Raw genomic sequence first — 57671 nt, forward strand, 5'->3', positions numbered from 1 at the left:
CCTGAAATCCTTAAAGATATTCAAATTGGAGATACCGTTACTATTTATGTACCTATTTTTATAGATGGTCTTGTATTTGGCCAGCCCGATACAGCTAAATATGCTATTGTTCAAAAAGAAAATGAAGAAAACGTGCTAAAAAAACAATATAAAATGCACACTGGAAATGTAATCAATAAATCAAATGATGCTATTGAAATTTCTAATGAGGATTCGACTGTTAGTGCTATCGTTTCCCCTGAAATCTTACAGGATATAAATATTGGAGATACTATTGCTATTTATGGAGCATATTTTATGAATAATATGGCAACCGGTGAATTATCCGCTAAAGCTCCTATCATTGAAAAGATGGAAAAATAAGCAATAAGTTTCAAATGGGAAAATCCCCATACCAATAAGTATATAGATGCTATTGAACTAACATCTATAAATGGTATATATATCAATGCACGTATACTGGTATTATTTTAATTAAAAACTTGTATTAAAAAAAGACAATTACTTTAATTCATAAGTAATTGTCTTTTTATTAAAAGGTAGTTATTTCTAAAAATAAATCCAAGTGAGAGATCCAACAATATAATTAACTCTTTAAATTTAACTGTTAAGCAGACTTAAAAATTGACCTATTTTAATAGCGATTTGAGAACCACTCTCCACCATCGAATTAATATCCGTTAGGGATTCTTTTGCTCTTCTAAGAAGAGATGGCTTTGGTGACTGCCCCTCTTCAATATTTTGCGCTACTTCTCCAACAAAGTCTATAGCATCTTCTTGAATATCTTTATTTTCTAAAGAAGTACCTTTTAATAGTTCGATTAACTCTTGTGCTACCTTTTGAAGGTCATTATTTTCACCTTGGTTATTAGTCTGAATAGCTTCGATATTCCCTTGCTCTGCATAATTAAACTGACCAACATTTCCTTGAATTAATAATTTTGCGTTCGGTTTTTCATCAATTCCCAATTCAATCGCCATCTCCTCTAAATAATCTGTAATGTGATTTACTAAAAGCCTAACTACCTGATAATTAAATTCACGTACTTGATCCGAAAATTTTGCTCCCTTGTAAAAAGCATATCCATATGTCAATTGATTATAAGAAGATAAATTTTCTGTCGCATACTTTAATAGTTGATAAATAAAGCTAATTTCTTCGTTATTATCAATTGGAATGTCATATTTCGATTCATATTCCTTTGAGTTTAGGATTTCTTCTATATCATAGTCTTGTGTGTGACATTTACGTATAAAGTCATAAATAATAGACTCATTTTCAATATAAGCAATAAACTTTATAGCTAATCTCATAGTCTCATGAATATCAGTGGCATATAATAAATCCCCAGAGACTCTTCTAAAACTCTTAGATATAATTTTTAATTTTTTAATAGGGATTAGAACAGTTGATTCCAATTAATTCACCCCACAATATGGACAAAATGGCTGGTGTCCTGCTGTTGTTAATATCGATAACTTTGCATTTTTGTTACAACATAAAAATAAAATTTCGTTTAGATCATCTTTTTCATATAGTTCTTTTATTGGTTTTGATGTATTTTGCTTCTTTGCTTTAAATTTTATATTTTTACTTTTTTTGAAGTCTTCTCTAACCCTTTGAATAAATCATTTATCATGTTTGCTATCTCATTCTCTGTAATAATTAAGGCATTTTCTTTTATATCTTCAGTGTAGTATGTAGAAACTGAACTTGGAATCCCACAGCTTGGGCAAAACAGCTCTAAAACGCCATCTTCTTGTACTTCATCCGGCCGTAATTTAAATTCTTCCCCGCATAATGAGCACTTAAAAGATGAAAAGCCAGCTAGGTCACTAGGTTTAGTAATTACGAATTTTTTGGTCATTACAACATCTCCTTAATTTATGGATGAAATTTATATGTTGTCTATATAAAAATATTTAAAGAAAATGCTCAATGAGTAATATAGAAAAAGCTGTAAATTGTTTAGAAACTGAGGCAATATTAAAAATGGTTTTTGTAGTTATTGATTGATTTTTCTCTATAGAAGCTAAGCCAATTGCACCTTTATAAGTTACTCCACTATCGAAACTAGCAATATATGCAAAGCCAGGTGATTTGGGTGAAAACTTTTTAAATAATTGTTTAATCAATTTATGTGTCTTTTCATTATATGTATTATTCATCTTAATCACATCCCCTTTCTTTTAAATAATTAGAAATAGATTACCTTATTATCTTTCTCATATTGAGTCCAATTAACCTTCATATCCAATGTTTGATATAGGGAATATCTCAAAATACCTCATTTTAGTTTCCTAGGAAACTAAAATGGAGTATAATTATATTTGCGCAATCGATATCGTTTACAAATCCATTGTGCAAATTCTTGTATTAGCTCTTAATTACGTAAAAAATGGAGGGAATGACATGGAAAATTATTATGATGTAGCGGTAGTTGGCGGTGGTCCGGTTGGACTTATGACAGCATGTGAATTAGCTATTCAAGGTGTAAAAGTTGTCGTTTTAGAGAGAAGATTAAATCGGATAAGAAATTCTAGAGCACTCACACTTCACCCCCGCTCCTTAGAATTAATGGCTATGAGAGGTATTGAAAATCGATTTTTATCTAGAGGGAAGAAATCAGATACAAGCCATTTTGCTGCTCTAGATACAAGATTAAACTTTAAAAATTTAGATACTGATTTTCCATATACGCTTTTTATTCCCCAATCTATTACAGAAGAAATATTAGAAGAGCGTGCATTGGAATTAGGTGTAAACATTAAACGTGGTCATACTTTAAAAAATTTAAAACAGTATGATACATTCGTACAACTAGAAATAGAGCAAAGAGAAACAATATATGAAATAGAAGTTCCATATGTAGTAGGCGCTGATGGAGCAAGAAGCGTAGTTCGTGAGTTATCACATATACCGTTTAATGGAACAGATACAACAACTACTGCTATATTAGGCGATGTCATTTTAGAAGATGTACCAGATAACCGATTTTTATCTACATCTAATATAAATGGGATAATAATGATGGTACCTATTGCACCTAATGTATTTCGTTTTGCAATTGTAGATCCTAAGAATCAGACAATACCTGTTCATGTTGCTGTCACAGAAAAAGAGCTTATAGATAGTATTTATAGTATTACAGGTGAACATATTCAAATTAAAAGCTCAATATGGCTTTCTCGTTTTGGAAATGCAACCAAACTAGCAAATACTTATCAGCATAAGCGTGTATTCTTGGCAGGTGATGCAGCGCATATTCATTTCCCTGCAGGAGGACAAGGTTTGAATGTAGGCCTACAAGACGCTTTTAATTTAGGATGGAAATTGGGACTCGCTATAAAACAAAAAAAATATGAAAGCCTATTAGAAAGTTATCATATTGAACGACATGCTGTGGGAAGGCAATTTTTCAAGGAAGTACAAGCACAAGAACAATTAATGATAAACTTTTCAAATGCAGGTATAGAATTAAGAGAATTATTCTCGCATTTACTCACATACCCAGAGGTAAATCAAGATTTAGCTAAAAGAGTAAGTGGCTTAGGGATTATATATTCCTCTATGCATACGAAAGAAAGGCATCCATTGATAGGGAAAAGATGCACAAATCTTACTATTTCTTCTCAAAATACGAAAACTCATAAACTCTTTGAATTGATACAAGATGGTAAATATATTTTATTAATACCTCCTTCTTATAAAAAAGAAATAGATAAAATGAACATTGATTCGCACATAAAGGTGGTTGTAGGTGAAATACAGGATTCTCATTTAAAAAATATAGTTTTCATTTTAATTCGCCCCGATGGTCACATAGCTTACATTGAGTATGACGAAAGAGAAAAATGTAAAAAAACAGAAATAAAATTGAGTAATACAAAATAAGAATTCATCAAAACTTATATTTATTACTTTCTGTTATCTTCTCTCTCTTGTTCTATGCATAGTCTATCTGAATTTTTATTAGCTACTAAAAAAGAATTTACAGGACGATTAAAAAAAGCCAAGTGCATTGCACTCGGCTTTATGGTCGATTAAACAATTTTACTTCAGACGTATTAAATTGATGTAGATAGTCTTTAGTAGAAGTATAGCCTGAATTCATGAGTGTTTTCTTTTCTTCTTCTGTGATATCGAAATTAAACGACGGCGTAAAGAATGTATTGATAAATACAGTGCGGGCAGCATCTTCTTTGGTTGTTTTTCCGCTCTCATGACCTTTGATCATCGTTTGAGACAAATTCCATGCAAAATGAATAAGAGAATGGCCAATATGATGTTCTGTTGAAGTTGCGATATGTTTTAACATGGCAATCTCGGCCTGAGATTCTAAACGGAAACCCAGCGTTTCTTTGTTGTAGACAATTTCATCTGCAGGATCAAAAAAAGATGCATTGTATTTCGTGTGTAAGCTTCTTAGTGTAGAATGATCCTCCGTATTGCTTACCAGTTTATTAACCTCGTCAATCGTATCTGTGGTCGTGAAGTGTTCTTCTTTATTCACAAAACTTTTCCGATCAAATAAACGAATTGGGTAGTTATCGAGTACACCTCCGTCTACATAATAATCTTTATCCCATTCCACAGATTTAAAAAAGAATGGGATGGACATCGAAATCCGCACAGCAACTACTAACGGGACATCAGGTGTCGTTTCGCGAGAAAACGTACGAAGCTGGTGTGTAGAAATGTTCGTTCCTTGGAAAAACACGTCTTTTCCTGTTTTGTCATATAACTGCTGAAAGGTTGTGTCCTTACTCCCTGTCCACTTTTCAACGATCTTTCCTACCCACTCAGTGAAGAAATCCCCTTTATAGATACCAAAACCATCAAAAAATAAACGAATATTATCTTGTACAATCGAAAAATCATCATCTTTAAACGCTTTGAAATTCATGTCTTTGTGGATTTTTACAAGATCTGCGAATGGAATGGAAAGACCTAAAAGTAATGCAGTAATCGCTCCTGCTGAAGTCCCCCCAAATCGTTGTATTTCTGGTAAAATCCCTTCTTCATTTAGTGCACGGATGGCACCTATATAAGCGCTTCCCTTTACCCCGCCACCTTCAAATACTAAGTTACGAAATGGATATGCCATTATATACCTCCAATAGAGAAATTTCCGATCTGTTATAGTATCGGAAATATATTGAAATATATTCCAAATGGTATTAAGAAAGCTTCATGCCCTCCGATACGTATGGCGGAATTATCTTTATTCAATGGATGAATTATTTGAAAGAGAAGGAATCTGCTTGGAATGGTAATTTAGTAGGATAGGAAACAGGAAACGGAGCGTGTCTATGGATGCACTAACTAATACCCCTTTTTGAATCGTATATAACGTAACTTCTTTTCCGATGTATCCTCAAAGTAAAATCACGAGCAAAAAACCAAGAAACAATCTACATTTCATAAATCCCTCACCATCTATAACATACAATCCAGTGAAATAATTTGTTTCAGATACGTAGAAATATGATTTAACCAGCGATCAATAATCAGGTCTTCTTACCCTAAATATACCTGAATCTATTTGTTTCCATACCGGAAGAGTTAAATCATTTTGTTCCCATTCATGCAATTAAATGGATATGTATAATTGCATATCCATTTAATCACTTTTAGTGCTATATTTTAATAGCAATGAATGCTATTATTTCATAAGTTGTCAACAAGCGTTATGTATGTATGTATGTATGTATGAGAAAAAGGAAGGAGCCAAATAGGTCCCTTCCTTTTTCTACTAATTAAATAAATTACTCTCTGGTAAAAATTTAAATAGTGATGCTCCTTTACAAGCGTCTGATTATGCATTAAAAATGCTAGTTTTGCTTGCTGTCGGAAAAATTACAGATGATAGCATTAAGTTATTAAGAGACAAAAATTCATCAACACGAAGACAGATTCGTCTTGGCTAGATAAATTTGGTGATAAATACAGGAAGTAACTCTTACGATTCAATGATTCCTTTTCCTGCCTTCTATCCTTGCCACTTCTGTTTCATGACTTGCAAATATAGATCTTCAAACTCGTTAAAATGGACGCGAAAAGCACCTAATGTATCGATATAAGCAGTAATCACATCTTCTTTATTAAAATGAATCCCTTCCTGTGCTATATCATAGCTATTATCAAGGCTGTATAAATCAAAATATTCCTCTTCCCAATATACGCCTCTGTTTACTAGTAAACGAGTGGAGCAAGTAAGAGCTTGTTTCACATTACATTTCTGAGCTACTAACTTTTCATTTAAGACAGAAAGAAGGATATTTACCGAGTATTTTTCATCAACTATGCGGCTATATGACAGTAAAGCCGATTCTATATATATCAGCTTTGCTTTAGACATTATAGATATCTCCATAATTTCATATGGCGGGTGATCATTTGCTTCAATCAACCTATCGCACCATGAAATTACCTCCTCTCTATCCCAAAGCCCGCAGCCTAGTCCTAATGCATACAAGTGGGCTAACGTTTGATAAGATTTCAATATGTTTCACCTTCTATTTAACTGTATAGTGTTATTGCATTCATTTTGGAAATAATCACGTTTAGTAATAAATACAATAAGCTCCCCAAACGGACAGCTTATTTGCATTAAAAACGCTACACATGAACTTTTGCTTTTTTTCGACGAATAAGCCACCAAACTAAAGATAGCAGTACTAGAGGGAACGGAATTACCTGAATAAAGAAAAATACTTTCCAAAAATCGTGCATCGTACTACCAGGGGAATCTGTTGCCATCCCGCCAATAAAAAAAGACAATGGAATGACAAGTATATTTATACCTAAACTAATCATTAGAAATGATAGATTCTCCTTCCAGGTTATTGGTAATGCAGCCACGATAAATAAAACCAATGCAGTACCCAGTATAAGAAACAGTGCTCCAAAAAAAAATACAAAGTATAAAATACCATTGATTAAAGGTTCCACAATAGCCCTCCTAAGGATTCATTCTATAGAAACACTCATGTTATTTAGAAAGTCAGGATGCTAAACCTCTTAGTTCTCTTTCAATTTCTTCATCGCTATAGTCTTCTTGTCTTCTTGTCTTCTTGTCTTCTTGTCTTCTTGTCTTCTTGTCTTCTTGTCTTCTTGTCTTCTTGTCTTCTTGTCTTCTTGTCTTCTTGTCTTCTACCATTTTATCAGCTTAGAATACTTAATCTACATGCTTATATTCTGGACTGCGTTAGGACATATGTTTCTATTGTACAACCCGCTAGCAAGAAACTCACACTTAGCTCTGCTAATACGATACCTTTAAAGGCTCTGTTCATATTCATTTGCCCCTTTTATCTTTTCGTATTTTTTCTCCATCCATAGACAGTCCATTATGAACGTTTTCATTATAAGTATTGTCTGCTGTTACTGTTTTACTTTCCTTACTATCTGTTTCGGCCCTGATTCTTCTCGTTTACCGTTTCAGTATTACGCTTCAATTCGCATTATCATTACATAAAAAGGACATACCTATTCATATATACCTCTTTATTATTTTATAAAAATCATACAAAAATTAACAATTAATCATTTACTCAACAATAGATAATATGGATAAAGAAAAAATACTAGAGAATATCACAGTGTAGTAGTCTCCTAGTATCTTTTCATAGTATTTTAACGGCTATGCAAATGAGGAGGGATAAAAAAAGACCTCTTACGGAAAGATAAGAGGTCATCAAGAAGATAAAAATGTTGTATTTGAAACACGCGAGTTTCTAATTCACATCATAACACAATATATCCATATATTCAATATATACATAAAACAAGGGGTATATGTTCAAAAAACACACGGAATATTAATTTGGAACAGTATGTTTTATTCTTTTAACCTATTTCTTCTACAATGTCGTAATTGTAACAATGGATGGTCTCCTCTATATACTGATGAGCAATTGTAGCAAGTTTTTCTAAATTCTCTTCCGTTACCTCATGAATAAACAGAACAAAATTACTATCGGATTCGGAGTCTGTTGAAATGGAACCATCGATCCGTTATGAAATGTTGAGCTTGCATCTCCTAGATTCCATGTAAATATTCGCTAATTCCAATCCCCTTTCGTGTCTATTTTATGTTTAATATAGTCTCGTACCGTACAAACGGGAAATGTTGTTAATTTGAAAAGAGAGCGAAATAAAATTTCTTTATCGCCTCTGTTCTTTCTTCTGTATGATAGAAAAAACGGAGAAAGATGGGATTTTATCTATCCTCATCACTTGTTAGAAAATTCTAATTTGATTAAATTAAAAGAAAATGATATATTGATTTTAGAATAATAATCCAATTAATGGATGACAACCTGATACCTGTAAGTGGACTATGACAATGTCAGATAAACGGGAGGAATTTAATATGAAAAAATTATGTTCATTTGCTTTAATCGGTGCCTTAACCTTTTCGGGTTTTATCGTTTTAGACAGTACGCTACCTGATAAAGCGCGCGCTGAAGTAAATACGATTAAGCAAGCTTCAGCTGTTGTGGATGATTGGCCATGGCAGACGTATTTCTTATTGCATCACAACGTGGACTATCTACAAGAATTAGCCCCTGGTACGTTAAAACAAGGTGATACGTTTGATAAGACGGTATATATAGGCGGAAAAGATGTAGGTGTTGTAAAGATTTATCGATTGAACGGAGAAGGTAAATTGCAACGCTACAAAACCATTTCTGCAGGTGAGGCTGGACACCACTACTATTCTAGGTTCAAAACACCAATTACAACGGTTTACACACCAGGTACATATGTGGCAGTACTAAAAGTAGACAATTCATATTATTATGGTGGCTCCTTCCAAATTACAAAGTAAAACATATAGGTATATTTGTCTGAAACGCACTGGGTTACGGTGCGTTTTTGTTATCTAACGAATAAATGATCACGCGGGAAGTCAAAGCATATTATCGAAACGGAGCTGAATGTGATGAAAATTGTAACAGCTAATGCGGATGCAACAATCCATGTTGGTATTTTAAAAGGGATGACAGGATGTGTTACTAGTTATGATGCGGATACTGGGATGGCCGAAATCTAATTGGATCCATTTACAACGGTTATAATTAGGTCTGTATTTCTAACGCAATAAGGTTTGTATAGGATTCTTTAGAAAATTAATATTTGATTTTTATAGTGATTCAATACATTCTATGATTAAAACTAAGTTACATATTTTAAAATCATCACCAGGAGAATCTGCAAATTTACGGGTTCTTATTTAAAACATAATGCCAGAAAAGCTGAGGTGAATAAAGTGCAAAGTTTAAAATCTTTAAAACGTGACGTATACATTTTTCTTCCATTGTCTATTTATTTTTCCTCCATTTTTATTTCATTCTATATTATAGAGAATACATTCAACTTGCTAAGTTTTTTACCAGCACTTGGAACCCTGTATGTCTGGGTAACTAGTGTGATAGACATTAAAAATAAAAATTACAAAATAAAATAAAAAAGCATCTGAACTAGATGCTTTGCTCTTAATGTTATAGAATATTGACGCCCATGACCATACAGCTACCAAAAACAATACATACCAAACCTAAAAATATTAAAAACTCTGGCAGATCAAAATATTCGAGTAACGCGCCTATTAATAATAAAATGGGATATACTAGAATTTCAATCCAGGTTACGCCCCCCGCTTTCTTTATTTCTCGGTAAGATACAATGCTGACAAGTAAAATCCCTACTACAATCAACCCTATTCCTAACATCATCCATTCACCCTTTTGAAAATTTAGTATTTCACTTTCATATACTGCTCTTTTACGAGCACCAATAATTCCCTCAGTTTCTTCTCTACAGGATGTTCTTGATTTTCTGGTACTTCTCTCCCGTATGATGAGAAGCTTTGTGAGCAAGCACTAGTTGTAACTGCCAATTTCGCGTATGAGAATGTATGCTCATTTTCTTTACCAATGTTTTCAGTAGTGCCTCCATTTGAACCAACGCGTATACAGCTTTCATCAAGTTTGGTGCGCTTACCTTCCTTGTTAACCGTGTAATACGTGTCATTGACTTCCCCATATTTCATATCGGCTGTAGATGTAACTGCGGTCCCGTCTGCAGAAAAAGTGACGACACGAAATCCATCTTCTTCTGGCAACAACTCAGCTCCTGGAACATTGTATATAACCAAAAGGTCTCCTTCGTATGCTTCAGGAATGAGATAGATTGTATCTGTAATGTCTTTTCCGAATCGGATACAACCGCTTAAAAGAATCATAATAAAGATCCCGCAATACATTATAACTTTTCTCATAGAGTCTCTCCCGTTATGTGTAAGAATGTATAGTATGTATTATATAATTCAATATATTTCCTTGGATAGAATAAGTTTCTAGTTTGAAGACGATTTTACTATTGTCATATAAAAGAGTTATGTCAGTGGATGATTAGCACAAAGAGAAATGGAGTGAATTGATGAGCAGACGTTTTGCATTAACATATGAAAATAAGATTTTGAGAAAGATAATAATTACCGTAAGTATTGTCATACTCGTTTTCATTGCAACAGGGTGTGATTCTGTCCAAAATGAGGCAAAGGATGTAACGGATATTCCGCTTAACAGCAAACTAGATTCCCTTATTTCAGAAAGTATCATTGCCTGGAATCAAGACAAATTAAATCATACAGAAAAACAATTTGAGACGCATGTAATCTATGGAACTGAGATGAAGGATGAAAAAATGTATGTCTACCTCCATTCCCTCATGCAAGGATATAACCGCGAAACACAGACAGTTCCTCAAGCAGGACATTTACTTCCAGTCCGTGTGACAGTCACAAAAAATTGGGATGATTACATCATTGAAGATTACCGTGAACCAGGAGATGGTGCTGAAAATGAACCTACTTTGCGCAACATGTTCCCGAATAAGTATGCGGATCAAGCACTTGCTATATCAAATAAAATAATACAATCATTAGAATCTCGTATGCAAGAATCCGTTTCTAAGTGGCTGGAAGAAACAAATAATGAGAGACAAGAAAGATAACAAATATACTATTTATAATCGAATACAAAACAAAAAAGGAGAGAAATAATCTCTCCTTTTTCTACTTTATACCTAGCATTATTTGTTATATCCACCAAGTTGCTGTTCTGCCATAGCAACGAGACGTTTTGTGATTTCTCCACCTACAGAGCCGTTCGCTCTTGCAGTTGAATCCGCACCTAATTGTACGCCGAATTCTTGTGCAATTTCATATTTCATTTGATCCAGTGCGCTTTCTGCACCTGCAACCACTAAAGAGTTGTTACGATTGTTTGCCATCACATATCACCTCCTGTACGTTTAATATGCTACGAAACAAAGAAAATATATTATTAGTAAATAAATCCATTTATAACGTGTACTTTTCAACCATTTTACTTTCCCATTACAATTTCAGCATAATAACAGTACAAGTTTTCTTTATTTGCATGAGTTTACAGAATGTGAAATATGATTATGAAGAGTTTTATTTTACAAAAAAATTTATCGATGTAGTTGTATTGCAAGTTCTTCTAAAATATTGACAGATAATATGCCGTGTGTTAAATTCGAAATATTTAAATATTAAGGAGATGAGTGACAGATGTCAGTTAATAAGATAGAAGAATATTGGTATATGTACGCTAAAGAAAATGACTTAAACATGAGTGTTCCAGATGCATGGATGTTTGGAGATGGTTCCAAAGAAATGGGAGATGAATTAGGAAGTTTAGTAGTTAAAGGAATCAAAACAGGAACATGCGCTGCACATTGTGTTTATGAGCTTGAAGGGGAAGAAATTCAAAAAGTTGGTCAGTACGATATTGTATTGGATGGAGACAATAATCCATTAGCAATTATAAAATATACAAAGATCGATTTACTAAAAATGAATGAAGTAACAAGTAATTTTGCAAGATCTGAGGGTGAAGGCGATTTAAGCTATGATTATTGGTATAGTGAGCACGTTAAATTTTTCACTTGGGAATTAAGTCGGTATGGACTTACTTTTACTCCAGACTTAATGCTCGTTTGTCAAACGTTTAAAGTAATGGATGTTTATAAAAATTAAACATGAATGAAAATCAAACATGTTTATTTTATATTATGTTTTTAAGCATTTCGTCATGTAAAAAAACAAAATCCCCTTAATACAGGGGTTTTGTAATCTATACTGTTCATAATCCTTAGTAAACCGCTGATACTTTTTGGATAGTTCATACTCAATTTTATCGTACGCCATTGTACCTGCTAATTCTTTACGTGTCTGTTCTTCAATATATCAAAATAATATAATCAATTCCATCATCTTAACGCCTCGCTATTTGGTTCAAAACTAGAGCCATTCGTGGATAAAGCAGAACAATATGCCATACTTATCCTTTATTGTTCCTTTATACCTTTAGTAATTGTGTATCGGTAAGGCTTATCGCCTTCTCATACAACTTTGGATGAAGTGAATAGCTGAAAATAAAAGGAACTCTCAGAATAAAGTTTTTAATCAAGTGCGTTCCTTTTATTACTTACTATTTAGCCTACGTGTACATATTACATAGTGTATTTTTTATCCAATAAATTGGATTAAAACCTGGTTAAACTTTTCCCGCTCTTCCCAGAATGTGCCGTGACCACTGAATTGAAAAGGTACAAGTTGTGCATTTCCCAATAATTTTTGCGTCTCTTCTCCCTTAGTAAATGGAACAATTTTATCGTGAATACCGTGAATAATTAGCGTCTGTACATTTATTTTACCAAGATCGCTATACACATTTTCATCTCTCAATGTTCTCATAATCGCAGCTGTCGACCAACTAGCCGCTTCCAATCCTAACTGTAGAAACCATTCGAAAAATGGTCCAGTGATTTTCTGAAAGAAAAATTGATCTGTTACACCCTGCAACATATTAGGGCGATCGTTCAGTGTGTCTGTAATGAACTTATTCGCAATCCCTTTTTCCACACTAGTTGGAGATGCAGCACCAATTAGGACTAATTTGGATACTCCAAATCCTTGATAACGAGCCATATAACGAATTGAAATTGCACCACCTGTGGAGTGTCCTGCTAGTGTGACATCTTTAAGCTGTAACGCTTTAATTACTACTGCTATATCATCTGCCAATCTATCAAAATTGTATCCACTGTATGGTTTGTCTGAATTGCCGTACCCCCTCCAATCAATGCCTATACATCGATATCCCATTGCTGGAAGTACATTGTACTGATATTCGAATTGCTTATGGTTTAATGGCCACCCATGTATAAAAAGTATTGTTTTCTTACCTTTCGGATTTATATCTTCTACAAAAATTCTTACATCAGATTCAACAGGTATTAAGTATCCCATGCAGACTCCCCCATGTAATAAAGATTACCTCTACAATAAGATATTCAGCTTAAGTGAATCTATGCTGTTTCAAGTCTACTCTAAATTGCCCTAAGAACCAGTTCGACTACAAATAATGATTCATGAAATATATTTACATCGATTAATGTTCTAAAATATGAAATGACTATAGCGGAATTATTAGAAGCAATTTCCAACGTTATAAAATCTTTAGATTTTTTAGTAATTTCATTAAATCCTGCAAAGATTCTATAGAGTAAACAGATATTCTTTCATGTGGTTTCAATTGATAATACCCTTCCTTTCAGAAAGAAACTATATATAGTTTTCAGGAAATTGCTATTTTTAAAATTAGGGATGGTTATATATAAATATACTTATTGAATTAATAATAAAGCCTTTGAAAATAACTTAACCAAAATTAGTTAAAAAATGTATTACAAGTAAAAATTAGAAATGTTTTAAGTGGAATTACGATATTAAAAACAACCTTTCTTTTGGTATTAGTACTAAAGAAAGGTTGTTTTTATAACAGGATTTTTCAAGTGTCTATTCTATAGGGTACATTTTACCAGTGTTCTTCTCTTTATTATTTCATTAAGTGTCAATAACATTACATTTTGTATGGTTTCTTAAAAAATTTCAGTAAAAAGAATATATTAATTTTGAAGTGTGCAAATAGGGAGAGTGACTTCAACTATAGTCCCCTTATTCACTTCACTCTCAATAAATACCTTTCCCTGATGTGTTTCAATGATTTTATAACAAATCATTAACCCTAAGCCAATCCCCTCTTCTTTAATACTATAAAAAGGTTCTCCGAGGTATGGTATACGTTCTTTTGGAATCCCACACCCTTGATCGATAAAACGAATGCTTACTTGATTATTATCAAGTATATTTAATTGAATCAGAATTTCCCCTCCCATCGGCATAGATTCAATTGCATTTTTTAATATATTAACAAATACTTGTTTTAATTGATTTCCTTCACATGAAATCAATGGAATACCAGGGTTAAGATCGATTCTAAATTTTATATTATGCATCATTGCTTGAGGTTGTAGTAGCATTAAAACTTGATCCATTAGCACACTAATGTTATTAGGTTGCATTTTTACTACCTGTGGTTTGGCTACCGCCATAAATTCAGTTGTTATGCTCTCTATACGCTCAATCTCTGATGATACTATATTAATATAACCCTGATTATTCTCATTTTCCGTTGATTTTAGTAATTGCATGAACCCTTTCATTGCAGTTAATGGATTATTAATCTCATGAGCCATTACAGTCGCTAATTGTCCTACAACAGCAAGTTTTTCAGATTTTCGTAATAATTCTTCTGTTTTTAGCCGTTCAGTGATATCACGAGAAATACTTAGAAAAACTTTTTTACCATTTAAGTTAAAAACACGAACACTAAACTCAGTTGTTATTACTTTTCCTGTTGGAAAAACATATTCATCTTGCAAAGTGAAGAAAGTTTGTCCTTTTTTAATTTTTTCTAATAACCTTACGATTATTTGAGAATCTTGTGGTACTATATTTGAAAATGATAATGAGAGCAACTCTTCTCTACTATATCCAAATCTTCTACACCCAACAGGGTTTACCTCAATAAATCGACTTGGAGCATTATCTTCATTCAGCTCTACTACATATACCGCATCAGTTGCTTGTTCGATTAGTGCACGGTACTTCATTTCACTATCTCTTAGTTGCTGGTGTAATCGATGCCGTTCTCTTTCTGCTTGTTTTCTTTCAGAGATGTCTCTACATATTGCTGATAAAGCTATCACATTTCCTCTTACATCTAGTATAGGAGAAACTGTCAGACTGATATCAAGAAGACTCCCATCACTCCGTTGTCTAACAGTTTCTAATCTAGTAACCACCGATTCACCTGTTAGAATTTTCTGAATATTTTTGAGCGATTCTTCCATTAAAAAATCTGGTACACAAGGTAATCTCTTACCTATGATTTCTTGTGATGACCACCCAAATATCTTTTCATAAGCTTTATTGGCTTGTAAAATATGCCCTTCTCGATCAGAAATGGTAATAGCATCTAGATTGTGCTTTATAAATGATTCTAATAATTCTTTGGTAGCGCTTAATTCTGATTCTACCTTTTTCCTTTCGGTTATATCAACTGTAGAACCAACAACTTCAATAACTTGTCCATTTCTTTTAATCGGCCTAAGCGCAATAAGAATAATAGTTTTATCATTTGGCCAAGGTAATTCAAATATAATTTCTTTTCCTTCCCATGCCTTAAGATAGTACTTCATCAATTGTGGAACTAAATGTGGAGGAACAATAGAAGCATCAATAGTACGTAAGCTTTTTCCTACCACCTGTTCAGAATAAAATCCGTTTTGATAATAAAACTGTCCATCACATAAAGTGTGTATAAAGTGCTTACCCACTTTTTTAAATTTAAAAATTCCTCCTTGAAGCTCATGTACGGTATCTGTAAGTTCTTGCTTCGATTTTTTTAATTCTCGATTCATTTTAGATAAGTCCCGTGTTAAATAATACAATCTCTGGTAGGCTTCCATAAGAAATAGCCCAATTAAAAGTCCTAACGCTATATATAATAAGCCTCCTTTGTAAAGTAATGTAATATTAAATAATACGCCAACTAACCACTTTATTCCAATAAAAACAGAAAAATATAAAGATGCACTTTTAAAAGGATGTAGTTTTTTAAAATAAGTTTTAAAATTAGAAAATAGAATTCCCATACATAAATAAGCAATCACAGGAGGTTCCCAATACCCTCCAATGTAAAATATACGCATTAAAATTATGCTAATTAACGTAATCCAACCAGCAATACGGCCAAAGTAAATAAAAGATAGAATAAGAGGAACAATTCGAAGATCGTAGGAAAATCCCATGTATGGAAAAGAAAAGAACATTAACGTAACTGCAATAATCCCTCCATAGAGCTTTTCGAAATATCGACTAGAATTAATTGTAAACACTTGAATAAATATTGCTGCGCTAACTAATAAAGAAAAAATAGAAAGATTGATGAAATAATCTTTAATAATCATGTAATGTCCCTCCTTGCATTAAGTGTATTCGACAAAAAAACTAAAAATCCTACAAATAGTATAAACAGTTCAAATGCATAAAATTTAAACTAGGATAAAATCTAGAAAAGAAAATAAGGCGAACAGCAGATGAGATATTTTAATGAAAAATAGTTCAAAAAAGATAATAGTAACCGTTGACTACTATTATCTTTTTTCTTTAAGTTATCGTAATACGTATGAAACTCTAAGGGACGTGGTATGTCATTTCATCGAACAATGATTATATGCCGAGTCATAAATATAGAAATTTCAGCCGTAATTTTTAAAAAATAACACAAAAAACAAATCTATCTTTGAAAATGGAAAAAACCTATATAAATGTCAACTAATCTATGTACAAAAACGTTCACTTAATTTTGCATAAAATTACTCCACTTAGGAAGCGAAGTAGTTCTTCAGGGGCGATAAGAACACCTGTAGATGCTTCAGGATAACTACATAATTGTATGCGTAATGTACTTGAAACCGTTCGGTAAAACCATACACATAATACAACTAACTCCATGGTTCAATATTTACTTTTTCGTTGAACAAATTCTTTTTCTTGAGCAAAGTATTCTAGGATTTAAGGAGATTTTCAAATTAACTTGATGTCTAGTTTATTGTCCAGCTTTAATTACTTCGTTACTTTTCAGATTCAGTTCATTATATTTTGTACTTTGTCTTTATACACAACATATTCTTTACCATCCACTACTGCTACTACCGCAAATTCATCATTTGGATTGAATGAAAGCCAATCAGCCCACATGTTAGTATTAGCCCCTCCACTCCACATATTATGAACAGTGTTTTTAGTTAAATTCATAACTTTATAAGACGCATTTGGTGCATTTGTTCCAGTCTTTATTTCAAAAGTGTATGCGTTATGAATTTTTTTATAAAAGTAGAAAACGTTTGCTGGACGAAGCTGCTTCAAAAAATCCTGTTCTTTTTTCTCTGCAATTTTTATCCCTTCTTGCAAAGTGACAACATCTGTTTTTAATGTTTTCCAACTGTTTTTCGCTGCATTCAAGCTAGGGGTTAAGAATTTAAATTTATTTTGATCAGCTTTTTGATCAGCTTTATCAATATGTCCCAGTACACCCGAATATTGAGAATCTAAATCCTCCCATTGCGTAGACATATAAGTAAGAGCAGTGATAGCACTATCAAGCATACTATGCATATCACTAATATTATGAAATGCAACTCCAACTACACGATTCAATGTTATTTTATAATCTACAGTCTGACGCAATTTTGCTAATTCAGGTTCTAGCCAACCTAACTTACCTCTTGCATCACCTATCATGATGCCACCAGCAATCAAGGTTGGAATAAAGGGGATTTTCACCATGTCTAATCCCTTAGATTCTATGTCTTTCTGATATTTTACTTGTCCTAAAAGGTCCTCTAGACGCTTTTGGTCAGCCTCCACATCAGCACCTTGGTTTTTTAAAATCGATTGCAATGTCTCTTTATGACTTCCAAATGTTCTAACATCTTCTCCAATAGCATTTTTTAATTGAATTAATTCTTCTATTAATGCTTTTGCAGACTTTTGATTTTGTTGAATTCCTCCCTGTAAATCTGTAATCCCTTTTTTTAAAGTATCTCCATTTCCAGTATTGATCGCCTCTACTAATGTTTCATAATAATTTTCAAATTTTGTATCATATTCTATAATGCCTGTCAATGTATCTAAAAGCTGTTTTTTTACTTGTGTATTCCATGTAACAGCATGTGCTCTTGCATTCTTTTGATCTTGTACAATTTTACTAGGTAAATCTGCATTTCCATTAATAGTTATTCCTTCAAAACTCACATCTGGATTATTAATTAGCAAATAAGAATATTCATTCATAGCTTTTGCAAATAAACCAGCATCTTGCAAAGCTTTTTTCATCTGTTCTTCATTTGCTGAAAGAGATATATTTTCATTGTTCGTTTGTTCAATTTCAATCGCAAAAGTTTCTAGTGGTATGACTGCATAAGTAGTTGTTATAGTTAAAAACGCTGATACAGCGAGTAGTTTATTAGGGATTTTTTTCATCATTTCGTATTCCTCCTATATAAGGTATGGTTTCAAGTTCTAATCTTATTAAAAAGCGATGTCTTTCAAAATGAGTTCTACATCTTTTATCAGTATCGTTTGAACTTTCTTTAGCAGCCTTCAAATCATTAAGTATTAAAGAAAATGTATATAATCTGCTTCAAATTAACCGATTCTGTTGCAAATTTTAAAAAAGCAATTAAACTACAAGGTTATTTTTTATTCGAATCATACTTATATATAATTGAAAGGCGAAGTCTTTAATGAGACTCCGCCTTTCTGTTATATAAGGATTTATTAATTATTACTTTTCTGTTTAACAGTGTAATCATAGACTTTCTATGTTTTAGTTCACTTTACGCAGAATTAATATTTCCCTATTTTTGTGGAGTAACAGTTTCCACTTTTAATTCCTTTATTCCTTCTTTTAATGTAACAGCATCTGTTCGTAATGTTTTCCAACTGTCTTTCGCTGCATTTAAATTAGGTTTTAAGAATTTAAATTTATTTTGATCGGCTTTTTGAGCTGCATTCTCAATATGCCCTAGAACGCCCGAATATTGAGAATCTAAATCATGCCACTGCGTGGACATATAAGTAAGAGCGTTAATAGCATCATCAAGCGCCTTGTGCATTTCATTAATATTACTGTAAGCAACTCCAACTACACGATTTAAGGTTACTTTATAATCCACGGTCTGACGTAATTCTGCTAATAAAGGCTCTAACTTACCTAAATTATCCCTTGCTACTCCCACTATAATACCGCCAATTATTGGTAGACCCAAAATAGCACCCTTCATTACATTAAACCCATCAGATTCTAATTGTTTATAATAGTTTACTGATCCTAATACTTCTTCTAGACGCTTTTGATCGGCATCAACATCTGCACCTTGATTTTTTAAAATTGACTGCAAGAGCTCTTTATTACTTCCAAAAGCTCTAACATCATGTCCAATAGAGTCTCTTAATTTAGTTAATTCTTCTATTAGTTGTTGTGCATACTTTTGATTTTGTTGAATTTCACCTCGCAAATCTGTAATCCCTTCTTTTAAAGTTTCTCCATCCCCTGTATTAATCGCTTCTACCATTGTTTCATAATAATTGTCAAATGTTGTATCGTATTCAACAATACCATTCAATGTATCTAAAAGCTGTTTTTTTACTTTCGTATCCCAAGTAACAGCATGTGCCCTTGCATTCTTTTGATCTTGTACGATTCTACCAGGTAAATCTACATATCCATTAATGGTAATTCCCTCAAAATTCACATCAGGATTCTTAATTAACATATAAGAATAGGCATTCATAGATTTTGCAAATAATCCAGCCTTTTGCAAAGTCTCTTTCATTCTCGCTTCATTTGCAGAAAGAGCCGTATCTCCATTGTTCGTTTGTTCAATTTCACTTGCAAAAGTTGTTACTGGTGAAACTACATTAGCAGTTGTAATAGTTAATAGCGTCGATACAGCTAGTAATTTATAAGGGATTTTTTTTATCATTTCATTTTCCTCCAATTTAGGTTTTAAATTTCAGTTCTACTCCTGTTTAAAAGCAATATCTTTTGAAATGAATTCTGCATCTTTATGAATATCATTCCAACTTTCTTTAGCGGCTTTTAAATCATCTGGTATTAAAGAGAATTTGTGGTCTTGCATAGAATCGATATTATCCAGTAAATCTGTATAATTTGCGCCCATTGTATTCCATTGCTTTTGAATATTTGTTAGAGACAATATCGCTTGATCTACAGTCTGATATAAATATGCCAATGTTTCTTTCGCGTTAGTAAGCGAAAGAACTGCTTGATTAGCACGATCTGCTTTCATACTTAATTCTCCGATTTTGTTAGAAATTTCATTATAGGAGTCCATATGCTTAGATGCTGTGACACCAGCCGCAGTTCCTAGACCGATACCAGCTGCGCCAAGAGCCGAGAGTCCACCAACAACAGCCGGTGTTGCTGTACCGCCAGTTACAACAATAACTACCGCTCCTCCAATAGCTGCAATAACTAAAATAGCTGCTCCCAATCCACCACCAATTGACCATGCTAATACATCATCAAAATGTTTTTTCTGAGTAGAACGAAGTTGCTCAATTTCAGCTTGAAGTTGTGGAATCGTTGCCTGTTGACCTGCTAATATTGCAGTTAATCCACCTTTCCCATCTGGACCACCAACATTATTTTTAAAATCTGTAGAATTTTGATATAGTTTTCCTTTGAAGTCTTGTAGCATCTTAATCACATCTGTAACTTCTTTTGAATTTGTATTGATTGTAGTAATTAAATCATTTATACCCTCTTTTAGACCTGCCTTATCTTTCTTTTGTACAGTTTCTACTAATGTGTCGTAATAATTTTGAAATTGTTCATCGTAATTTACAATATTACGAGCAGTTTTTTGAATCTGTGGCTTCGCTGTATCTAACCAGTAATTCGCATTGATTCGTGACAGCTCTTGATTAAGGTGAATATTTTTGAGCAACTCTCCCCCCTCTGAGCCTAAATCGATATTAGATAAATTTACATTTGGTTGCTTAATCATTGTTTTTGCGTATAAATCCATTACTAGAATATGAGACCCTGTTTCAGCTAATGCTTTCTTCAGTCCTTCGGGGCCTAATGCATAATTGCCTACTTTTTGTTCTTGAGCAATCGTTTCTTGTGCAAATGCATGAATAGTGTTACCGGTAGTAGCAGTTATAACAGTTGCTAATGTAGCTAAAGTTAGTACTTTGAATGGAAATTTCTTCATGACTATTCTCCTTCTTTCGCTAAATGCTTATACTCTTTATAGATTTCCAAAAACGTAATATCAAAATTTATATACTTGCTCTTCAAGGTAATTTATTACATTTTTTAATTGTCTTAATGTATCTTTTTGAGACTGCTCGTTAGTTGCATCAACATTAGTAGATAATTTTGTAATGCTATTTTTTATTAGATTTAAATCTTCTTTATAGCGCTTTAGTAGATCAAGTTCTACATCTACTTGATTTGCAAACGTATGCAAATCATTTTGTGTAAGAAGAAGCATTGATTTTTGTAAATCAGCTATTGATAATTTCGTTGTTAAATCATATATTTTTTGATTTTGTTTCTCTAAATCATCTAAATATGCTCGCTGTTCTGCTGTTAATTTATTTACTTCAGCAAAAACGCCAAATGTTTTCTTAATCTTTTCGGTATCAATAACCTTCATCAGGTCATACTCTTGTGTTTTTGCTGCGGCTGCGGCTGCTATTTCACCTTGTTTGCTTTTCTCAATTGCTTCACGAGCTGCTTTTTTTGCTGATTCAATCTCTAGAGCAGTTTTACCTTGCTCTGTTGCTTCTTGCACTGCTTTTTTCTCAGCTTCTAGAATAGAGTTGTTAATTTCTTTTCCTTTGTTATACGCTGCCACCCCTGCTTGCGCAGCTGGTTCAATAATTTCTTTTGAAAGACTATAAACTTCTTTGAATATAGCAAATCCCTGTTCATTTAAAGCCCCTGGTATTAAGGCAATTTGCTGTAAATCATTTTGAATTGCTTTTTTGGTATTTAATATTTCATTTTTTAACTGGTCTATTTTTCCTGTTCCATCTGTACTTAGTATGCCTTGCGCAGTTGCCACATTGGTATCAAAATCTTTTAATTTTTTATCAAGCTGTAATTTAAGATCTGTTAATTCATTGATTTGCCGTTGCGTATTTTCTTGATTCGTCATAGCCATTTCTTGAAGTACTTCAAGTCTATCCGAAAACCCTTCTCTATCTTCTTTATTGTCTACAAACGATTTTAATGTCGGGTAATAGCTATTAAATTTTGTTACAAATCCTTTACTTTTTGAATTTAATAGAATTAACTGTGGATAGAGTTCCGATGACCATTCCTTCATATCTTGTTTGATTAGGAATTGATTTGTATTTAAAGCTGTGACTTCCTCTAACTGTACATTAGGACTCATTAAAGATTGATCAATATACGTTTGGATTAATTTAGATTGCGCACCTAATTTTCGTAATGAAGAGGAAATATCCATGCCTTCCTGTTGAGTTTCCGCTTGAACGATTGGTGTTGCAAGAGTATTGATAGGAATATTTGCTCCAGTTACAATGGATGTGACTAATAATCCTGTAATTATTTTAGTTTTCATTCCGTACACTCCTTTACCATTGTTTTTATAACTTAATTCATATAACTTGTATGACCTCTCTCTTTGTAAACTGATTAAGAAGGAGAAATCTTTCAGATAGGATAATATCGTTATTTTTTACTTCTAATAGAATGTAAGGATTTTACTTACCTCTCACTTCGATACTCTATTTTTTCAAATATAAATAACAAAAATTTATTAACTATATTTGAATCAAGCACCCTATGAATAGTAAATGTGTAATTCTTCCCTAGAATTGCGGTTTAACTTACAGAACCGCGAGAATCAATAAACCAATGCTTACAGTTAATCTTGCTACAACATTGTTTAATTTAAATTTAATAATATTACTCTTAGTTTTATCAGCAAACTCCATACTAGACTACAAAAGGTAAAATTATACTGTACATCGCTTATACTTTTATTGCGGAATAACTTCACTTTTGTTATGCAGAAACTTAGAACACGTTTATTACAAATTTGATTCTTGACCTCTTGTGAATAAATTTACTATTTAGAATATTATTAACGACATAATGTTACTTACAACTTCACTATAATTCCTATTAGCGTAACCTTCTCCTTTCTGTCTGGTCATACCAGTTATGTTGTTCATTAAAACATTAAATTTTTAATGCGTAAATAGAAAAATTTTGTCGATTAAGCTCGATAATTTACTGTTAAATAAAAATATGCCCCAAAAAAATTATATAAATATAGTTATTCGTAAATTTCATTTCTGTAATTGTAATGATTACAAATTAATGTGTATACGGTTAAAAATAACTATTTTCGCTCAACCAAGAAATTTTATTTTAGAAAAAATACTTATAGAATAATATAATAGGTCTTTTTATACTTTTTTACCTTTATTTAGTTATGTATAATTGCATAAAATGTAGATATATTTAGTAATATATGTTATATTATTGATCTTTTTACAAAACATCCTAATATCATTATTAATAAATATCTAATATGAAGATATTAGTCTATAAACTTATCTTCGTTATAAACGTAGGTTTTAAATGACAAAAAAGCTACAAAGTTTCCTTGGAGCACTTTGCAGCCTTCTATCTTTTTGTTTCCTTTAGCAAAATAATGGTTAGTGAATTTTCATTTTTTGGGATACTTATACCCATGTTTAAGTCTTTACATTGGAGACAGCAGATAACAAGCTTATATTACTGTATATTTTTCACGGTACTGCCTGGGAGTCATGCTAGTGATTTTTTTGAAAACTCTTATAAAATAACTTTGGTCATTAAAGTTAAGCCACGCACAGATATCTGATAACGAATAAGTAGTGAGTGTTAATAATTTTTTTGCTTCTTCCACTCGTTCCCTTTGAATATATTCGCTTAAAGTAATTCCCATTTCTTTTTTAAATAGTTTAGACAGATAAGTAGGCGTAATTTCTAAATGATTAGCAAGTTCATTCAGAGATATTCCATCGTAAACATTTTTATTAATATGTTTTATACATGTAGTAACCGCGTAAGAATACTTTTTTGCATTGTATTCTTTCACACGATCTGCAAAAGTACGTAAAGCATCCCCTGACAATCGCTTTACAGATTCTACATTATCTAATTGTTCCAGGGTTTGTATATATAAAATACTATGAGCAAAAGCAATATCTGGTGGCAGGTTTCCTTCTATTGCATATCGAGTGGCTAAGGTAATCGCAATAATTCCAAGGTTTTTTTGATTCCTGAGCGGATCCTCTATTAGCATAAGTTCAACATCTTCTTGCGAAACCGCATACATATACTGTATTAACTTTTTTTTATTGCCTTCTTTAATAGTCGAAAAGAAATCATTTACTAATGCCATATTGTGCGTTTTAGGTTTGTTTTGTCGGCGTTTTAAAATATATAAATCAGGTTTCACATTTTTATTAGGAATTTCCTCTAGTACTTTATTTTTTTCCAAGACAATATCTACATCTAACTTTTCATTGAAAATCATGTAATGTAATAAAATTCCCATATCAATTAATGTAGTTTTTTTAATCTCAGATAAACACTGATAATAGGCAAGTCTTTCTTGAATGTTATCATTTGATTTAAATTCTTTCTGAAATTTTATGATCATATCATCTGAATCTTTTGGATGTATAGTAGGACCGATTATAATAGTCCCTTTAATATCATCATGATTTTCTATATGAATTAGAACAAAATTTTCAAGATAGTTGTTACTTCGAAAAAGTGGCAAGTTAAAGGGATCGTTTTCTTGATAAATATCACTAAGATGTTCTTCTTTTGAAGAATAAAAAGGACTACAAACATTATCAGATGTAGAATGATATAAAATTTTTCTGTCTGCAGATAAAATATGTACAGGGGCATTAAATGCTTTATGTGCAAGATCACACAAGTGTTGTATATCGATAGAAGTATTCATTACATTCTCCTTTATAGATCCATAAAATATATTCTGTTAGATATAATTCACGACAAATAATACTATAAAATATCAAATTAGTACAATTCACAACAAAATATTACTATATCTTTTTTATAAAAATCATATATTATTTAATTGTAGTTAGCATCTAAACATCAGAGTAGATAAGTAAATGAAATAAGTTAAGTTCTTTTCTTAATTCTACAAGATATAATTATTGAACTTGAGAAAACAGTGAAGTACTACAAAATACAGTGGTAGTCAATGCGAGGACCAAGCTGGAAAAAGATTTAAAATACAGCGAAAGTAACAGGAGATACTGTACCACCGCAAGAAACAACAGTCAAAGTTCCAATTCAATCACTTATACAAATTGAATTCAAAAAAATAAATACTGCTAATTTAAATATGAAACTGAAAAACTATTTTGCTCCAAATTTTAAAAAAAGATAATAAAGAAGTTGTGAAATTGGAAACAGATGAAAGCGATACGGTTATTTTTGAAGCACTATGCTTTGAAAAGTACAAGGTGGAGGAAATTCAAGTACTCAACTAAACATAAAAAAACGAATGGAATATTCAAAAAAATGACACTATATTACTGGTCGCAACATTAGTTTTACTTTCCACAAAAGAGGAAAATATATAGACTTTACAAATACTAAAAATAGCAAACTAGATAGTTTTATTACCGCATCACATAAAGTGAAACTTTAATCAGTGGGGGTTTTGTTCATCCCCACTGATTATTAGCCCACACCAATCGGGCTTTTACGGACAGTTGATCCCCCACCTAACTTCTTTGCTTCCGCTGAATTTTGAGGTGGGGGTCTTACTGCCCAGCAAACAGCGAGATAAACTTATTATTAATTTCCAAATACAATAGTTGTTAATCAACAAAAAACTTCAATAACCAAGGTGCACAGTAAATTGACCTCAAAACAATAATTACTACAATATCAGGTTTTGCTTATTCTATAAAAAAGAAATATCACTTAAAAACTATTCCTTTATATCGATTTAGACATAAAACATTTTATTATATCGGCTTAAGTATTATGGAATTAAAATTATAATTAACACCAAAACTCTTTTAAAGGCTTATACATCGTTCGTATCGAATTTACCACCTTTCGATACCTATGTGATTAGCACAACTAAAAAAGATTATTACAAAGGAATCTGAGAGGTTTTTTCAATTTAGAAATTTATTTTTTTGTAAATTAAAGGAAAAATAATCCGTATATATACGGATTATTTTCTTAGTGTAGTCTGTATTGACCTGTTAACTGTTTTTCAGCCATTCAAACTAAGCGTTTTGTAATCTCTCCAACGATCCGAACCATTTGCAGATGATGTGATGTATCAGGTCCCAGTGTGACCCCTAGTTCAAAAGCACTTTCATACTTCATTTGCTCAATAGTACTTGTAGTAGCAGAAATAAGAATTTCATTTGTATTACTTTCGCATGAGTAACCTAATTTATTCCAGTATTTTTATAGGAACCCTTTCCCTCCCCTTATTCCACCAATTAAATTTGAAACACAAATGTACATTGCATTTCAATATAACAATAAAAGCTACAAAAGCAACGAATTTACTATTTTAAAGTTAAGTGTTTAACCTTTAAGTACTTAAATTCTTTTTTCCAGATAAAGCATACATTATATCTTGATGTTTTATTGTCCTCTTATAATTATGTGGTATCGGGAATTTATTTCGGTGTTCTTTTATTATAATTAAAGTTTGAAGTTCTATGCTCAATACTTTTGCGAGGACATGATAGTTATATCCATTGTTTAACAGAGAAATTATGTCATAAAACATAGTTTTTCCACCCACTAATTTTACTAATTTATTCTTTAACTCATCCCTTTTTTCTTTAGCTTCATCAATTTCTAACAACATAGATTTTTTATTTGTCTGCTTAATGTATTGAGTATACAACTCTGGGAATTCTTTTTGTACTTCTTTGTTTAATACTGGTTTATATTTAATCATATAAGTAACTTGTAACAATGAGCGTTTTAACAAACTATCTTCAATGAGATACGCTACTTTATTAAATAAATGTACATATTCCTCAATATTGGAATAACTATTAAAATGAGCTAATACTCTACTTTTTATACTAAAAGCCTTGCCTACATAAATAATATTGTCATTATAGTCTTTAATGAAATAAATACCACTGTCAGATTTTTTCAATTTATTATCCAATTCTTCTATACTCATAAAATGCAATTCACTCATACTTCTCTCTCCTTAGCAGTTTTAAATCGTAAAAAACAAGCAAGGTTTCTAAAAAAGTACTTAGCTGCCCTAGCATCTCTTATTTTATCTCTTGCTAAATGTCAAAAAACTGTTTCTATGTTACTCAACTATCAATATGATTATTAATAAAATTTTCAATCGTTATTATCTCGCAATTTTATCATGTAATTTCGAGATCGTTTCCTCATTTAAATTACTGTGTTTTATCGAATAAAGGAAATATATTACTACCCCAATAGTAATCCAAATACTAAAGTACAACCATGTCCTTAACGGTAAATTTAGCATTAAAAACACACAGCATACAATTGCAACGCATGGTAATACAGGTACAAAAGGTACCATAAATCCACGTTTTAAATTTGGGTGTGATTTACGAAGGATAATAACTGATAGACAAACTAACGCAAACGTCACCAAACTACCGATATTAACTAAATTAACTAATTCTTTCAAATCAATAAACCCAGCTATTATAGAGCTCCCTATTCCTGCCAATCCAGTTATAAAAGTCGGTGCTCCAGTTTTCTTATTAACTTTCGCAAATGATTTCGGTAACAATCCATCACGACTCATTGCAAAGAATACTCGTGTTGCCGCATACATATTGGAAAAAATAACAGCCATAAGGCCAATTACAGCACCTGCAGCAATTGCACCAGCGACTTTTCCTTGTCCTACAACTTCCATTACATACGCCATTGCCTCAGGAACATTTAATTCTTTATAGGAAACCATTCCTGTCATAACAAGGCATACCATAACATAAATAATTGTACATATGATTAATGATGCAATAATACCAATCGGAAGATTACGTTTCGGATCTTTTACTTCTTCTGCTGAAGTTGCTAATATATCAAAACCCGTAAAAGCGAATAAAATAGCTGCTCCACCCGTAAAAACTCCACTTAAACCGTATGGTGCAATTGGTATCCAGTTCATTGGTTTTACATAGAATATACCAACCGTAATAAATAACAAAATCATTCCAATTTTAATCAATACCATTGTATTATTGATTCGTTTGCTTTCCCTCGTACCACGGGATAAGATCCATGCTAATATCAATGTAATGATTACTGCTGGTAGATTCACAATACCACCATGCGAAGGAATCGTTATTAGAGCTTTAGGTATCTCTAATCCAAATCCCTTTATTAAATTGTGGAAATAGCCTGTCCATCCAGCAGCGACAGCCGCTGTTGCCACGATATATATTAACAGCAATGACCAACCTACTAGATGAGCAACAAACTCACCAATTGTTGCATATGAGTACGTATATACACTACCAGACGCCGGGAGTGTAGAAGCAATTTCCGCGTAACATAATGCTATAAATCCACATATAATTGCTGCAAGTATAAATGAAAAAACAACTGCTGGACCAGCATTTCTTGCTGCTACTAATCCAGTTAACACAAGAACGCCTGTTCCAACTATCGAGCCTACCCCTAACATAATTAAATCAAATGCTCCTAATGTTTTCGTTAAAGTCTTGCTTTGATTATGCTCTAACAATTGTGTAACGGATTTCTTTTTTAATAAATTACTCATATTTTCTGTATCCCCTTTAAAATAAGGTTTGTTCTTCTCGTTAGTGTTGTATATAAATTTACTTAGTTATTAACTAGCCTCATAATATTTCTTTTACATTAAATAGATTTGAAATATTATATAAATTCGCTTCTCACTTACTAGTTAAACTAGACATTTCCATAGATTTTTGCGTACAACGTTTCATAGCTGAAATGATAGCTGTTCTTAAACCTTTTTCTTCTAGCGTTACTACAGCTTCTATCGTCGTTCCACCTGGAGAACAAACCATATCCTTCAATTCACCTGGATGTATTCCTGTTTCCAATACCATTTTTGCAGAACCTAATACAGCCTGAGCCGCAAATTTATAAGCTTGTTTTCTCGGCATACCGCCAAGTACAGCAGCATCTGCCATGGCTTCTATAAACATATACACATATGCTGGAGAAGAACCACTAATAGATGTAACAACATCCATTAGTTTTTCATTTACGACCTCCGTCTGGCCGAAAATATTAAATATGTTAAGTACCTCTTTTATATCTTTTTCTGTAACCATTTCATTAAAACATAACGCAGATATTCCTTCTCCAACAAGTGCCGGTGTATTAGGCATTACTCTAACAACCTTTAACTTTCTACCAAATTCATTCTCAGTGCTCTTAATACTTTTTCCTGCAGCAATAGTTACAACGATTACATCATTTTTTATTTGATCTTTTATTTGGTTAATTACCGATGAGTATAAATCTGGTTTGATTGATAAAATTAAAATATCAGCACTGTTAGCGACTTCATTGTTGTTAGTAGTTATAGTTATGCCATATTCATTACTAGCATTTTTTAAATTAATGACGTTTAAATCTGAACAAATTATTTGATCCGGAGAAACTATATTTTTTTTAATCATCCCACCTATCATAGCAATACCCATGTTTCCACATCCGATGAATCCTATTTGTTTATTCATAATAATTTGCTCTTGCTCCTTCTACTCTAAATTTTATTGATTTTGAAATTATTATTCTAAATAAGGGCTATTACAATTACTTGGTTTATCAATAGAATTTCAAAATTCTCCTTCCTATATAGAGCTTACATATACCTCTAATAACTTCTTTGCTTTCGCTGAATTTTGAGGTGGGGGTCTTACTGCCCGGCAAATTGCCGGATAAAATCATTTCTTTAATCTATAATAAGAAGGACATAAAAAAACAAAAAGTTACAAAAATTTTTAAATTAAAATTTTTGTAACTTTTTGTTTTGATGCAAATATAATTTCAATTAAGGTATCTCACCGTTTTAAACTTGACGCTCCATAATCTTGTATAGTTACATTTATATGATATTTAATCGGTACCTTACTAAATGTTTGATCCCAATTTTTTTTGACTTTCTCCCATGTTCTCGGGTGTTTAATTCTTAATTGGTTGCCAAAACCCGCAATATCGACTTGGTATTCTTTTTGTATTTTTTTTGTAACATGATGTACTAAGTGCTTTACTTCTTTTTCAATAGCTTTTTCTTCCCTTTTTAAAAATTCATTTTCAAAATCTTTTCCTGATTGCATCCAATTTTCAGACAAACGCCCTTCTGATTCAATGTTTACATCAAAGGAAATATTATTTCCGTTAACATGTGGTATGATTTTGCTTTTTATTGACTTTATTTCGTATATAATGAGTTTCTTTGATTCTTTATCAAAAGTTTTTACCACACCACCATTCCTTTTTCCGTTTATCCATACTACTCCTTCCAATTCCTGTTCATTTAAAAAGCCCATCAACTTTTTTGTCTTCCCTTTAATTACAGCAGCTCCTGCAAATTTTGTTTCCCCTTTTATCGAGATTACATTTTGCAAAAGAAAACTGGACCCTGACCGCATCTTTCCTTCCAATTTAGCGAGCGATACAGGAGGTAAAATCCTTGTTGTTCTATTTCTATTATCTGCAATTCCAGACAAACGAAATGCTGGGATTTCTCCTTTTTTGTTTGATTCCAGTACCTCCTTCGCTAGACCCTTGCTAATTAAGAGCATACAGCTAAGCCGAACTTCATTGTCACGGAGATACTGTTCAAGTAATTGTTCTAAACTGTATGTACGTACAAGACTATCACTAATAACAATGTTTTTTAAATGTGGGCTGAACATTGTGCTCTCTCTTTTCAATGAAAACTCACGAACAATTTGATGAATGGAATCACCGGTCTCAGAAACATTTATATAACGTTTTTGTTGTCCATTTCCTTTACTTTGTGCTTGCGAACTAACAATTTGATAAGTAGCTGTTATAAGATTTCTTTTAGGATAACCTCCTTCCTCATCCTCTTTCTCAATTGTTGAATCCTTCCCTTTATCTAGTGCTATACCTGCAGTTAAGCTCAACTCTTCTACTTCTTTACTGCTCCAACATCCTGTTAAAAATAGAAGCAAAAGCGTCCACAACAAAGCCAAATAGAACCGCATATAATTAAATTTATGTTTCACACTACTCCTCCTTTTAATCGCGTAATAATAAGAAGAAGCAGTGGCAGTAAACCAAATAAAAATAAAGCAGCATTACCGAGCATATCCCCCAATTTAAGCAAGTCATTTATATTTTTCGAAGTCATAGCAATGATGTAAATGATTGGAATTAAAGCAAAAATAAACGGATGAATACTCTTTTTAAAGAGTTGTGCTAATCCTAATGCAGCTGCATAATAACTAATCGTATAGGTAGCAAATATTTGCATAATCCATATTACAAGCAGTAAAGATTCAAAACGTTCAAATATCAATCCAGAAATTTCAAAACTGCGCATAAGGTCAATTGTCGGCCATGTTCTTGTTACAACTCCATCAATTGATAATGCACCAATGACCATTACAACAGTTATTACATAAAAGATTAACGGAATAGAAATTCCAACTAAAATAGCTTTTACTGCTTTATTTCGTTGTTCCATAAATACCAAAAGAATTAACATAATTTCAGGACCTGTATATGCGAGAGACGTTGTTTTTATCCCATCTAATACTGGTTTAATTCCCAAACCTAATACGGGACGGAGATTATCTATCTCGAATATTCCGATACTCATAAAGGAAATGATTAAAAAAATAAAAACAGTAATAGGAAATATTATTTCAAACATCCGTGCAATTGAATTAATACCACTCATAATCAAATAGAGACCTATCCACATAAAAGGCATAACAATAGCCCATGTGGGGGTTCCTTCTAGCAAAAAAAAGCTTATTACTTCTGCCATTGAACGAATTTGAAATGCTGAAGTTGTAAGAAAATACCCTATAATAAGAAAACTAAGCAACCTGCCTATCCATTTCCCTACAATATCTTGACTGTATTGATAAAATGTTTTATTTGGAAACTGCTGACTTAATTTGACCATAATTACTCCTGAAACCATTGCGAGTATCCCACCTAATATAACACTTAGCCATACATCTGGTGTTTTCACTTTTTCCACAGATGCTCTGGGCAAAGTAAGAATTCCTGTCCCAAGTATGTAATTTACAATAATAACAACTGCTTGTGAAGTTGTTATTCGGTCTTTAGGTATAGTAATCACTGAAGGCCACTTCCTTTCGTCATCAGCTACCTTTTGCGGATAGTTTTTTTGGTATGCATTATTTTCGGTCGACGTCTCATTATTTTTAATGGCATACGAACCATAAAATCTTTCCAGTCACTAAATCGATACGGAACAGCAGGGCTAGTATAAGGAACGCCAAAACTTTTCAGTTTCACTAAATGACTGCAAAGTAAAAGAAAGAAGAGAATAACACCATACAAGCCAAATATCGCAGCACAAAACATAGCTACAAAACGAAGAATGCGTAACGTAATTCCCACACTATATTGCGGAATAGTAAAAGAAGAAATAGCTGTTACCGCAACAACGATAACCATTATTGGACTAACAATTCCTGCTTCTACGGCAGCCTGACCAATTATTAAACCGCCCACAATTCCCATTGCAGGTCCAATCGGTTTAGGCAGACGTAAACCTGCTTCTCGCAAAACTTCGATAGCTACTTCCATAATTAACGCTTCTATTAAAGCGGGAAAAGGAACTCCTTCTCGCGATCCGATAATAGAAATAGCGAGCTTAGTGGGAATTAATCCTGGATGAAATGAAATAAAAGAAATATACAGTGCTGGAGCAAATAATGAAACAAAAGCTGTCATGAAGCGTAATAAGCGGAGAAGCGTACCAGGAAGCCACCTTTCATAATAATCTTCTGGTGATTGCAGCAGCATACTAAATGTAACTGGAGCAATTAAAACAAATGGTGTTCCATCTAACAAAATAGCTACTCGACCTTCCATCAAAGCACTAATAACACGATCAGGTCGTTCTGTATTTTGAATCTGCGGAAAAGGACTTAGATAATTATCTTCAATGAGTTGCTCTATATAACCAGATTCGAGTACACTGTCTATGTCAATTTTCTGAATTCTGTTTTTTATTTCATCCACCAATTCTGTACTAGCAAGATCTTTAATAAATGCGACAACTAACTCTTTCTTTGCACGTTCTCCTACTGGTAGCTTTACTAATGATAAGCTCTCATCCGCACAGTGTCGTCGCAAAAGTGAGGTATTATCACTTAATACTTCAGTAAAACCGACCCGTGGCCCTCTGACTAATGCCTCCGATACTGGTTCTTCAATGTTTCGTTTATTTGCTTTTGTTGTACCAAGAATAAACACATCTGCTAAACCATCAATTAAAAGAGCTGTTGAACCTATCAATACTTTGGTTGTTAAATCTTTTATGTAATGGACTTCTGCTACTTCACTAATTGTAAGAACTTTATTTTTAATATATTCTTTTGAAACAGTCCCCTCCACATAAGAAGATTCATTTTTATATTCATCAGAAAAACCATCCATTAATAATTTCATAATATGTTTGTCAATTATCTCTTTATCTGATAGACCATCAACAAAAACGATCCCAGCTTGAATATCTGTGCGTCCAATATTAAACTTCCGAAAGCGAACATCAGAATTATGTCCGATTTGTTGCTTTATAAGTTCTAAGTTAGAGGCAAAATCATTTGTGAAATGAACGTTTGCATTTTGAGATGGTATATGATCTTGTTTCGTTTTACTTTGAATATTATTTTTTTTCACTTGTTTGTCTCTTGACTTCCACCAACTCATTCTTCCCACTCTTTCTCTGCCATACGAACCCAATGAAAAAATCTTGAGATAGTATACGGAATTAAAAACAAGATAAAAGCTTGTACAAAGACTTTCCAATCTGGAAGATAAGAAGTAATTACGTTCCACATTTTTATCACCCAATTTATATACTCTGCTAGGATTGAGATTTCTAAAAAACGATATGTACTTAATAAAAAATAACTATAAGATTAAAGAGCAGAAAAGCGAGACATAATGCTTATTTAGTACCAATAACCTAATTAGTATAAAAACATTTCTGACCTAAAATACCATTTCCAATTATAATTTGTTAAATATTATCTCCTTTTCCCTTATTTATATGCCCGCATTTGAATTTCAAATAATATAAGGATCAATGATATTTCCTCTTAAAGAAAAAAAGATGCTAGAAGATAGCATCTTTTTTTAAATTCAACTTACTATGTATTTATATTTTATTGTGAAAATACTCGTTTTTTTTAATGAATATTAATGTTTAAAAAAATAAAAAATACATATTCTTTTGTTCTAAGTTCATACACTTCTACCGAATCGATACGGAATTTTCTGATTTTAAAACTAATATGAAATAAAAGAGAATAAAAAGAAAAATTATTATCAAGAGTTTATCATCTTAACTCCAGGTGTATTCGTTTTGCTTCAAAATAAAGAACTTGAATAAATTTTTTCGTATCAATACGAGCAGGTAATGTTGGTTCATTATTCAATTCTGTCATCTTTCTCCTTACGGTAGTAAAATCAAAAAATCTAGAAGCATAATTTTCGAACTTCGGGTTTAAAAAATCAGTAAGTCCAAGGGATGCTAAATGGTTTAATGATTGATAAATTGCTCTCCGAATCCGTTGTTTGGAAGCTTCTATGAACCTTTTTAATTCGGCATCTTCAGCTGAATCCCCAAGTTTTTTTTGAGCCAAATTCATAAAAATCTCTTTTAGTGAGGGAAAGCCTTGTTCCAACGTGTTATCTTGTTCATATTTATATAAATAATCTAGCATATCCATTAAATCTTTACTTCCACTTTCACTGGCTATTCCTAATTCAGACAAAAGAAAATGAATGGAATTTTGAAAATGATTGAAAGTATTTAAATGTTTTTCATTACGGTATTTTTCTTGCACACTTGAATTACTATCCAATTTTAGTACCATATTAAGCGATTCTTGAATGTTTTTTATTGATTTTTCCAAACGAATTCGTTCAATGACTTTCCGAACAACTGTTAATACTTCAATCCGGTTAATTGGCTTAATAATATAGTATTCAACACCAAGCGAATAAGCCTCAGCAATTAATTCTTTTGATTCTACTTGAGAGACCATGATGATTTTCCCTTTAAACGAAGGCTTTATTTGACGAATTGTTTTTATTCCATCTTGATTCGGCATTAACAAATCGATAAATAAAATGTCTATATTTTTAAGGATTACCATTTGTTGCTCTAAAGATAAACCATCCTCAGCTTCTCCTATAACCTCCCCAAGATCTTCATCCTCGATAATTTGAGCCAACATTGAGCGAACCGCTTTTTCATCATCTACTATATAAAAATACATAGAATCACCCTTTCGAAATTATATGATCAATCCCTAATTTAATTATAAAAATTGATCCTTTTCCTTCGGTTCTGTCCTCAAGCGTAACATCACCTTCAAGTTGTGCGACCATTTCTTTAACATACGATAATCCGATACCTGTCGATGGATTGCCTAAATCATCATATTTAGAAGTAAACCCAGGCTCAAAAATTGAATCTTTATATTTTGAAGAAATACCAGGACCATTATCGCCTATTTGAAATTCAACAAAATGGTGGTCTTTATTAATGTCAATTGTGATGGTTCCCATACCTTGGATAGCTTCTACAGCGTTTGTAACGATATTATTTATAATAGATAAGATTGTATAAATATGATAATGAGGATGCACACCATCAATTTTATACACAAATTGGATATCTTTCTCTAACAACTGTGCATATTTCGTATTTGCCCGTATAATGATATTTACTAGTTCATGTACAGACATATAATCTGTAAAACTTTCATCTGAAATTAATTTTGAAAGTCCCGCAAAAATACGTTGGTTATCCTTTTTAACGTCATGGACCTCACCAGCAATTTGTAATGCCTGTTGCCTTAAATCCTCAAACTGAAAATCCATCTGTTTATGCTCAAAAGAGTCCAAAGTTTTATATAAATCATAGGATTTTTTTGTTATATTCTCAGCATCTTGTAATGTTTTTTTTAAATGAACAGCATCTTCATATAAATTAGAGATGAGCATGAGCATATGTTCATTTTGTTTCTTTATATGTCGCTCCCTTGATTGTGCTTCATACAATTTCATCATATTGAAAAAGCTTAGAACTATAAAACTATGGGAACATGCGATAACAATGATCTCATTTATTGCCTCGGATGTGATCGATGTTTTTAATACGAAATATTGAATCATTAATTCCACACAGTCTGACAGTATTTCAATCATGCAACCAATAAAACCAATCATTAGTGGTTGATGATAAAAACGTTTGATTTTTGCTAAATGAAAGAGATACGAATAAGTAAAATAAAAGAAAAAACTAGGATAGTGAGTATGAAAAGCGGCTAGCCAATCCATATTTTCCTTTATAATGACATCCATTGAGATACGAAATACTACCACGACTATCGCTGTTAAAAAACCCGGTAAAAATGCTGGAACTCGTCGAAACAATAACAAAAAAAAGAAAAATGTTGGTGCACCAAAGCTCATTCTAAATGTTTCATTTAAGGGAAATGACTTTATTTCACCTACTAAGGGTACTGTAAGTATCATTAAAACGAGAATATAGATGTCTTTTTTTACTAAATTACTAAGATTCAAAATAATCACTTCTCACTTTCGCCTAACAGTCAGTATACAAACCTATTTGCATTAATACAATACTTACTCTATTTTTTTCAAAAACTGATAAATAAGTTATAAACGAAAGCATTATAGATTGTGAGTATTCATTACACTCTTCTACTTTAGAAAGATACTTTATAACTCAAAAATGTTCAGACACAATATAAGGTCTGAACACTTTTGGACTCGCTCTAACACCAAAATATCTGTGCTCCTTTTTAAAATATACTTAAATCCCATTCTTTTGCAATATGTTCTAACAACATAATTCCTGGTAAACTATTCCCATACTCATCAATGGCTGGTCCGTAAATACCAATACCACATCCATCTTGAAACGATAAATCCTTCCTAGATTTTGAGGGAACAAGTGTCATAATTCCGCCGGATACCCCACTCTTAGCTGGTAATCCAATGAAAGCAGCAAATTTTCCGGAAGCATTGTACATTCCACAAGTAAGCATTAAAGCTTTTGTTAACCTAGCTACTTCTTTAGGGAGCACTTGTTCTTTGCGAATAGGATGATATCCATCATGTGCTAGTATAAGCCCTATTAAGGCAATATCTTCTGTATTTATTTCAATCGAACATTGTTTTAGGTAAACCTCTAGTGTCTCCTCCACATCTGATTCTAGAAAACCATTCTCCTTTAAATAGTATGCTAATGCCCTATTACGATGAGCCGTTTCCCATTCTGATTGAAATACTATTTCATTAATAGCGGGACGCTTCTCTATCATTTTTTCAATTAATACGTATAGAGATTCTAATTTTTCTTGCACCGATGTCCCTGGCAAAAGTGAAGCTATCGTAATTGCTCCAGCATTAATCATAGGATTAAAAGGTTTTCCTGGTTTATGTATCTCTAAACGAATAATTGAATTAAAGGCATCTCCAGTTGGCTCTACGTCAACTCGTTCTAATACATAAGAAATACCGCGACTTAAACAAGCGGCTATAAAACCGATTACTTTTGATATACTTTGTAATGTGAAAGGTATCTCCCAATCTCCTGATTTTATCATTGTTCCATCTGGCTTTACTATACAAATACCTAACTGCGATACATTTATTTCCCCCAGAGCAGGAATATAACTGGCGCTTCGTCCCTTAGCTGCATACGTTCGATAATGAGCTACCCATTGATCTAAGCAAACTTTTTCTTGACCCTCAACTTGAACGCTAGAATCCTTTATCATTTAATCATATTCCCCCGTACTATTAACTTTATATAGAATGATTTTTTCTTTACTATAATCAATACTATTTGCACTAGAACCAAGAAAAATATTCAGACATATTGCAGTCTGAATATCCTTCTTATTACACACTTTTCTTTTTTGAAGTTTTCTCATAACTATCCCAACATTCAATATTTTCAAGTCCTTTAATGTTTTCTTTATAAAAAATAGGATCTTTACCAGCTTTTTTCTGGTTTATATAATCTTGTAACGCCGCAAATGCTACTTTTGAAAGTAAGGTAATAGCAATTAAATTAATAATAACCATAAAGCCCATAAATAAGTCCGCTAAATCCCATACAATTTGAATCTTGGCAACAGAACCAAATACAATCATAGCCAACACACTTATTCTGTATATCATTAACCACACTTTACTTGTATGTAAGAAGCGAATATTTGTTTCACCATAATAATAGTTGCCAATTAACGCACCAAATCCAAATAAAAAAACAAAGATAGCAAGACAACCCGATGCCCAAGGACCTATGTGTTCACTTAATGCTGCTTGTGTAAGTGCAATACCATTTAACCCCGGTTGTTTATATGCATCAGACAGCAAAATAATAAAGGCAGTGCTAGTACAAATGATCAGTGTATCCGTTAATACACCAAATGCTTGAATCAGTCCTTGTTTCACCGGATGACTTGTTGTTGCTGTTGCGGCAACGTTTGGTGCACTTCCCATACCAGCTTCATTTGAAAATAAACCACGTTTAACTCCATTCATAAGTGCTGCACCAATTGAACCGCCTGCTATTTGTTTAAAACCAAATGCGTTTTGAACAATAAGAGAAAGAACTTCCGGCATTTTTGATATGTTGGTAACTACAACAAATAATGCAACTCCAATGTATAATACCGCTAAAAATACCACCTTGTATTCAGCCATTTTTGCAATACGTTGTACACCACCAAAAATAATCGCAGCGAAAGCAATGGCCATGATTATCCCAACTGTTAGACGATCTGTACCAAATGAGTTTTGAAAAGCAATTGTAACTGTATTTGATTGTACTGAATTGAATACAAGACCAAAAGTAATTGTGATTAAAATAGAGAATAATACTCCCATCCAACGTTTATTCAACCCTTTTTCCATATAATAGGATGGACCACCGCGGAAACCAGTTTTATCTTTTACTTTATATATCTGTGCTAATGTGCTTTCGACAAAACTGGAGGCCGAGCTAATAATAGAAATAATCCACATCCAAAATACAGCTCCAGGACCACCTAATGCAATTGCAATCGCAATTCCTGTGATATTCCCTGTTCCAACGCGGGCTGCCATACCAATACAAAACGCTTGAAAAGGAGAGATTTGATCTTTAGAACCACTTTTCCCCTCCATTAATACACGGACCATCTCTTTTAACATTCGAAACTGTACAAAATTCAATTTAAATGTAAAATAAATTCCGCAAATAACAAGCATAATAATTAACAATTTAGACCATAAAAAATCATTTGTTGATCCGACTAAGTCTACAAAAAGCCTTTCCATACCATCACTCCATGCCAAAATTTGTATATCATAATCTATATAAAATCACCTATATTTCCTGGTACAAATACCTCTTTCATATTCAAATACAACAAGGATAAAAATTTTCTATATTAATCGGATTGGCCTGTTTAAGCAAACATCACAACATGTAACCGTAAAACTGAAATTTTGAAGTACTTAACGCTTATACAAACGGATGCTCTACCCCTTTCTGCAAACTAATATTTTTATCCACTAACATTGTTGTACTATTATGTTTGTTTCGTTTACCGGTGATTTAAATCATAATAATCAATAGTGATTAAGTGTTTTTTTGTTAATTGTCTCAAGAACATTGAAATATCTCCTTTCTCGCTACTAATCTCAAGAATAGGCTAGGTAAAAACTTCGCGAAAAATCTATAAAGCGCTTTCACTATTCAACTAAGAAAACCTTGTCTTTAATTTATAATTAAAAGTACAGAATGTTACGAAAAAGTACAGATTTTTATAAAAACAAAAAAATATTTTAAGTTTTTTTCATCTAAAAAACACTGAGATTTTGTGAATTTTATACAGTATCCAAACGTCGCAGATTCCGTTCTACCTAACCTTTGACAAGCCTCTATTTTCTTCATAAAAACATGCATACTTTTCTCTTTTAGAAGTTCATATAAAGGATTTGAAATCAAGAATCAACGGAATATTATAAGAATATTTAAAAAATAAAACATTTAATTTATTTATGGTATCATACAAAAAACATTTGTTTTATCAATTAATCATTCCTCTATATTGCACATATTTACAACATTACAGACACTTAGCAAAAAAAGGATTTTGTTGAAGGGATGAAACATTACAAAACTCTTATTTAGGACCTTATGTCATCCTCTTTTCTAGCAATATCGAGTTATCCAAAAATATGATTTTGACAGCTCCACAAATAAAAAACTACTCATATTATTATTTTTTTGAAAACGTTATTAATATTATTCCATTTAAGTTTCAAATTTTAGAACAACCAATTGATAAGAAAAGCTATTAATTTTATTGCAATATAAGAAGATTTGTTGAATATCTATTATTAAATATATATTTCCCTTGCGTTTCATTCTACTAACATAGATTACAGGTGGTGTATTGTGAAAGAAATAGTATTCGTTCAAAATAAAAAAAGACTCCTTATGAAATTCAAATTTTTAAAAAAGGATTTAATACTTACCATTTCACTGATACTAGCAATTGTAAGCTGCTTAATACATTCACCAAAGATCGAATATATTAACTTTGAAGTGTTAATTAGCTTATTTAATCTAATGGTGGCCATTAAGGCCTTTGAACAGCTAAAGATATTAGACAAACTTGCCGTTGTGATTTTAAATAAATGCAATAACAGCAGGTCAATATCTATTATTCTAATTTTGTTATGCTTTATTTGCTCCATGGTTGTAACAAATGATGTCGCCCTCCTCACTTTTGTACCAATAACACTTGTCATTAGTAAAAAAACAAAAATGAACATGATGGATACAATCATCCTGCAGACAATTGCGGCAAACATCGGCAGTAGCTTGATGCCTATGGGAAACCCACAAAATTTATATCTATATTCTTACTATGGAATTAAGCTCATCCCATTTTTAGGTTCAATCCTGCTTTTAGCTGTACTTGGAATCAGTTTGTTATTTATATTTACTCAAAAACTTCAAAAAACAGATTTGAAAATAGAACTACCTGTAATTACCGTGAAAAATCGAAAAAAAGCTACCGTCTGGATTTTGATACTTATCACTATCATTGCATCTATTTTTGGTGTCATTAATTATTACATTGCGCTAATAGTCACATTGATAGCTGCATTTACGTTAGATAGAAACTTACTTTTTAAGATCGATTACTTTCTTCTAATAACCTTTGTCGGTTTTTTTATTTTTATCGGAAACATTTCCCATTGGGATGCGCTGGAGACATTTGCTCGCGCTAATTTAAGAGGAGATACTTCAGTCTTCTTTAGTTCCATATTTTTGAGTCAATTGATTAGCAATTTTCCTACTTCAATTCTTCTATCAAACTTTACTTCTGATTGGAAAGCTTTATTACTAGGAGTAAATATTGGAGGGCTTGGAACAATTATCGCATCTTTAGCCAGTGTAATCTCCTATAAACTATTCATTCAGGCCAATGTTAAAGAGAGTAAGGCGTATTTAATTAAATTTAGCATTTACAACTTTTCATTTTTAATCATACTTACATGTATACAATACTTTATTTTTAAATTTCTATAACTTTAAAAAGTGATTACTACTAGAATAATAAAAACCAAAACTTTCTCAACATTAAATTGAGAAAGTTTTGGTTTTAAAGTACATAATACTTACAATTAGCATTATAAGCAAGATCCACAAATTGCATCAATTAACTCACCAGTTATCCAACGACTGTCTGATGATGAAAGAAAACCTCTAAAAACTAGTTGATAATCTTTTAGAATTTAACTTTCCTATAATACTCTTTGCTATTTCTTCAATATTTTCATTTAGAAAGAAATGACTACCTTCAAAAGAATGAAAAGTACACGTTTTACTTGTATATTGCTTCCATTTTATTACTTGATCATATGTAGTAAATTCATCATTTTTCCCATTAAATATAAGAAAATCAATATCACATGGTTGTATATTATTATCATGAATGTATGTCTCGACAATCTTAAAATCTGCTCTTAAAATAGGGAGAAAAATCTCCATTAATTCTTCTGATTGAAGTACCCCAGATGGTGTACCTCCCATTGCAATAACTTCTCTTTTAAATTGTTCATTAGGAAGATTATATCGGATATTTTTTATTTTACTATTTGGATGGTTTCTACCGGACAAAACAAGAAATTCAGGTAATTCGTTATTAGAATCCTGTATTTTCCTGGCTACTTCATAGGCAATCAAACTCCCCATGCTATGCCCGAATAGAATGTACGGCGAAGCATCTATTTGCTTAACTATACTAGTGTAGGCATCATTTACGGCCTCTTCCATACCTTGGTACAAGCTTTCTTCAATTCTATATCCTCTGCCAGCTAATTCTATCGGGACTACTTCAATATATGGATTAAAGTAATTTTTCCATTTTGCGTAGTTAAACGCAGATCCCCCAGCATGTGGAAAGCAAAAAAGTTTAGTCTTCTGCATTGATTTTCTCCTTACTTTCAAATTTGTATATAGTTTGGCAAATTGTATAAATGTCTTTAATTATTATCTCTTGCGGAAATTCATCTCTTGTTGCACAAGCAGATAACTTATAATTTGGATCAATGTTATATTGTTTAAAGTAAAAGTTTTTAGGTATATGCTTGTATGAAATTGAAGTTCGTGATTCTTTTTTTATAGAGAATGAATTTAATGGGGTATAAAGCCCTTTTCCAATCGTTTTTATATAGCTTTCTTTTAATGTCCATAAATCATAAAAATAATTAATTTGTTCATCAGAATTCATATTAGATATATCATAAAATTCTTCCGCTGAAAAAAATTCTTTTGCTAATTTAAAAGCCTCTATTTCTGAAACTTTTTCTATATCAATACCCACATTAAAATTAGCAGTAGTACAAACCACCCATTCTCCTGAATGAGACACATTAAAATGAAAGTCAGAAAAGTTTTCAACAAAAGGTTTTCCATACTCATTATATATAAATCTAATTTCTTCATTATTAATTTTATACTTTTGGCAGATTAGAGATCGGATTAGTAAATCCCCTATCAGGGTCCTATTAATGTCGCATGAATTTAATAATCGCTTCATTCGCTCTTTCTTCCCATTTGAAACCAAGTTACTAAGTTTCTTAAACAAATGACTTTCAATATTCTTTGGTATTTTCACAGCGTGAATTTGTATGATAAATCACGTCCTTTTTTAAAGAATGGCTTCGTATATGTACGTTACAGAAATTCAAATTAACTTTATTAACTTTCATATACAATAGGAAAGGTGCATATTTACATATCAATGAAAATATACACCTTTCCTCAGTTATATCATCAAGGTATTCTCTTCTATTACAAAGAATTCAGAGCATTTACATCATACTTTGAGCAACTCATATAGGTTTATATGTATCTATCAAGTAATTTTTGCACTATCCCCTTAAAAAATAATGCTCTTGATATATTCATCATTGCCTACACTTGTTTGCAGTTATTGGGCTGCCCTTTTCATTCATAAGCGTTACATCTTTTGTGCTCTCTACTTTTCCGTTAATGAAAGGGATGTTTCTTTTATTCCTTCAAATTCATTTAGTACATACATAGCTATTTTTTCAACTGCAGGTGAATCCACTATCTCTTCATGTGATCCAGAAACAGAATACATATTTACTCTTCCTTTTAATAAAGGTCCCCAATCTGTAAACAACTCTTTTCCTTCCTCAGCACTAAAGTAGAGAACTTTTCCAAAGTATGGTATCAAATTATTCTCTGCCATTAAGTTCAGGCATTTCCTATGAGCATTGATAACTTGCTTTAAATTCATAAGATCTGCATCTGGCGGGAGTACTCCTTCCATAATTAATCGCTCCACAAGCATATCTTGTTTATGGATGAGGCCTTCTTCCTGCTCAGTAAAATCTCTAGGAATGAAATGCTCATATATATATGAGAGCATTTCTTCTCTTGTTTTATAATCCTGCTCTGATGGTACTTTTGTATCCATTAGTACCAACAACTCAACTTCCTCACCTTGACTCCTTAGTACAGTTGCGACTTTATAAGCAATTGCACCGCCTAAAGACCATCCTCCAAGACGATATGGACCTTCTGGCTGAACACTTTTTATTTCTTCGATGTAAAATTGAATTACTTCCGGCAAGGTCAACTCGTCAATTTCTTTCTTTTCTATAAGAGGATTCTGTAAACCATAAAATGAACAATGGTTCTTAAGTAATCTTGCTAGTTGAATGTAACAGAATACATTCCCCATAAACGGATGAATGCAGAAGAACGGTCTTTTTTCTGATTCTTGCAGTGGAACCAGCGCTGATACTGATTTCGTCATATCATACTTATCACGAATAAGGCATGCGATTCCTTCCACTGTTGGATTCTTAACCAATGTAGACACCTTAATCTCTTTTCCAAACTTCTCCCTAATTTTTGAAACTAGTTTAATTACAAGGAGAGAGTGTCCCCCTCTATTAAAGAAATCATCATTTACATAGACATCTTCTATCTGTAACACATCCTGCCAGATTTTAATCAACTGATATTCAATTTCATCCCTTGGAATGATTGGTGTAGAGAAGTTATTTTCTCTTTGAATAGTTAAATTGTTCAATGACTTTCGATCAACTTTTCCATTCGTTGTAAGAGGCATCTCGTCTACCTTAATAAAGTGTGCAGGAACCATATAATTCGGTACTTGTCTCTTGAGATATTCACGCCAATCATGCATACTTCCATCTCCAACTACATAAGCAACCAATCTCTGCTCTCCTAATTTATCCTCTGTTACCAAAACTACTGCTTCTTTTACCAATGGATGCCTCTCTAGATTCGCTTCAATCTCTTCAAGTTCAATACGAAAGCCCCTAATTTTCACTTGATTATCAATTCTTCTCAGGTAATCTAAATTACCATCAGGTAAATAACGAACCAAATCTCCCGTACGATATAAACGCTCTTCTTCATTAAATGGATGACGGATAAATCGCTCTGCTGTTAATTCTGGACGATTCAAGTATCCTCTCGCTATACCTGCACCACCGATATATAGCTCACCTGTTACACCAACTGGAACAGGTAACAAATTTTCATCTAATACATAAGTTTGAACGTTCGGCAACGGACGTCCAATTGTAACTCTCTTACTATCTGTTTGAATATGATAACACGTTGCATCAACCGTACATTCTGTAGGACCGTATACGTTATAAAAATCAATTTTTTCGGTCTCTACTAGCTGTTCCCATAATGACGGCATGATTGCTTCACCACCGACTAATATCTTACTTGGTACATGAACATCACCACTTATTTCTAGCAATCCTCCATCTATAAGTAATTGAAGTAATGAAGGTGTCATATCAAACATTTCCAATTTATTCTCCCTAATATAGGACACAAATTGTTCCGGATTAGTGCGAACTTCACTTGGGATAATATATAAACTTGAGCCATAAAGCAACATTTGTAATTGCTGAATAGATACATCAAAGGCAATTGACGCATTCAAACCGACACGCATATTACTAGGTATGTCATGTAAGAAAACTTCTTTTTGTAAACCATAGGATAGGTTTATTACAGAATGGTGCTGTACTAAAGCCCCCTTTGGATTCCCTGTCGAACCAGAAGTATAGATAACATACGCTAAGTTTTCCCCTGTTACCTCACATATTGGTGAAAGTTTGCTTTCTTGAGAAAGCATTGCTTGGTCCCTATCTAGGCAAACTGTCTTGATGTCTTTAGGTATCCATCCTAGTAATACCTCATTTGTAACTAACACTTTAATTCCCGTGTCTTGTAAAATATATTGCAGGCGGCTTTCTGGATTCGATGGATCCAATGGAACATAGGCTGCTCCAGCCTTCCAAATTCCCATGAGACCAACAATCATCTCAACTGATCGATCAAAGCAGAGGCCAACTAATGACTCTGTCCCAATTCCACATTTCTGTAAATGATGGGCTAATTGATTAGCTCTTTCATTCAGCTCTCGATACGTTAGTTGCTGTTTTTCATCTACCACTGCCACCGCGTCAGGTGTACGATTTACTTGCTCTTCGAATAGTTGATGAATTACATTCTCACGTGGATAGGATATAGCATTATTATTCCATTCTTCCAATAGCTTTCTTTGTTCAGCCTCCGTAATATATACTAGCTCCGATAGATTTTGATCAATGTTTTTGAGCATTTGCATTAACACTTTGTGTAAATGACCCAGCATTCGTTCAATGGTTACTCTATTAAACTTACTACGGTCATACATTAACTTTAACGATAACTGAATTCCTGGAACTACAGCCAATCCTAATGGATAGTGGGTTTGTTCTACCCCTTTCAATTCACCAATTTCCAGATTTTCTGAAGATTCTTCTTTCACTGGATAATTTTCAAATACATATAAACAATTGAACAGCGGTGTACCTCTAGGAACCTCACTCCACCCCTGAATCTCTGTCAAAGAAGCATACTCATATTGTCTTCTTTCTATCTCTTCCTCTTGTATCTTCTGCAACCAATCTATTACTTTTATATCATCCATCAATTGAATTCGCGTCGGTGACGTTGTAATGAAAGGACCTACGATGTTTTCAACATCAATAATCTCCGTAGAACGCCCTGAGCTTGTTACACCAAAAACAATGTCATTTTCTCCACTATATCGGCTCATGAGATATGCCCATGCACCTTGAATTACTGTACTCAAAGTAAGTTTATTTCGTTTCGCCCATCCTTGTAACGCTTGAGTCTGCTCTTCTGATAAATACGTAACCTTCTCTGTGTAACCTTTTTCTTCCTCTTTACTTTCTAAGCCCAGTAAAGTTGGTGCAGTAAAACCTTTTAGCTTCTCTCTCCAGAATTGTTCCGCCTGCTCCTTATCTTGTTCTCTGAGCCATTGGATATATTTCTTATATGATGAGGACTTAGGTAACTTCACAGCTTCTCCATTCATGCTCTTCTGATAGACTGTAAGTAATTCATTAAAGACTAATGGTAAACTCCACCCATCCAGTAAAATATGGTGATGTGTCCAAACAATCCGATATTCTTCCTCACCTTCTTGAATGACTGTTACCCGCATCAATGGTGCTTCATCAAATTGGAAGGCTTGTTTTCGATCTAATGCCAAAAAGACTTTTCTTTTTTCCTCTATCTCTTCACTTGTCATTGTACGCCAGTCTTCTTTGTTCACTTTAAATGGGATATTTTCATACACCACTTGTATTGGTTCTTCAATTTCATCCCATACAAATGCTGTACGAAAAATTTCATGCCGCTGAATTACAGATTTCCACGCCTGCTCAAATGTAGGAATATCCATTTCCCCTTGAATCATAAAACTCAATTGCACTATATACGGTGCAACATGTTCATCCCCTTGATCATGCAATGTGTGGAAAATCATACCTTCTTGCAAAGGTGATAGTGGATATAAATCAGTAATCTGATTGTTCTTTCCACGATGCATTTTTTTTAGTACATTTGTCAAACCTTCTTGGCTAAGATTAGCCATTGCAAAATCCGAAATGGTCAGTGCAGATTCTCTATCTGAAGATTGAATCAATCTACTCAGTTGATATAGCATATTCTGTGCAATACTTTGAATCGTTGATTTGGCAAATTGTCCAACATTGTATACCCAAGTGAACTGAAGTTTTCCATCCGTTACAACCCCAATTACATCAATTACATGCGATCGCTTGGAACCGGCAGCATGATCTAAACGCTTAAATTCGTTCTCTGGAATAAACATTGCATCGCTAGAAAACATTTGGTCAAATTGTCCAAGATAGTTAAAACTAATAGACGGTGTATATTGGGAGCTTAATGGCTCACACATTGTTGTGTTCATGTAACGCAACACCCCATAATCAACACCCTTATTAGGAATTTTGCGAACTTGTTCTTTAACTGCTTTTAATGCTGCAATTGGCGTATTAGCATTAGTAATATTTAAATGAACTGGGTAAATACTTGTAAACCATCCCACGGTTCTCGATAAATCAACATCTTCAATAATCTCTTCTCGACCATGTCCCTCTAAATCTACGCTTAATATCGGCTGTCCCGTACATGCTGCTGTAGCTTGTACCAATGCTGCTAATAATACTTCATTGATTTGGACACGGTGAGTGCTTAAAGTCTCTTGCAATAACATACGGGTCTCATTCTCGTTTAACACCACAGTAATTTCCTCAGTTACTGCGCTTACTGGATTACTTATAGTACCATCTACTGGCAGTATAACTACGTCTTGTTCAACCTGCTGCTCCCAGTAATGTAACACTTCTTTTGATATTCCAGTTTGAGCGTAATGTTGTAATTTCTCCGACCATTCTTTAAAAGATGTACTCTTCATAGGTAATTGAATTTTTTGTCCTTGGACCGCTTGCGTATATGCTGTTTGCAAATCTTCCAATAAAATTCGCCAAGAAACACCATCGACGGCTAAATGATGAATTGTCCAAAATAATCGGCCAGTCTTCTCACCTTCATCAAAATACACCATTCTCATTAAAGGACCATCATGTAAATTCAATCTTTCTTGTGCAACATTAATCTCTTTTTGAATAACTTCATGCCAATCCGCTTCCGGCACTTCGTCTAATGAAATGACAGTCAGCATCAATTGTTCTTCAATTCCTTCATTCCACTGTTCCCAAGTCCCATTAGGTAAACGTTCATATCTTAAACGCAGGGCATCATGATGAAGTAGAAGGTTACGCGCTGCCTTTTCCAGTGATCCTATGTCCAATTTTTCTTTCGTTCTAAAGAACATGGATTGATTCCAATGATGTGGATTAGGATGATTTTGTGCAAAAAACCTTTGCTGAATAGGTGTAAGTATCGTCTCTCCAGTTATAATTCCTTGTTCAGCTTGTACACCTTGTTCTTCTTTGACTACTTGCGCCAACTCAGCAATCGTTTGGTGTTCAAATAGTTGTTTTGGTGTCAACTGTAAACCAGCTTGCTTTGCGCGAGAGACAATCTGAATGCTAAGAATTGAATCTCCACCAATTTCAAAAAAGTTATCATAAATACCAATACGTTTTGAACCTAGCACACGTTCCCAAATCATAGAAAGCTTATGTTCACGTTCATTTCTTGGGGCCGCGTAGCCTTCTTGTGTTCCTTGATAATCTGGTATAGGTAACGATTTCCGATCAACCTTTCCATTTATGGTTAGCGGTAATTCTTTCATTTCGACAAAGTAGGAAGGTATCATATGGATTGGCAGTTTTGTTTTAAGATACTCTCGCCATTCTTCTACACTACCTTCGCCCACTACATAAGCTACTAACCTCTTATCTCCCGACTGATTTTCCCTAACTATTACAACTACCTCTTTTACCAAGTCATGCTCTTGTAAAGTCGACTCAATCTCCCCAAGTTCGATTCGAAATCCTCTAATCTTCACTTGATTATCCATTCTTCCTAAGTAGTCTATATTACCATCAGGAAGATATCTCACAAGATCGCCTGTTCTATATAACCTCTCGCCTTCTTTGAATGGATGAGAAATAAATCGTTCGGATGTTAACTCTGGACGATTCAAGTACCCCTTTGCTAGACCTGCTCCTCCGATATAAAGTTCCCCCATCACACCAACTGGAACTGGCACCCTATTACTATCTAATACATAAGTTTGGACGTTAGGCAATGGACGCCCAATTGTTACTCTCTTACTATCTTTTTTGATATGATAGCATGTTGCATCAACCGTACATTCTGTAGGACCATATACATTATAAAACTGTATTTTATCAGTCTCTACTAGCTGTTCCCATAATGACGGCATAATTGCTTCACCACCAACCAGTACCTTACTTGGAACATGAACGCCATCGTACGTTTCTAACAATCCGGCATCTATAAGTAATTGAAGCAATGAAGGTGTTATATCAAAGATTTTTAACTTGTTCTCCCTAATATAAGCTACAAACTGCTCCGGATCACTTCGTACTTCATTCGGAATAATATACAAACTTGAACCATAAAGCAGCATTTGTAATTGCTGGATAGATGCATCAAAGGCAATTGACGCATTTAAACCGACATGCATGTTAGATGGTATCTCATGTTCGAAAACCTCTTTTTGTAAACCATGCGACAAGTTTAGTACAGAATGATGCTGTATCAAGACACCCTTTGGATTCCCCGTTGATCCCGAAGTATAGATAACATACGCTAAGTTTTCTCCTGTTACTTCACATTTTGGTGAAAAAATGCTTTCTTTTGAAATCATTGCTTGATCCCTATCTAGACAAACTATCTTGATTTCTTTAGGTATCCAGTCTTCCAATGACTCGTTCGTAACTAATACTTGAATTCCAGTGTCCTCCAAAATATATCGTAGACGACTTTCTGGATATGATGGGTCTAATGGAACATAGGCTGCTCCAGCCTTCCAAATCCCCATAATACTAACAATCATCTCAACTGAACGCTCAAAGCAAAGTCCAACCAATGATTCATTCCCAATCCCGCATTGCTGAAGATAGTGGGCCAATTGATTAGCTTTTTCATTCAGCTCTCGATACGTTAACTGCTGTTTTTCATCTACCACTGCTACCGCATCAGGTGTACGATTTACTTGCTCTTTAAACAGCTGATGAATCGTACTTTCCTGTGGATATGCTACAGCATCATTATTCCACTCCTCCAACTGTTTTTGCTGTAATCCTGACAATATAGGCAACTTAGCTAATGATTTATCAGGATTCTCCACGATTACATTCAACCAGTTCCCAAAATGTTCAGCCATGGATTCAATAGTTAAGCTGTCAAATAAATCAGTTCTATAAACAAAAGTAAGTAATAAACCCTCTTCCACTTCTGCAGCAGTTAAACTTAAATCAAACTTAGCGATAGGAGCATTACTTTCCATTACTTCTATATTTCTTCCATGTAGTTCTGGTTGCTTCTGTCCCGTATTTTGCAAAGTAAACATGGTTTGGAAAATCGGAGAATGGCTTGTATTTCGTTCAGGTTGGATAACCTCTACAATTTTCTCAAACGGAACATCTTGATACTCATACGCCTTCAATGCTTTTATCCTCACTTGAGACAACAACTCTTGAAATGCCGGTGCATTACTTAAATCAGCTCGATAAACCAATGTATTGACAAAGAAACCAATCAGCCCTTCAATTTCTCGATAATTTCGATTTGCAATTGGGCTGCCAACAATAATATCCGTTTGTCCCGTATAACGAGCAAGGAAACTTTGATACGATGCCAATAAGGTCATGAAAAGTGTGGCCCCTTCTTGACGACTTAGTTCGTTTAATTTATCCAGTAATGAGCGCGATAACAAAACATTATGAGTTAATCCATGGTGGGTTTGCACTGGCGGACGCGGACGATCCATTGGCAACATTAAGACTGGTAACTCACCGGATAATTCTTCCTTCCAATACGCAAGTTGTTGATATAGTACTTCATCTTTCAACCATTCTCTTTGCCACTGAGCAAAATCGGCATATTGAACTGGTAGTGGTTCCAGCTCTGCTTGTTTTTCACCAATCGCATTCTCATAAAATGCCATCCATTCTTGAAGCAAGATTTCCATCGACCATCCATCTGAGATAATATGATGCATATTACATAGAAGAACCCATTCTTCTTCTGAAATTCTTATGAGTTTCCCACGGAACAATGGCCCTTTTTCTAAATCAAATGGAGATTCGACTTCAGTTTGAATCCATTGCTCCAACTTTCTTTCTCGCTCCTCTAATGAAAGCTTAGTTAAGTCCATTTGCAGAAGCGGACGGAAAACGTACGGTTGAATCTGCTGCATAGGATGGCCATCCTCTTCATAAAATACAGTCCGCAAAGATTCATGACGCTCTATCAACTGATTCCATCCCAACTCCAATGCCTCAGGTAACCAATTCCCTGTAAGACGGCATGCCATTGGCATATTATAAAGTGCACTATTAGGTGCAAATTGATCAATAAACCATAAGCGCTGTTGGGCATAAGACAGTGGAATATTTCCCCCTCGTTCCATCGGCATCAATGGTGGAATTTCTCGTTTTTCGCTCCCCTTACGTAACTGATCTATTCGTTTCGATAATGCCTCGACCGTTGAATATTCGAACAGTTCACGTACTGGCAATTTGATTTGAAAGACTACCTGTAAGCGTGAGACCACTTGTGTAGCAAGTAGAGAGTGACCACCAAGCTCAAAGAAAGAATCCTGAACATCAATGTCTCTTATTCCTAGCACTTGACTCCACACTGAAGCAATAAGTTCTTCCAGCGGAGTTCTTGGGTATACAGTATTTTCAGCGGATTGTTCACTAAGTATAGGCAATGCCTTCAAATCAAGCTTTCCATTCGGTGTAAGTGGTAAAAATTCCATCTCAATAAAGTTTGTTGGAACCATGTAATTAGGTAAATGTGTTTGTAGATGTTCTCGCCATTCATGGACACTTCCTTCACCAACTACATAAGCTACTAATCTCTTATCACCTTGATTATCCTCTCGCGCCAATACAACAGCTTCTTTCACAGAAGAATGCGCCTGCAAAACAGCTTCTATTTCTCCCAATTCAATCCGGAAACCACGAATTTTCACTTGGTCATCTATACGTCCATGGAACTGGAGATTACCATCAGAAAGATAACTTGCTTTGTCTCCTGTATAATAGAGACGTTCTCCTGACTTGAAAGGATGTGGAATAAATTTTTCCTTTGTAAGATCCGGACGATTAGCATATCCACGTGCAAGGCTCTTCCCTCCAATATAGAGATCTCCAATTACACCAATTGGTACTAGCTGAAGATGAGAATCTAACACATAAACTTCTGTATTCGCAATCGGTCGACCAATCGATGGCGTACCTGTTGTCACTCCTACAGGTACGTAACAATCTGTGGTAACAACGGTATTTTCCGATGGACCATACTGATTAATTACCGCAAAAGGAATATCGTTAGATGGATACTGCGTTAATTGATCCCCACCAGTAATGATAAAACGAAGCTCCGTTTTATCTGGCCAAGATAATTTCAATAGTCTTTCCAGAATAGGCGTAGGTGCAAAACTAACTGTTATTTGTGAATCGATGAGCCAGTCCCTTAGCGCTTCTGGATTAATTCTCAGTTCCTCTGTTGACAAGTAGAGTGCTGCGCCAGCAGTTAGATACGGCCAAATCTCCTGGACAGCCGAATCAAAAGCAACCCCTGCAATCTGAGTCGCACGATCCTCTGCTGAAATATGATAAACTTCTTGATGCCAAGAAACCATATTCATTAATGAGCGATTTTCAACCATGACACCCTTCGGTTTTCCTGTAGAACCAGAGGTATAAACAATATAGGCTAAGTTCTCTGGATTTATTTGACGTGTAGGTGCGATTACGCTTTCCACTGTTAGTTCTTCTAACCTCACCATTTCGACGTGTGCGAAATGTCCTTCTTGTCCTTCCGCCGTCACTACAAATTGAATTCCTGCATCTTCAATCATGTATTCTAACCTTGATTTTGGATATAACGGATCTAAAACAACATAAGCTCCACCAGCTTTTAAAATGCCTAGTAAACTTGCCATTAGCTCAGCTGACCTCGGAAGATAAACTCCTACCACTGACTCTGGGGCTACTCCCTTTCGCCGTAAAACATTTGCCAACTGATTTGCTTGTGTATCCAGTTCACCATAAGTCCACTGTTTTGTTTGATCAACTACCGCAATCGCATCCGGACGCCTTGCTACTTGCTCCTCAAATCTGTCGCAAATAAGACCCTGATGAGACATTTCCATTACAGTGTCATTCCATGTTTCTAATAACAAAGTACGTTCGGGTTCTGATAGCATGCTCAGGTCATGCAACGGATTTTGTGGGCGATGAGAAACTTCATGTAGCCATTTCTCAAAGTGTCCTGCCATCCGTTCAATAGTAGTAGCATTGAATAAATCCTTATTGTACTCAAAAGTAAAAAGTAATCCCTCTTCCGTCTCAGTTGCCATTACACTTAAATCAAACTTTGCAATTGGACTATGGCTTTCTATCATTTCAATACTTCTACTAGATAACATCGGAAACTCTTGTTTCATATTTTGCAAGATGAACATAGTCTGGAAGATTGGCGAATGACTTGTACTTCGTTCCGGTTGCACAACTTCTACAATTTTTTCAAATGGAATATCTTGATATTCATACGCCTTCAATGCCTTTTGACGAACCTGATATAGTACATCTTGAAATGTCGGTCTACCACTTAAATTAGCTCGATAAACCAGCGTGTTAACGAAGAAACCAATTAGTCCTTCAATTTCTCTATAATTCCGATTCGCAATTGGGCTTCCGACCAGGATATCTTCTTGTCCCGTATAACGAGATAGAAAACTTTGATATGCAGCTAAAAGCGTCATGAAGAGTGTAGCCCCTTCTTTTCGACTAAGTTCATTCAATTTATCATGTAGCGTGCCTGGCAGAACCAGAGTGTATGTCGACCCGTGATGAGTTTGTATTGCGGGACGCGGGCGATCCATAGGAAGTTGGAGTACAGGAAGCTCCCCAGACAATTCTTCCCTCCAATATTGGAGTTGTTGATCAAGCACCTCCTCCTTTAGCCATCCTTTTTGCCACTGAGCAAAGTCTGCATATTGAACCGGTAATGGTTCAAGTTCCGCTACCTTTCCATCCGTTGCTTTCTCATAAAATGCCATCCATTCTTCAAGTAGGATTCCCATTGACCATCCATCTGAAATGATATGATGTAGAGTACAAAGGAGTATCCATTCTTCCTCTCCCACATGCAAAATACTTGTCCTGATTAATGGACCTTCTGTTAAATCAAATGGCACTTCTGTTTCTTGTTGAATTAAACGTTTAACTTCTTCTTCTTGATCTTCAGAAGAAAGCATAGTTAAATCCGTTTTCGGAATTGATTGAAAAGCATACGGTTCAATTTGCTGTACGGGTTGACCGTTCACTTCGTGAAAGACCGTCCGCAGTGATTCATGACGTTCTATTAGTTGATTCCATCCCGTTTCCAATGCTTCAAGTAGCCAATTCCCTGTAAGGCGGCATACCATTGGCATATTGTAAAGGGCACTATTAGGTGTAAATTGATCAATAAACCATAAGCGTTGTTGGGCATAAGATAGTGGGATAGCTTCTCCTCGTTTCATTGGTATTAGCGGCGGAATCTCTCGTTTTTTATCTCCTTTACGTAACTGATCTAATCGCTTTGCCAGTGACTCCACCGTTGTATATTCAAATAGTTCACGTACTGGTAATTCGATTTGAAAAATTCCCTGTAAACGTGAAACTACTTGAGTAGCTAGTAGTGAATGACCACCGATTTCAAAAAAGGAATCCTGAACATTAATATTTTTTATTCCTAACACTTGGCTCCAAACGGAAACGATAAGCTCCTCCACTGGTGTTCGTGATGAAGTAATATCTTCACTTATGAACTGTTCTTCTAATTCCAGTAAGGCTTTCCGATTCACCTTACCATTTGGAGTGAGTGGCATACCTTCAATTTTGAAAAAGTATGCCGGAACCATATAATGTGGCAGTTGCTTCTTGAGATATTCACGCCACTCCCCAGTATCGCCTTCACCCACTACATAAGCTATTAACTGCTTATCTCCTGGTCGATCTTCCTTCACCAACACGACTGCCTCTTTTACAGATGAGTGATCATGTAAAGCTGCTTCAATTTCTCCCAATTCAATTCGGAATCCTCTAATTTTAACTTGGTTATCTATTCTTCCAATATATTCTAAGTTACGATCATTCATATATCTCACCAAGTCACCCGTTCGATATAATCGTTCCCCGTCCTTAAAGGGATGCGGAATAAAACGTTCAGTAGTTAAATCCGGTCGATTGAAGTAGCCACGTGCTAATCCTACTCCTCCAAGGTAAAGTTCCCCTGCCACACCAATCGGGACCACTTGTTGATATTGATCTAACACATACAACTCTGTATTATCAATCGGACGACCAATCGGAATAAGCATTGGTTCTTTTTCTAAATCACAATCGTAATAAGTCACATCCACAGTTGCTTCAGTAGGACCATACAAGTTAATTAACTTTGTTTGCTGAGCATTGTAAAGGATCCCCTTAAACCGGCGAACCTGCTCAGTGTTTAACGCTTCTCCACTAGTAAAAACTTGAATTAAAGACGATACATCCCTTTTCGAATTATATAGTTCCATATAATCTAAGAAAGTAGATAACATCGACGGAACAAAGTGCATGGTGGATACACGGTATCGTTCAATATACTCCTCAATCACCGCAGGATCTTTCTCTCCTCCTGGTGGAAGTAAACAAACACGTGCTCCTACAAATGACCACCAAAATAATTCCCAGACAGAAACATCAAACGAAAACGGTGTCTTTTGTAGGATTGTATCCTCCTCAGACAATGGGTATTTTTTCTGCATCCACTGTAGGCGATTGATAACAGAATGATGTTCAATCATTACCCCCTTTGGATTTCCCGTCGAACCCGAAGTGTATATAATATAGGCTAAGTTATTTGCTGTTACTCCACTTACCGGAGCTAAATTACTCTCTTTAGAAATCATCACTTGATCCCGGTCTAAACGAATTGCTTGAATATCTTTAGGTAACCAGTCCTGTAGTGTTTCTTTTGTTAACAGCACTTGAATTTGTGAATTCTCCAAAATATATCTTAGGCGGTTTTCGGGATAACTTGGGTCCAGTGGGACATAAGCCCCACCTGCCTTCAAAATCCCAAAGAGACCAATAATCATATCAGGAGAACGTTCAATACATATACCAACCAATGATTCAGGTCCGATACCTCGTTTTTGTAGAAAATGTGCCAATTGATTCGATTTTTCATTCAGTTCTTGATACGTTAGCTTTCCACCCTCATAAACTACCGCCACTGCATCAGGTGTCCGTGCAACTTGCTGCTCAAATAGCTCATGAATCATACGATCATGACCATAAACTACGTCCGTATCATTCCATTCTTCTAGGAGTTGTTTTTGCTCAGTATCCGATAACATTGACAGCTTTGTATATGATTCATCTGGATGATACGTGATTTCATTTAGCCAGTTCTCAAAATGTACTGCCATACGCGCAATGGTACTACTATCAAATAAATCCGTGTTGTATTCAAATGAGACGAATAGACCTTCTTCCACTTCATAGGCAGTTAAGCTCAAATCAAATTTAGCAATAGACATATTACTTTCTACCATTTCAATACTTCTATCAGGCAAATCTAGTCGTTCTTGTTTTATATTCTGTAGCGTAAACATGGT

37 protein-coding genes and 5 pseudogenes (1 of these 42 running past the window's edge) are annotated in these 57671 nt (G+C 33.8%); 7 read left to right on the top strand and 35 right to left on the bottom strand.

What is annotated here, in order from left to right; all coding sequences use genetic code 11:
- Positions 1–363: pseudogene (locus tag H6481_RS18610) on the top strand (S-layer homology domain-containing protein); the annotation flags it as partial.
- Positions 364–600: 237 nt separating this feature from the next.
- Here the strand turns inward: H6481_RS18610 and H6481_RS18615 are convergent.
- The 3 genes and pseudogenes from H6481_RS18615 to H6481_RS18625 form a co-directional block, all read right to left on the bottom strand.
- Positions 601–1314 (bottom strand): hypothetical protein, encoded by a 714-nt coding sequence (locus H6481_RS18615; RefSeq protein WP_166696201.1) that lies wholly within the window; start codon positions 1312–1314, stop codon positions 601–603.
- Positions 1315–1583: 269 nt separating this feature from the next.
- Entirely contained in the window at positions 1584–1868 is a 285-nt protein-coding gene (locus tag H6481_RS28885) for a hypothetical protein (protein WP_259347378.1), read from the bottom strand.
- A 67-nt stretch (positions 1869–1935) separates the two neighbouring features.
- Positions 1936–2169 (bottom strand): annotated as a pseudogene (locus tag H6481_RS18625) (serine hydrolase); the annotation flags it as partial.
- Positions 2170–2413: 244 nt separating this feature from the next.
- Here H6481_RS18625 and H6481_RS18630 point away from each other — a divergent pair.
- Entirely contained in the window at positions 2414–3895 is a 1482-nt protein-coding gene (locus H6481_RS18630; RefSeq protein WP_182812785.1) for an FAD-dependent oxidoreductase, read from the top strand.
- 139 nt (positions 3896–4034) lie between these two features.
- Here H6481_RS18630 and H6481_RS18635 read toward each other — a convergent pair whose 3' ends face one another.
- The 4 genes from H6481_RS18635 to H6481_RS18650 all read right to left on the bottom strand — a co-directional run bounded on the left by H6481_RS18635 (position 4035) and on the right by H6481_RS18650 (position 7163).
- Complete coding sequence (locus H6481_RS18635; RefSeq protein ID WP_000331130.1) at positions 4035–5108, bottom strand: patatin-like phospholipase family protein; 1074 nt, start codon at positions 5106–5108, stop codon at positions 4035–4037.
- 885 nt (positions 5109–5993) lie between these two features.
- Positions 5994–6506, bottom strand: coding sequence for a protein kinase (locus H6481_RS18640; protein ID WP_097988247.1), 513 nt, complete (start codon positions 6504–6506; stop codon positions 5994–5996).
- A 116-nt stretch (positions 6507–6622) separates the two neighbouring features.
- Positions 6623–6955 (bottom strand): hypothetical protein, encoded by a 333-nt coding sequence (locus H6481_RS18645; protein ID WP_053564465.1) that lies wholly within the window; start codon positions 6953–6955, stop codon positions 6623–6625.
- Between the two features lie 52 nt (positions 6956–7007).
- A complete protein-coding gene (locus tag H6481_RS18650; protein WP_182812788.1) occupies positions 7008–7163 on the bottom strand; it encodes a hypothetical protein in 156 nt (51 codons plus the stop codon).
- Positions 7164–8378: 1215 nt separating this feature from the next.
- On the opposite strand from H6481_RS18650, the gene H6481_RS18655 reads away from it, so the two are divergent.
- The gene (locus H6481_RS18655; RefSeq protein ID WP_097988248.1) at positions 8379–8837 is read left to right on the top strand and encodes a DUF5065 family protein; all 459 of its coding nucleotides are present in this window, start codon (positions 8379–8381) and stop codon (positions 8835–8837) included.
- Between the two features lie 673 nt (positions 8838–9510).
- Here H6481_RS18655 and H6481_RS18660 read toward each other — a convergent pair.
- Both H6481_RS18660 and H6481_RS18665 read right to left on the bottom strand, forming a co-directional pair.
- Positions 9511–9744: a hypothetical protein gene (locus H6481_RS18660; protein WP_182812791.1), complete on the bottom strand. Its 234-nt coding sequence runs from the start codon at positions 9742–9744 to the stop codon at positions 9511–9513.
- Between the two features lie 20 nt (positions 9745–9764).
- Positions 9765–10289, bottom strand: coding sequence for a hypothetical protein (locus tag H6481_RS18665; RefSeq protein ID WP_001233337.1), 525 nt, complete (start codon positions 10287–10289; stop codon positions 9765–9767).
- 161 nt (positions 10290–10450) lie between these two features.
- Here H6481_RS18665 and H6481_RS18670 point away from each other — a divergent pair, with 161 nt between their 5' ends.
- Positions 10451–11026 carry a peptidase M56 gene (locus H6481_RS18670; RefSeq protein WP_097988251.1) on the top strand — a complete coding sequence of 192 codons (576 nt, stop codon included), beginning with the start codon at positions 10451–10453 and terminating at the stop codon, positions 11024–11026.
- A 78-nt stretch (positions 11027–11104) separates the two neighbouring features.
- Here H6481_RS18670 and H6481_RS18675 read toward each other — a convergent pair whose 3' ends face one another.
- Positions 11105–11305, bottom strand: coding sequence for an alpha/beta-type small acid-soluble spore protein (locus H6481_RS18675; protein WP_000002881.1), 201 nt, complete (start codon positions 11303–11305; stop codon positions 11105–11107).
- A 304-nt stretch (positions 11306–11609) separates the two neighbouring features.
- Between H6481_RS18675 and H6481_RS18680 the strand changes: the two genes are divergently transcribed.
- Positions 11610–12077: an ASCH domain-containing protein gene (locus H6481_RS18680; protein ID WP_097988252.1), complete on the top strand. Its 468-nt coding sequence runs from the start codon at positions 11610–11612 to the stop codon at positions 12075–12077.
- Between the two features lie 492 nt (positions 12078–12569).
- On the opposite strand, the gene H6481_RS18685 is transcribed toward H6481_RS18680, so the two are convergent.
- From H6481_RS18685 to H6481_RS18720, 9 genes and pseudogenes are all read right to left on the bottom strand, one after another.
- The gene (locus H6481_RS18685) at positions 12570–13352 is read right to left on the bottom strand and encodes an alpha/beta hydrolase (RefSeq protein ID WP_000540875.1); all 783 of its coding nucleotides are present in this window, start codon (positions 13350–13352) and stop codon (positions 12570–12572) included.
- Between the two features lie 119 nt (positions 13353–13471).
- Positions 13472–13638 (bottom strand): annotated as a pseudogene (locus tag H6481_RS18690) (spore germination protein); the annotation flags it as partial.
- Between the two features lie 373 nt (positions 13639–14011).
- Complete coding sequence (locus H6481_RS18695) at positions 14012–16417, bottom strand: PAS domain S-box protein (RefSeq protein WP_097988254.1); 2406 nt, start codon at positions 16415–16417, stop codon at positions 14012–14014.
- 430 nt (positions 16418–16847) lie between these two features.
- Positions 16848–17033: pseudogene (locus H6481_RS28890) on the bottom strand (IS4 family transposase); the annotation flags it as partial.
- A gap of 63 nt (positions 17034–17096) precedes the next feature.
- Positions 17097–18497, bottom strand: coding sequence for a hemolytic enterotoxin HBL binding subunit HblA (hblA, locus tag H6481_RS18700; RefSeq protein WP_097988255.1), 1401 nt, complete (start codon positions 18495–18497; stop codon positions 17097–17099).
- Positions 18498–18871: 374 nt separating this feature from the next.
- Positions 18872–19999, bottom strand: a complete 1128-nt coding sequence (gene hblB / locus H6481_RS18705) for a hemolytic enterotoxin HBL binding subunit HblB (RefSeq protein ID WP_000591972.1) — start codon at positions 19997–19999, stop codon at positions 18872–18874.
- A 36-nt stretch (positions 20000–20035) separates the two neighbouring features.
- Positions 20036–21256 (bottom strand): hemolytic enterotoxin HBL lytic component L1, encoded by a 1221-nt coding sequence (hblD, locus tag H6481_RS18710; protein ID WP_063547311.1) that lies wholly within the window; start codon positions 21254–21256, stop codon positions 20036–20038.
- Positions 21257–21316: 60 nt separating this feature from the next.
- Positions 21317–22636, bottom strand: coding sequence for a hemolytic enterotoxin HBL lytic component L2 (hblC, locus tag H6481_RS18715; RefSeq protein WP_097988256.1), 1320 nt, complete (start codon positions 22634–22636; stop codon positions 21317–21319).
- A gap of 1179 nt (positions 22637–23815) precedes the next feature.
- Positions 23816–25045 (bottom strand): helix-turn-helix domain-containing protein, encoded by a 1230-nt coding sequence (locus H6481_RS18720; RefSeq protein ID WP_023521964.1) that lies wholly within the window; start codon positions 25043–25045, stop codon positions 23816–23818.
- Between the two features lie 430 nt (positions 25046–25475).
- Here H6481_RS18720 and H6481_RS18725 point away from each other — a divergent pair, with 430 nt between their 5' ends.
- Positions 25476–25604 (top strand): hypothetical protein, encoded by a 129-nt coding sequence (locus tag H6481_RS18725; protein ID WP_003270913.1) that lies wholly within the window; start codon positions 25476–25478, stop codon positions 25602–25604.
- Between the two features lie 748 nt (positions 25605–26352).
- On the opposite strand, the gene H6481_RS18730 is transcribed toward H6481_RS18725, so the two are convergent.
- The 12 genes from H6481_RS18730 to H6481_RS18780 form a co-directional block, all read right to left on the bottom strand.
- Entirely contained in the window at positions 26353–26496 is a 144-nt protein-coding gene (locus tag H6481_RS18730) for a small, acid-soluble spore protein, alpha/beta type (RefSeq protein WP_071729993.1), read from the bottom strand.
- Between the two features lie 178 nt (positions 26497–26674).
- Positions 26675–27301, bottom strand: coding sequence for an excinuclease ABC subunit C (locus H6481_RS18735; protein ID WP_001292161.1), 627 nt, complete (start codon positions 27299–27301; stop codon positions 26675–26677).
- A gap of 165 nt (positions 27302–27466) precedes the next feature.
- The gene (locus H6481_RS18740; RefSeq protein ID WP_097988257.1) at positions 27467–28882 is read right to left on the bottom strand and encodes an amino acid permease; all 1416 of its coding nucleotides are present in this window, start codon (positions 28880–28882) and stop codon (positions 27467–27469) included.
- 133 nt (positions 28883–29015) lie between these two features.
- Complete coding sequence (proC, locus tag H6481_RS18745; protein ID WP_097988258.1) at positions 29016–29834, bottom strand: pyrroline-5-carboxylate reductase; 819 nt, start codon at positions 29832–29834, stop codon at positions 29016–29018.
- Between the two features lie 324 nt (positions 29835–30158).
- On the bottom strand, positions 30159–31352 hold the full coding sequence (locus H6481_RS18750) for a Ger(x)C family spore germination protein (protein ID WP_000680796.1): 1194 nt from the start codon (positions 31350–31352) through the stop codon (positions 30159–30161).
- A complete protein-coding gene (locus H6481_RS18755; protein ID WP_078993247.1) occupies positions 31349–32440 on the bottom strand; it encodes a spore germination protein in 1092 nt (363 codons plus the stop codon). The genes H6481_RS18750 and H6481_RS18755 overlap by 4 nt, the downstream gene beginning before the upstream one ends.
- A 26-nt stretch (positions 32441–32466) precedes the next feature.
- Positions 32467–34041 carry a spore germination protein gene (locus H6481_RS18760; RefSeq protein ID WP_182812794.1) on the bottom strand — a complete coding sequence of 525 codons (1575 nt, stop codon included), beginning with the start codon at positions 34039–34041 and terminating at the stop codon, positions 32467–32469.
- Positions 34038–34172, bottom strand: a complete 135-nt coding sequence (locus H6481_RS28895) for a hypothetical protein (RefSeq protein WP_000267389.1) — start codon at positions 34170–34172, stop codon at positions 34038–34040. The genes H6481_RS18760 and H6481_RS28895 overlap by 4 nt, the downstream gene beginning before the upstream one ends.
- Positions 34173–34673: 501 nt before the next feature.
- A complete protein-coding gene (locus H6481_RS18765; protein WP_000274088.1) occupies positions 34674–35618 on the bottom strand; it encodes a response regulator in 945 nt (314 codons plus the stop codon).
- 4 nt (positions 35619–35622) lie between these two features.
- Positions 35623–36939 (bottom strand): sensor histidine kinase, encoded by a 1317-nt coding sequence (locus H6481_RS18770; RefSeq protein ID WP_000584810.1) that lies wholly within the window; start codon positions 36937–36939, stop codon positions 35623–35625.
- Between the two features lie 233 nt (positions 36940–37172).
- Positions 37173–38153, bottom strand: a complete 981-nt coding sequence (gene glsA / locus H6481_RS18775; RefSeq protein ID WP_000588656.1) for a glutaminase GlsA — start codon at positions 38151–38153, stop codon at positions 37173–37175.
- A gap of 124 nt (positions 38154–38277) precedes the next feature.
- Positions 38278–39702, bottom strand: a complete 1425-nt coding sequence (locus tag H6481_RS18780; protein ID WP_065382360.1) for an alanine/glycine:cation symporter family protein — start codon at positions 39700–39702, stop codon at positions 38278–38280.
- A gap of 1126 nt (positions 39703–40828) precedes the next feature.
- On the opposite strand from H6481_RS18780, the gene H6481_RS18785 reads away from it, so the two are divergent.
- On the top strand, positions 40829–41971 hold the full coding sequence (locus tag H6481_RS18785; protein WP_182812797.1) for an anion transporter: 1143 nt from the start codon (positions 40829–40831) through the stop codon (positions 41969–41971).
- 101 nt (positions 41972–42072) lie between these two features.
- On the opposite strand, the pseudogene H6481_RS29150 reads toward H6481_RS18785, so the two are convergent.
- From H6481_RS29150 to H6481_RS18800, 4 genes and pseudogenes are all read right to left on the bottom strand, one after another.
- Positions 42073–42147 (bottom strand): annotated as a pseudogene (locus H6481_RS29150) (short-chain dehydrogenase); the annotation flags it as partial.
- A gap of 1 nt (position 42148) precedes the next feature.
- Positions 42149–42871 (bottom strand): thioesterase domain-containing protein, encoded by a 723-nt coding sequence (locus H6481_RS18790; protein ID WP_023521954.1) that lies wholly within the window; start codon positions 42869–42871, stop codon positions 42149–42151.
- Positions 42858–43484, bottom strand: a complete 627-nt coding sequence (locus H6481_RS18795) for a 4'-phosphopantetheinyl transferase superfamily protein (RefSeq protein WP_002182762.1) — start codon at positions 43482–43484, stop codon at positions 42858–42860. Before H6481_RS18795 ends, H6481_RS18790 begins: the two co-directional genes overlap by 14 nt.
- Before the next feature lie 441 nt (positions 43485–43925).
- On the bottom strand, positions 43926–57671 hold the 3' portion of the coding sequence (locus H6481_RS18800) for a non-ribosomal peptide synthase/polyketide synthase (protein WP_182812800.1). It continues 1137 nt past the right edge of the window; only the last 13746 of its 14883 coding nucleotides appear in the window; its start codon lies beyond the right edge, outside the window; it ends in the stop codon at positions 43926–43928.

The sequence above is a fragment of the Bacillus sp. ME78 genome (genome assembly GCF_903970865.1).
GTDB lineage: Bacteria > Bacillota > Bacilli > Bacillales > Bacillaceae_G > Bacillus_A > Bacillus_A cereus.

Excerpts from the sequence above, each read along its gene's own strand:
- H6481_RS18615 (WP_166696201.1), bottom strand. The coding sequence starts at position 1,314 with ATGAGATTAGCTATAAAGTTTATTGCTTATATTGAAAATGAGTCTATT.
- H6481_RS28885 (WP_259347378.1), bottom strand. The coding sequence starts at position 1,868 with ATGACCAAAAAATTCGTAATTACTAAACCTAGTGACCTAGCTGGCTTT.
- H6481_RS18630 (WP_182812785.1), top strand. The coding sequence starts at position 2,414 with ATGGAAAATTATTATGATGTAGCGGTAGTTGGCGGTGGTCCGGTTGGA.
- H6481_RS18635 (WP_000331130.1), bottom strand. The coding sequence starts at position 5,108 with ATGGCATATCCATTTCGTAACTTAGTATTTGAAGGTGGCGGGGTAAAG.
- H6481_RS18650 (WP_182812788.1), bottom strand. The coding sequence starts at position 7,163 with ATGGTAGAAGACAAGAAGACAAGAAGACAAGAAGACAAGAAGACAAGA.
- H6481_RS18655 (WP_097988248.1), top strand. The coding sequence starts at position 8,379 with ATGAAAAAATTATGTTCATTTGCTTTAATCGGTGCCTTAACCTTTTCG.
- H6481_RS18660 (WP_182812791.1), bottom strand. The coding sequence starts at position 9,744 with ATGATGTTAGGAATAGGGTTGATTGTAGTAGGGATTTTACTTGTCAGC.
- H6481_RS18665 (WP_001233337.1), bottom strand. The coding sequence starts at position 10,289 with ATGAGAAAAGTTATAATGTATTGCGGGATCTTTATTATGATTCTTTTA.
- H6481_RS18670 (WP_097988251.1), top strand. The coding sequence starts at position 10,451 with ATGAGCAGACGTTTTGCATTAACATATGAAAATAAGATTTTGAGAAAG.
- H6481_RS18675 (WP_000002881.1), bottom strand. The coding sequence starts at position 11,305 with ATGGCAAACAATCGTAACAACTCTTTAGTGGTTGCAGGTGCAGAAAGC.
- H6481_RS18680 (WP_097988252.1), top strand. The coding sequence starts at position 11,610 with ATGTCAGTTAATAAGATAGAAGAATATTGGTATATGTACGCTAAAGAA.
- H6481_RS18685 (WP_000540875.1), bottom strand. The coding sequence starts at position 13,352 with ATGGGATACTTAATACCTGTTGAATCTGATGTAAGAATTTTTGTAGAA.
- H6481_RS18695 (WP_097988254.1), bottom strand. The coding sequence starts at position 16,417 with ATGATTATTAAAGATTATTTCATCAATCTTTCTATTTTTTCTTTATTA.
- hblA (WP_097988255.1), bottom strand. The coding sequence starts at position 18,497 with ATGATGAAAAAAATCCCTAATAAACTACTCGCTGTATCAGCGTTTTTA.
- hblB (WP_000591972.1), bottom strand. The coding sequence starts at position 19,999 with ATGATAAAAAAAATCCCTTATAAATTACTAGCTGTATCGACGCTATTA.
- hblD (WP_063547311.1), bottom strand. The coding sequence starts at position 21,256 with ATGAAGAAATTTCCATTCAAAGTACTAACTTTAGCTACATTAGCAACT.
- hblC (WP_097988256.1), bottom strand. The coding sequence starts at position 22,636 with ATGAAAACTAAAATAATTACAGGATTATTAGTCACATCCATTGTAACT.
- H6481_RS18720 (WP_023521964.1), bottom strand. The coding sequence starts at position 25,045 with ATGAATACTTCTATCGATATACAACACTTGTGTGATCTTGCACATAAA.
- H6481_RS18735 (WP_001292161.1), bottom strand. The coding sequence starts at position 27,301 with ATGAGTGAATTGCATTTTATGAGTATAGAAGAATTGGATAATAAATTG.
- H6481_RS18740 (WP_097988257.1), bottom strand. The coding sequence starts at position 28,882 with ATGAGTAATTTATTAAAAAAGAAATCCGTTACACAATTGTTAGAGCAT.
- proC (WP_097988258.1), bottom strand. The coding sequence starts at position 29,834 with ATGAATAAACAAATAGGATTCATCGGATGTGGAAACATGGGTATTGCT.
- H6481_RS18760 (WP_182812794.1), bottom strand. The coding sequence starts at position 34,041 with ATGAGTTGGTGGAAGTCAAGAGACAAACAAGTGAAAAAAAATAATATT.
- H6481_RS28895 (WP_000267389.1), bottom strand. The coding sequence starts at position 34,172 with ATGTGGAACGTAATTACTTCTTATCTTCCAGATTGGAAAGTCTTTGTA.
- H6481_RS18765 (WP_000274088.1), bottom strand. The coding sequence starts at position 35,618 with ATGTATTTTTATATAGTAGATGATGAAAAAGCGGTTCGCTCAATGTTG.
- glsA (WP_000588656.1), bottom strand. The coding sequence starts at position 38,153 with ATGATAAAGGATTCTAGCGTTCAAGTTGAGGGTCAAGAAAAAGTTTGC.
- H6481_RS18780 (WP_065382360.1), bottom strand. The coding sequence starts at position 39,702 with ATGGAAAGGCTTTTTGTAGACTTAGTCGGATCAACAAATGATTTTTTA.
- H6481_RS18790 (WP_023521954.1), bottom strand. The coding sequence starts at position 42,871 with ATGCAGAAGACTAAACTTTTTTGCTTTCCACATGCTGGGGGATCTGCG.
- H6481_RS18795 (WP_002182762.1), bottom strand. The coding sequence starts at position 43,484 with ATGAAGCGATTATTAAATTCATGCGACATTAATAGGACCCTGATAGGG.